Below are 56,270 nucleotides of genomic sequence, written 5' to 3' on the forward strand. Positions count from 1 at the left end.
TACGATATAATCAAAACGAAACCCTGTTTCGTTTTTTTTTATGCCTTTCTTGCGCTTCTGCTTGAGAATTTGGCTAAACTGAGAAGAGAAGAATACTATGCTTTGTTAATGAATTTTCATAAGGCAGCTCAAAGTTTGAGAGGCGGTCTCCGCTTGTTACCCTGAAACAGGGCTTGCCTTTATGCTTTCAAGTAAAAGGTGTAGTATGATATTTATAGAATAAATAGAACGGCAGTTCAGTGCAGGTGATAGATAAATGGAACAATATAAACGAATAAGCAAGAGCTCTGAAGAAACTTCTTTGCTTTCAGAAAAGCTTGGCTGCCTTTTGCAGTCCGGCATGGTGCTGACTCTTGAAGGGGATCTTGGAGCAGGAAAGACCACCTTTACAAAAGGGCTGGCAAAGGGACTTGGCATTACTCGAAATGTGAACAGTCCAACCTTTACGATCATTAAGGAATATCAGGGCGGCCGTCTGCCCCTTTACCATATGGATGTTTACAGGCTTGGGGATCAGGAGGAAGATCTCGGGTTTGATGAATATTTTGAAGGCAGCGGTGTGACTGTTGTGGAGTGGGCTCATTTAATTGGGGATCAGCTGCCTGCTGAAAGGCTTGATATAGAAATTACCCATCTTGATAATAACGAACGCAGCCTGGCTTTTTTTCCAAAAGGTGAAGCCTATCTTACTGTGTGCAAGGAGCTTTTTACAAATGAAAGCAATCGCGATTGATACTTCTAATAATACACTTGGCATAGCAGTTCTTAATGGTGAAACAGTTGCAGGGGAATACATCACGAATCTGAAAAAAAACCATTCCCTCCGCGCGATGCCTGCTATTGAGGCTCTTCTGAAGGAATGCGGCCTGGCTCCTCAGGATTTGGATAAAGTTATTGTAGCAAATGGCCCAGGCTCTTATACAGGTGTCAGAATAGGTGTTTCTATTGCAAAAACACTTGCCTGGTCTCTAAATATCCCTGTCGCTGCTGTTTCGAGCCTTGAAGTGCTTGCTGCAAACGGACACTTTTTCAGCGGCAGCATCTGCCCTTTATTTGATGCGCGCAGAGGCCGTGTATATACGGGTTTATACCGGTACCAAAATAGGGAAATAAAGTGTACAGCAGAAGATTGCAATGTATTGCTGACAGACTGGCTGAAGATGCTGAAGGAAAAAGGGGATCCTGTCCTGTTTCTCGGCAGCGATACGGGAATCCATCAGGAAACAATCGAAGAGTACCTTGGAGAAAAAGCTGTGTTCGGAAGCTTAACGCTCCAAAACCCGCGTCCATCAGAGCTTGGGCGTTTAGGTCTGAAAAAAGAAAATTGCCAAGTGCACGCTTTAGTACCGAATTATACAAGGCTCGCTGAAGCGGAAGCTAAGTGGCTTGAGGAGCAAAAGTAAGTTGGTGGGGATTGTGGAAAAAAACGTGACGATTCGAATGATGACAGCAGAAGACATAGAGGCAGTCCACCATGTAGAACTGCAGTCATTCAGTGTCCCATGGACAAAAGAATCCTTTTATAATGAAGTGGTGCATAATATGTTTGCCACATACCTTGTGGCGGAGATTGAGGGGGAAATTGTCGGCTATTGCGGACTTTGGGTGATTATTGATGAAGCCCAGATTACGAATATTGCCGTACTGCCTGAATACCGGGGAAACAGCATTGGTGAGCATCTTCTCAGAAAGGCAAGCAGGATTGCCAAAAAGAGGGGAGCCGTTAAGCTCTCGCTTGAAGTCCGGGTTTCCAATTATGCCGCACAAGGATTATATCGAAAGCTTGGATTTGAACCAGGGGGCGTCAGGAAAAACTATTACACAGACAACCTCGAAGATGCCTTAGTAATGTGGGTGAGTATTTAATGGATAGCAGCCAATATATTTTAGGAATTGAAACAAGCTGTGATGAAACGGCAGCTTCCGTCGTAAAAGACGGAAAGGATATTTTGTCTAATGTCGTCGCCTCACAGATTGAAAGCCATAAGCGGTTCGGCGGGGTCGTCCCTGAAATCGCTTCAAGGCATCATGTGGAGCAGCTGACTCTCGTGTTAGAGGAAGCAATGGAAAAGGCAGAGCTGCAATTTGAGGATTTAAGCGCTATCGCCGTAACAGAGGGTCCCGGTCTTGTAGGGGCGCTTCTGGTCGGTGTGAATGCAGCGAAGGCTCTCTCTTTTGCAAAAGGTCTGCCGCTTGTAGGTGTGCACCATATTGCCGGCCATATTTATGCAAACCGGCTTGTTGCAGAAATGAAGTTTCCGCTAATTGCCCTGGTCGTTTCTGGAGGCCATACAGAGCTTGTTTATATGAAAGAGCACGGTTCCTTTGAAGTGATTGGGGAAACGAGAGATGATGCAGCAGGTGAAGCCTATGACAAAGTAGCGCGCACACTTAAGCTTCCTTATCCGGGCGGCCCTCATATCGACAGGCTGGCGGCAGAAGGTACTCCTTCTATTAAGCTTCCCCGGGCTTGGCTGGAAGAAGGTTCATATGACTTCAGCTTCAGCGGGCTGAAATCTGCTGTGATCAACACCTTGCATAATGCCAATCAAAAAGGGGAAGAAATTGACCCGAAGAATTTGGCAGCAAGCTTTCAGGAAAGTGTTATTGAAGTACTGACGGAAAAAACAAGGCGGGCTGCTGAACAGTACGGAGCGAAACAGGTATTGCTCGCAGGAGGAGTCGCAGCCAATAAAGGCTTGAGGAAGGCACTTGAGCAAACCTTTAGCGGCCGCGACGACCTGGAGCTTATCATCCCGCCGCTTTCGCTTTGTACCGATAACGCAGCAATGATCGCGGCAGCAGGCAGCGTGTTATTTGAAAAAGGAAGCAGAGCCAAGCTGGATTTAAACGGCAGCCCAGGCTTGGAACTCACATCTTATTAACAGGTTAAGGCATCTTCCACAGGAAGATGCCTTTTATTTTGGCGTAATTTACTTCATTATCCACGTTATCCACTAAGTTATCCACAAGATTTTGCGAGGATTTTTTCGGCCTTGGAACACTTGATACATCAAGGTTCTGTCACAATAGGATTTGTGAAAATATTCGAACAGGTTTGTGGATAATGTGCATAACTTTCTTGATAACTGCTGTAAAGCCGCTGAAGCTGTGGATAAAAAAACACTGGCTTAATCAGCCAGTGCTTCTTCTTCGAGCAGCTCCCATTCTTCCATAAGTGTTTCAATTTTGTTTTTGTTGCCGTCAATCAAAGCGTTCATTTCCTGCACTTTTTCATAATCCTGGTAAACAGCAGGGTCTGCCAGCTTTTCGTTATGTTCTTCGTTCTGCTCTTCCAGTATGGCCAGCTCGTTTTCAATTTCCTGAATCCGGCGCTGACGCTGCCTTTCAATCTTTTTCTGCTCTTTATCCTGCTGGTAGGTAAGCTTTTTGGCATCCTCTTCTTTTACCGCAGATTTGCTTGATTCATTTTGTCTGATGCGTTCCAGCTCAAGCTGCTCCGCTTTCTTTTCCACAAAATAATCATAGTCCCCCAAATACTCGGTCAGGGACTGCGGCGCCAATTCAAAGACTTTTGTGGAGATTCTGTTGATAAAATATCTGTCATGGGAAACAAAGAGAATGGTTCCCGGGTAATCAATCAGCGCATTCTCCAGCACCTCTTTGCTGTCAAGGTCAAGGTGGTTAGTCGGCTCATCGAGAATGAGAAAATTCGCTTTTTCCAGCATCAGTTTGGCAAGCGCAAGCCGGGCTTTTTCTCCTCCGCTCAATGTAGACACAGTTTTCAGGACATCATCGCCTGTGAAAAGGAAATTGCCGAGCACGGTGCGGATCTCCTTTTCAGGTTTGAGCGGGTAATCATCCCAAAGCTCATTCAGCACCCGTTTATTTGACGTTAATTCTGCCTGCTGCTGGTCATAGTAGCCGATTTTTACATTAGAGCCCATTTGAATCTCTCCGGACAATGCTTTCAGTCTGCCAACAAGTGTTTTCAGCAGAGTCGATTTGCCGATTCCGTTCGGACCGACGAGGGCAATGCTGTCTTTTCTTGAAATATGGAACGAAATATGAGAGATGGTCGGTTTCTTTTCATCATAAGAAACGGAAAGGCTGCTGACTTTCAAGACGTCATTCCCCGTCTGTCTTTCAATATCAAAATGAAAGCTGGCTGATTTTTCATCCCCGCTCGGCCTGTCCAAGATATCCATGCGCTCGAGCTGCTTGCGCCTGCTTTGGGCCCTTTTGGTTGTGGAGGCCCGTGCCAGGTTTTTCTGTACGAAGTCTTTCAGCTTCGCTACTTCATCCTGCTGTTTTTCGTAAAGCTTCAAATCGCGCTCATACTGCTCTGCCTTTGCTTCAAGGTATTTGCTGTAGTTTCCGATGTATTTCGATGACTGATGGCGTGAAATTTCATATACCTGTGTAACGACCTTGTCAAGGAAATACCTGTCATGGGAAACGATGAGAACAGCGCCGGGATAGCTCTGCAGGTACTGTTCGAGCCATGTAAGTGTTTCAATATCCAAATGGTTGGTAGGCTCGTCCAAAATCAACAGCTCAGGCTTTGTCAGCAGCAATTTGCCGAGTGCAAGCCGTGTTTTCTGCCCGCCGCTCAAAGAGTCAATTTTTGTTGACGGATCAAAGGCTGCAAAGCCGAGACCATGGAGAACAGACCTGATATCCGCTTCATATTGATAGCCGCCTTTTTCCTTAAAAGCTGTTTGAATGGCATCATATTCATTCATCAGCCGCTGGAAACCGTCCGGATCGCCAGAAGGATCTGTTCCTGACATGTTTTCCTCAAGCCGGCGCATTTTTTTCTCCATATTGCGGACTTCATCAAAAACAGTCAGCATTTCATCCCAAATGCTGAGGCCTGACTCAAGTCCGGTATTTTGTTCAAGGTAGCCGACCGTAAGCCCCTTCGGCATGAAAATTTCTCCCGAATCGTATGAGAGCTGGCCGGAAATCACCTTCAGAAGGGTCGATTTGCCTGCTCCATTCCGGCCGACAAGCGCGATGCGGTCTCTTGACTGTATTTCAAGCTTAATGTTCGATAAAATAAGATCAGCGCCAAATGATTTTGTGAGCTGATGAACTTGTAGGATAATCATAGTTTCACCTCTAATAGACTAATTTAAGTGTAGCCTATGAAACCAGCAAGGGCAACAGTTTGCCTTGCACGGGGAAACCTTATCCAGAAAAAGACAATCAGCCGGAAATGGTGTATAGTTTGATAAAGGAGAGGGTTTTGGCTATATGGCTGATTTTACTCATTTTAATGAACAGGGCCGTGCAAAAATGGTTGATATAACGGAGAAAGCATCAACAGTCCGCACAGCAGAGGCCCGATCCAAAGTAACCATGAATAAAGAAACCTATAATAAAATTCAAAACCGCGAAATTGGCAAGGGGGATGTACTGGCAGTGGCTCAGGTAGCAGGGATAATGGCTGCCAAGCAAACATCCAGCATCATTCCTATGTGCCATCCGATTCCGATCCACGGGGTAGATATTTCCTTTGATTGGGAAGATACCGATGACAGCTCAATCTTGCTGATTAAGGTGGAAGCAAGAACGAAAGGCGGCACAGGTATTGAAATGGAAGCGCTGACTTCCGCATCAGTCTGCGCGCTTACGGTTTATGATATGTGCAAAGCAGCAGACAAAGGAATGATCATCGGCCCAACCTATCTGCAGAAGAAGACAGGGGGCAAAAGCGGCGAATACCGCCGCAACGAAGGCATCGAAGAGTGAGGGATAAAACATGAATATTGATCAGTCTAAAATACCTCAGGCTACGGCCAAGCGGCTCCCGCTTTATTACCGGTTTATCCAGAATCTCCATGCATCAGGCAAGCAAAGGGTATCCTCTGCTGAGCTGAGTGATGCAGTAAAGGTTGATTCTGCAACAATCCGGCGGGATTTTTCCTATTTCGGCGCGCTCGGAAAAAAAGGATACGGCTACAATGTTAATTACTTGCTGTCTTTTTTCAGTAAAACGCTTGACCAGGACGAGGTGACAAAAGTTATTTTAATTGGAGTCGGCAATCTTGGAACGGCCTTTCTCCATTATAATTTTTCCAAAAACAACAATACGCAGATCACATTTGCCTTTGATGTGGATGAGAAAAAAATAGGAACAGAGGTCGGCGGGGTGCCGATTCATCATTTGGATTCGCTTGAAGAGAACATGCCGGATGATACCCCTGTTGCCATCCTGACTGTCCCAGCTCCTGCAGCCCAGTCCATTACGGACAGGCTTGTCAAAAAAGGGATCAAAGGAATCTTAAATTTCACGCCGGCAAGGCTCAATGTCCCGGAATCCATCCGGATCCATCATATTGATCTTGCCGTTGAACTGCAATCGCTTGTATACTTTTTAAAACACTACCAGGGAGAATCTTCTTAAGAAGGGATGAGGCTATGAAAACAGCAGCAAAAGCAGCAGCTGTTCTTGCCGGAGTATTGATCGGGCTCAGTGTGAAGCCGAAAAAGGCTTACGCTCCTGGAAAGAAAAAGAAAAGCTGACCATTAAAGGGATGGGGACTAGAAATGAAACAAAAGGAGATGTCTGTATACGATCATTTGGCCGAGGTCAGAATGCGGCTTTTTGCCGTCGCTCTCTTTTTTGCCGCCGCTCTGATCGCCGGCTTTTTTCTGACCAAGCCGGTTATGGTTTATTTGCAGCACACGAATGAAGCGAAGCTATTTGCTTTAAACGCGTTTAAACTGACAGACCCTATGCTTGTCTATATGCAATTCACCTTCATCATTGCCATAATCATTACCTCACCCGTGATTTTATATCAGCTGTGGGCATTTGTCAGTCCAGGTCTTTATGAGAAAGAGCGGAAGGTAACGCTCAGCTACATACCGATTGCGCTTCTGCTGTTTCTGCTTGGTATTTCATTCGGCTACTTCGTGCTGTTTCCGATTGTGGTCGGCTTTATGACCAAGATCTCCAGAGAGCTTGGCATTGCACAGGTAATCGGGGTGCACGAATATTTCACCTTTCTTATTGAGCTCGTTCTGCCGTTCGGACTTTTATTTCAGCTGCCTGTTGCTGTCATGTTTTTAACAAGGCTTGGCATGGTTACTCCCATGCTGCTGTCCAAGATGAGAAGGTATGCCTATGTCATCTTGCTGGTTGTTGCAGCATTTATTACACCTCCAGAGGTTCTTTCCCAAATACTTGTAGCTGTTCCGCTTATTTTGCTGTATGAAGTCAGCATCATCATTTCGCGGATTTCCTACCGGAAAGCCCAGAAGTCCATATTTGAAGAACAAAACCAAAGCCTTTCCAAATAGGAAGGGCTTTTGCTGTGTCATGGTGAACTTAAAAGAATAGGAATTCAACTATAAAAAGAAGGGAGCTTGGTAATGAAATATCTATGCATTGGCTATTTAAATCCGGAGAAAATGGATGCCCGTCCTAAGGAAGAGATCGAAGCAGTAATGAAGGAATGTGCATTGCATATGGAGGAGCTTGATAAAAGCGGATCCCTCATACTGGATGCAGGTGTTCGTGCGGAAGTGAAAGGGGTGCAGCGGGAAAATGGCCGCATTGCAGTACTCGATGACCCCTCAGCGAATACGAATGAGAGAATTGGGAGTGTCTTTTTCATAGAGGCAGATAATATAGAGGAAGCCATTCGAATTGCCTCTCTTCATCCAACAATACAAGTGGCGGAAGGCGAACGATTGGGATGGAGGCTTGAAATTCGGCCCGTGCATTATTTTAAGAACTAGGTCAAAAAAGGCATCCGGAGCTCCGAATGCCTTTTTCTCATTTTCGATTTTTCATTTTCCGGACTTTATTTGCAAAAACAAACATTCGGATGCATGCAGTGTAATCAAATGTCGCAATAATAATCAGCGCGATGGTCGGAAACTTCCAGATCCCGCCTCCTGCTGATGCTACTGCAAGATAGGTAAACAATACACCCATTCCCAGATAGAAAAATCCCATTATGTTTGGGCTTATTTTCATTCTTAAAGGCCTCCAATAATCAATTGCATACTGTGGCTCATCTGTTCAATTTGGTCTTTAAAGCCAAAATTCATTAACACGACGAGCGAGTTCATTGCCATATGGGCAATAATCGAGACGATAATCCGCTTTGTTTTAACATATAAAAAAGCAAAGGTGAAACCCATGGCGCTGTAGAGCAGGAGATGTACAGGCTCCAAATGGACAAGCGCGAAGACGAGCGAGCTGATCAGCGCTGCGATAAAAAAGTTCGTCTTCTTGTAAATGGATCCGAAAATGACTTTCCGGAACACAATTTCTTCTAAAATCGGCCCGACAATCGCTACAACGATCACGAGAAGCGGGGTATATGAGATAAACTCCAAAATCGTTTTCGTATTCTCAGATCCGGGCTTTATGTGGAAAACATAGGTTTCAATAGAAGCTGCGATGGATTGGGAAAAAAGAGCAAGGAAAACGCCGGCGATCGCCCAAACAGCAGAAATACCGCCAGATGCGGGCTTTCCTCTCAATTCAGTGTCCCCTTTATCAGCTCTGATCAGCAGCAGAATGATTACGAGAGCAGCGAGAAAGCTGAATACCGCCCAGTAGCCGGAAGCGATCTGGCCCGCAGTATGCCGCGGGAGCCCTTTTCCAACCCCAAGTGCGAGAAGAAGAAAGGGTCCGCCAAGACCTGACAGCTGCATCAGCACATATGTCATTAAAATAAACCAGTATTGTTTCTTCACGTGTATGTATCTCCTTTTCAGCTGCCGCTATCCTAGCGGCAATCAGGCTTCAGGTGCAGAAAGCTAAACTTAATTGTAACATATCCTCCCCGAAATTCCCCGTAAGTACGCATTTTATGCCAGACTTTGACGAAGGTTATTTTTTGCACATTGTCCTATTATTAAGTAAAGTAAAGTTGTGCGGAAAAAATATGGTTTTTCACTTGAAATTGCGATGGAGATTTAATAATATAATAGGTGTGTTAGCACTCGACGAGATTGAGTGCTAATAAATACTCAATTACATAAAAACTTTGAGGAGGGTTTTAAATGTTAAAGCCATTAGGTGATCGTGTAGTAATCGAATTGGTTGAATCTGAAGAAAAAACTGCCAGTGGAATCGTATTGCCTGATTCTGCGAAAGAAAAGCCTCAAGAAGGCAAAGTTATTGCTGTCGGTGCAGGACGAGTTCTTGACAACGGCGAAAAAGTTGCCCTTGAAGTAGCTGAAGGCGATCGCATCATCTTCTCAAAATATGCTGGTACTGAAGTGAAATATGAAGGTACTGAATACTTAATTTTACGCGAAAGCGACATTTTAGCTGTTATCGGCTAATCCGAAAGCTTTTCGAAAAGAATAAAAAACTTATAAATCCGGGAGGTACTATTCATGGCTAAAGAAATCAAGTTTAGCGAAGAAGCACGCCGCTCCATGCTTCGCGGTGTAGATGCATTGGCAAACGCGGTAAAAGTAACACTTGGACCAAAAGGACGCAACGTTGTTCTTGAAAAGAAATTCGGATCTCCGCTCATCACAAATGACGGTGTAACGATCGCAAAAGAAATTGAACTTGAAGATGCATTCGAAAACATGGGTGCGAAGCTTGTAGCTGAAGTAGCAAGCAAAACAAACGATGTAGCTGGTGACGGTACAACTACTGCAACAGTTCTTGCGCAGGCCATGATCCGTGAAGGCTTGAAAAACGTAACAGCCGGCGCTAACCCAATGGGCGTACGCAAAGGCATCGAAAAAGCAGTTTCTTCTGCTATTCAAGAGCTTCAAGCAATCTCCAAACCAATTGAAGGCAAAGAGTCCATCGCACAGGTTGCGGCTATCTCTTCTGCTGACGATGAAGTCGGCCAATTGATTGCTGAAGCAATGGAGCGCGTTGGAAACGACGGCGTTATTACAATTGAAGAATCCAAAGGCTTCACTACTGAGCTTGAAGTAGTAGAAGGCATGCAATTCGACCGCGGATATGCATCTCCTTACATGGTCACTGATTCAGATAAAATGGAAGCAGTTCTTGAAAATCCATACATTCTGATCACTGACAAAAAAATCACAAACATTCAGGAAATCCTTCCTGTTCTTGAGCAAGTTGTTCAGCAAGGCAAGCCTCTATTGCTTGTAGCAGAAGATGTTGAAGGCGAAGCTCTTGCAACTCTTGTAGTGAACAAACTTCGCGGAACATTCAATGCTGTAGCTGTTAAAGCTCCAGGATTCGGTGACCGACGCAAGGCAATGCTTGAAGACCTTGCTATCCTATCCGGCGGTGAAGTGATCACGGAAGATCTAGGTCTTGACCTTAAATCTGCCAACATCACTCAGCTCGGACGCGCTTCTAAAGTTGTTGTGACAAAAGAAAACACAACAATCGTTGAAGGTGCAGGCGAGTCTGACAAAATTGCAGGCCGTGTTAACCAAATCCGTGCTCAATTAGAAGAAACAACTTCTGAGTTCGACAAAGAAAAACTTCAAGAGCGTCTTGCTAAACTTGCTGGCGGCGTAGCCGTTATCAAAGTTGGTGCTGCAACTGAAACAGAATTGAAAGAGCGCAAACTCCGCATTGAAGATGCTTTGAACTCTACTCGCGCTGCAGTAGAAGAAGGTATCGTATCCGGAGGCGGTACAGCTCTAGTGAACGTATACAACAAAGTAGCTGCTCTTGAAGCAGAAGGCGATGCTGCAACAGGTATCAACATCGTTCTTCGCGCACTTGAAGAGCCAGTACGCCAAATCGCTCACAACGCAGGCCTTGAAGGATCTGTCATCGTTGAGCGCCTGAAAAACGAAGAAATCGGCGTTGGATTCAATGCTGCAACAGGCCAATGGGTAAACATGGTCGAAGCAGGAATCGTTGACCCAACAAAAGTAACACGTTCCGCACTGCAAAACGCTGCATCTGTCGCGGCAATGTTCTTAACTACTGAAGCAGTAGTTGCTGACAAGCCGGAAGAAGGCGGCGGCGCAGGCATGCCTGATATGGGCGGCATGGGCGGTATGGGTGGAATGGGTGGCATGATGTAATCATCGCCCAAACCCCTTGATATATTAGGGTTTTATGTAAGAGGGGAACGTAATGCTAAGATTTCTCTCCAAAAATTAGAGGTTTCTCATGAGTTGCGCAAACTTGTGGGAAGCCTCTTTTTTCTTTTCTTTTGTTACGTGCAGATAGACGTTCTTAGTTGTGTCGTTGTCACAGTTACCAAGCCGATTCATAATCTCTTCTAAGCCTACCTTTGCTTCTGCTAACAATGAAGTATGCTTATGGCGAAGAGAGTGGAGAGTGAGATCCGGATTTAAGCCGGACAGATTCATTAGCCGCGCCATTCTATTTTCCACGGTCTTGATGAAAGTAGGGTAGCCTGGTTGTTTCTCTTTCTTGGCGAAAATAAATCCTTCGTCAAGGTAAGCTTCACCAAAGTACTTCTGAACTTTCTGTTGCGCAAGCATATACTTTTTAAGGGCAGCAATGACCTCTTCATCTACCACGATGGTTTGTTTTAGTGCAAAGCTTGGGAACTGCTGATGCTGCTGTTTAATACCTGAATTTCTTTAACTTGCCTCTAGCTATTACTAGCGTAAGTGTTTCGCCCACTTACTTCATGACAAGTACCATTGGCCTTGACCAATCGAAACTCCAACCGAACCGTTACTGCAAGAAGCCGTTCCCGCTCCTCTAAGGCTAGTAATCCGGTCTGTAAATAGCAGTAAAAGACCTTACCTAATGATTACTACGCTGATTTTCTGCATCGGCTTAGCTTATCACCTCTTTTTAACGTGATATAAGGATTTCCCACGCTCCATATTCTTTTCGTAGTTTTTATGTCGAAGCTACCAATCGACAGCGTTTTGACAGAGTTAGCGGCTCTGACCCTTATGGGGATTTACCTTTGTGATGTTAATACAACCTATTAGAGAAAATAAGTGCAACATTTAACTGGATGATTTATTTTTGAGAGAAAAGAAGAGTTAATGATTGCATCGGCATCTAGCAGTGAACTGAGCAGGAGCTAAAAATCAACCTTAATCTTAATCCAAGACGTAGGCCAAGATAAAGTTGCTTTTATTTTAAAGTCCAAAATCGGCTAGTTTTTTGATGTATCTTTTTTCAATATTTGTAGAATTATAGCCTTTAATTTTGATTGAATGCTATACTATGGAATAGTATGGGTGAATTTGGATAAATATCCTATGAATTTGAAGGATGATTAAGATGGATGATTTTTTGAATATTGTAGCAGCATTTGGAGGTATAACTTTTCTTATTGTAGTGGTTGTTTTTATTGTTATTTTAATATTTAAAAAGCAATTAAACCCGGTAATTGAAAACATAAAAAGTTTAAAATTCAGAGAATTAGAAATTAATTCGGAACGTACTACAGTAAACTCGTCAGAACCACAGGTGAACGATAACGAAGAAGTAGCAAGTGAACCTCAAATAGCCGAAGGATCAGAAGCAAAAATCGAAGAAAAAGAGGAAAAAGATAAATTTCGTGCGTTTCTAAAGGCATGGGTAGACAAAGATATTGATGAATTGAAGAGAGCATTTGAGATATTACAGGGAGAGGAAACAAAAAGTAACGATAAATTAAAAAATGAAGCGTTATATTATAGTTTTCTATACCGATTGGGCCACGATTCAAACCAAAATTTTAATCTCATAGAGAAAAAAGCTGAACAAACCGAGGTATATGGTGATGTTATGTATATCCTTGCAACTTCATATGAGAATACAAGGAATTATGAACTTGCTATTTCTTATTATGAAAAAGGGCTAAAACTGGGTATTAATAAGTCAGATACATCTGGCCGACTAATTAGAGGATTAGCCACATCTAAATTTACGCTAGGCTTTAAAAAAGAGGCATATGAAATATTATTAGCAACAATTAATTCATCAAGTGACAATGAGGAGAAGTTTTCTAATTTTATAAAAATAGAGGAACTTTACAAAAAGGAAAATAAACTTGATTATCAAATTTCCGCCTTAGAAAAAGCATTAGAAATAAAACCCAATAACGTAAGTGCCTTATTTGACTTGGCTTACGCATATGCACAAAATAACCAAAATGAATTAGCGCTTTTACATTACAAAACAATTATTAGTATTGAACCAACCCATCAAAATGCATTAAATAATTTAGGCGTAATATACAGTGATTTAGGAATGCATTTTAATAAAATAAAAAGTTATAAAAAAGCTTTTGAGTTGGGAAATACATTATCTGCATCAAATTTAGCGTATGAATATATAAAAGTGGGCTTAGAGGAAGATGCGAAAGGCATTTTATTTGAAGCTAACTCAAAAAAAGATGTTGATGAGAATGTAGGGAAAGCTCTTGTAAAACTTGGAGACCAGCTTAACTCTGAGAAACAAAATGAGGAAGAGACAATCGAGAAAGCTACAAAAGAAAGAGATTTTGAAAAGAATTTAGCTTCTGCAAGATTTGATAATTTACAGGAAACGGATTTTCGAGCCATGTCTGGGGAATGGATATTAAATAATAAATTTACATCTAATATTGAGGTAGAAAGAGATAGATTAATCATTTTATGGACGAAGTATTTGAAAAAATACAAGTTTGAAGGTGCAATTAGTGGTAAGTACTTTTCTTTGGATTATTTTGAAATGGATTATAAATATCCCAGTATAGCTACTGATGAATTAGGGTTTAAAAACAAAGGAACAGCGGTTGGATTTTTAGAAAGCAAATGTGAAATTTTTATTAGGAAGAACAGTGATTTTGAAATTTTCAATTTCACTAAACAAGGAAAATTATAGTTGGGTATTATTTAATCAAAGAAAACATAAGGTTTGTATACAAGCCAACAGAATGTAACTAACTAGCACACATGTGTTGCCACATACACTTTAGACATGTGGAATGTGTAACAAAAGCGACGCATACAAAAATCATCGCTTTTGTCATAAGAATCATTTTAGTCTTTGATCATACCGGCTAACAACATATGATGTAGTTTGCATCATGTGTAGAAAAAACGCGAAACCTTTTGAGGTTTCGCGTTTTTTTATGGAAGCATGGGGACGGTTCCCGTGCTTCCGAAGCAGCAGAACCGTTCCTTTTAAAAACTTACTGAAGTTTATCTATGAACAGCTCTATAAGGAAATTTCCATTTTATAAACCTTGTCTTATAAGTGCTCTATTGGCTAAGCTGTAATTAAAAATACAATATTATAAGCAACCTCTTGAATATACTTAACCAGCTAAAGTAAGCTTTAAAAGAAATTCACAAACTTCAAATGAAGATCTCCATTGAAACCGGTTCTATATAAAAAAGCTTCCTTCTAATTTAATATCTAAAAAGGCAAGAATGCTATTGATTAGTGTATGCTAAGATATTTTCAATACAAGTTGAGTGGAAAGGAATGATTGTATGCCTATTCCTAATGAAAAAGAGAAATATTCTTATGCCGATTATTTAACATGGGATGAAGGTGAAAGGGTCGAGTTAATCGATGGAGAAATTTTGAATATGACTCCTGCTCCTTCACGAAGGCATCAGCAGGTTCTCCGTGAACTTTCTACAGCTTTTTCTATTTTCTTGCGGGAAAAAGAATGTGAAGTGTTTTTTGCGCCATTTGATGTACGATTATTGGTAGAAAATAAACAGGACGATGAGATAATTAATGTTGTCCAGCCCGATTTATCAATTGTGTGTGATAGGGAAAAGCTTGATGACAAGGGGTGCAATGGAGCCCCGGATATGATCATTGAAATCCTTTCACCAGCTTCTGTTAAGCTGGACCGCTGGAAGAAGTTTCAGCTTTATAAAATAGCGGGAGTGAAAGAGTACTGGCTTGTTGATCCGATTAACGAATCTGTTGAAATATATCTTTTAATCAGCGATAAATACAAATTCCAAGGAGTTTTTACAAAAGGTGATTTCATAACCGTTAATCGGTTCGCAGAATTGAAAATAGATCTAAATTTAATTTTTGAATAGGGAATGTCATTTTTAACTAAAGGGGCGCTTCTAAGTAATGACGCAGGAAGTCAAAATGGATCAGGAAGAGATTTGGACGTCTGAAATTACTCAATACTGGGAGTCAGGCGTAAGATGGCCAGCATGATTCAATGAAGGACGGCAATGATGGGAAGGACACTAATAAATAAATTAAAAACCATTCTATTTTGAATGGTTTTTATCTGATTCATATTTTACTGAAGTAACAGAATGAATTAAAACGAGGTCTAATATTTTTTCAGTAATTGGCATAAAGGAATTAAGAATTAGCCCCCCTAAACAAACAGTTAATAAAGTTCCAGTGCCAATTGGTCCACTGAATATGATTGCCATTATTAAGAATAGGAGATAAATAACTGTTCTCGAAAACAGTATATTCGTTTTAGTTAATTCTTGTATGATTAACGTTAAACGGTCAATTGGAACTGGTGCAAAATTTGTCTGTAAATAAATTGCAGTGCCTAATCCGATAACAACTAAACCAATACCAAAACAAATAAGTTTACTTAACCATAGTTCAAGTGTTATCAGATTGTGTAATAAGAAAAGCCACATATCAATCCCAATACCTGTTATAAAGGCTGTTACCAACCCAAGAACTTCAGGTCTTTGTCTTTTTAAAAATGCATTACAGCATATCAGTATTAAAGCTACTATAATTTCCCAACTTCCCACAGTAAGACCTACGTTTACAGATAGTCCTACCAAAAGTGCATCAAATGGTGATGTTCCAAGGTTTGATTTTATAGTAAGAGAGATACCAAGGGTTAATATTAATAGTCCTAATATATAGAAAGTAAATTTCACTTTACTCAAACTCTTTATCATTATTTTGCAGACAATTCTTTAACCATAAGAATATGTGGAATTCCATCTTCCATAAATGGATCAGATGAAGTCCGATAACCAAGTTTTTCATAAAACCCTTCTGCTTGCGTTTGTCCGTGTAATTTTACTTGTGACAGCCCCATTTCTTTTGCTATTTCTTCTAACGCATTAATAATTACTTTTCCAAGACCAAATTTACGGTATGGCTCTAAGATACAAATCCTCTCCAATTTACCTAAGCCATTAAGGGTTCTTATCCTTCCCGTACCAACTGGTTGTTGATTGTAATAGACCAATATGTGCTTACATTGTCCACTTAGCGTATCAAATTCATCAAACTCATCTTCTAATGGTACGCCCTGTTCCTCAACAAACACCTCTTTCCGTATACTAAATGCTGTCTTTAAATCCTCATCTGCTGTAATTCTTATTGACTCCACCTATCTTCATCCCTTTCTGGATTTATTCTTTTTAACAAGTCATAATTAGTTCATACCTAAAACAATATATAATTTTTGTTGCAAATACAACAAAAAAATCGGGAGTTATGCAAAATGACGGATATTCTTCGTGAAATTGGAATGATAGCAAGAGCCTTAGATTCGATAAGCAATATTGAATTTAAAGAATATGACCTGACAAAAGGACAATATTTGTATCTTGTTCGAATATATGAGAATCCAGGAATTATTCAAGACAAGTTGGCGGAAATGATAAAAGTGGATCGAACAACAGCAGCCCGTGCAGTAAAAAAACTTGAAACCCAAGGTTTTATTGAGAAGAGAGATGATAAAATCAATAAAAAGATTAAAAAGTTGTTTCCAACCGAGAAAAGCGAGAAAGTATACCCGTTTTTAAAAAGAGAAGGAGATTATTCCAATAGTGTCGCACTATCTGGATTTTCACCAGAAGAAACAAAAGCACTTTTCAACCTTCTTCAAAGGGTTAGAAAAAATATTGAGGTCGAGTGGGAGTTCGTAAAAAAGGGAAACAAGAGGGAATACTAATTAGTGTACTTAAACTAACGGGTGCTTTTGTTGAATATGTTAAAGTACTAAAAGCCTGAAGATATGCAAGCTTTTACTCATTTCTTGCATATCTTCAGGCTTTTCATATTCAAAAAACATACTGCCATAAACAGCGGTTCTCGTGCTTCGGAAGCAGCAGAACCGTCCCCATGCTTCAAAAGAACAGGGGTTTTATGGTAAGATTGCACCAACGATAAGAAGCAGCAGAACCTTCCCCATGCTTCTAAATAGAAATGAGTGTAAATCAAATGGTCCAATCAATCAATACAAAAGTTGATTTAGTTACGAATGCAACCTTCCATAGTGGAATTTCACAGTATGGCAAGGTCATGATCGGAGATAAAGGGTTTGAATTCTTTAATGATCGTGATGCTCGCAAGTTTATTCAAATTCCATGGGAAGAGGTTGATTACATCATCGCTTCAATTATGTTCAAAGGAAAATGGATCCCGCGATATGCTATCCAAACTAAGCGAAATGGGACATTTTCATTTTCTTCTAAAGATCCGAAAAAAGTTTTGCGAACCATTCGAGAATACGTAGATTCGAAGCATATGGTCCAATCATTGAGTTTCTTTAAGGTTATTAAACGCGCCTTAAAAAGTCCATTTAGAAAGAAATAGACAAGTGGAACTTGGTTTTTTTTGCAGGAATGCAGAGAAAGTTGTTAACATTTTAGCGAAACCATAGTTCTGTGCCATCTAAACAAATCTCTTGATATAGGAATATTCTGTATGATATAGTCTTTATAGTGACTCATTAAAGTATGCAGATTCTTGTTACTCTTAATTGACAGCGTTTGCAAAATAAATTTAAATAATCATCGCTATTATTTTTTACGTGTTACTGATTCGATCAGGCATGAGTGAAAAGTATTGGTTAAAACGAAGAGCAAGGGGTGTACTATGCCCTCATCTTCCATTAATCAGACTTTTATTCATGCCTTTTTATTTTTGTTGAATTTGTAACCGTTTTCGATGAGTTTAAAAATACTTTATGAGTTTACCAGTTACCACATTTATTAAGCTATAACATTTAGAATAGGAGGTAAAAAATGGTTGGGATTATCATTGCTAGTCATGGTGAATTTGCGAGCGGTATCTTGCAATCTGGAACGATGATCTTTGGAGAACAAGAAAATGTAAACGCTGTTACATTGATGCCGAGTGAAGGACCTGATGATGTAAAGGCAAAAATGAAAGAAGCAATCGGCTCTTTCGAAAACCAGGACGAAGTATTATTCTTAGTCGATCTTTGGGGCGGGACGCCATTTAACCAAGCAAACAGCTTGGTTGAAGAACATAAAGGCAGCTGGGCAATCGTTGCCGGTTTGAATTTGCCAATGCTAATTGAAGCCTTTGCATCCCGCTTTTCAATGAACACAGCGCATGAAATTGCTGCCCATATTATAGGCACGGCAAAAGAAGGGGTTAAAGTAAGCCCTGTAGATTTAGAACCAGCAGATTCTGCTCCAGCTGCTTCTCAATCATCCGCTTCATTTTCTCCAGGTAAATTCCAGTACGTGTTAGCGCGGATCGACTCTCGTTTGCTTCATGGACAAGTAGCAACTGCCTGGACAAAATCGACACAGCCTACACGGATTATCGTTGTATCTGATGCAGTAGCGAAGGATGAACTTCGTAAAGGGCTGATCCAGCAGGCTGCTCCTTCAGGTGTAAGGGCGCACGTTGTTCCTATCGGTAAAATGATTGAACTTGCAAAAGATGATCAGCATTTTGGCGGCGAGCGCGCACTGCTTCTTTTTGAAAACCCGCAGGATGTGCTTAGAGCAGTTGAAGGCGGCGTTCCATTGGATACAATCAACGTTGGTTCCATGGCGCACTCACCTGGTAAAGTTCAGCCGAATAAGGTGCTGGCTTTCAATCAGGATGACATTGATGCTTTTGCCAAGCTGAAAGAAGCTGGTTTGACATTTGATGTACGGAAAGTTCCGAACGATTCAAAAGGCAACATGGACTCCATTATCAAGAATGCTCAAGCGGAGTTAAACAAACGGAAATAAACCTATAAAGGGAAAAAGGAGGAACATCATCATGGATTTGAATATTATTCAAATAATTTTAGTCTTGGTCATAGCATTTATTGCTGGTGTGGAAGGCATTTTGGATGAATTCCAATTCCACCAGCCGCTGGTTGCCTGCACGTTAATCGGCCTTGTTACTGGAGACTTAGTACCCTCTCTTATCTTGGGCGGTACCCTTCAGCTGATCGCTTTGGGCTGGGCGAATATAGGCGCTGCCGTAGCACCGGATGCTGCGCTGGCATCAGTTGCTTCAGCCATTATTTTAGTTTTAAGCGGACAAGGTCAAGCAGGTGTAGGCTCGGCCATTGCGATTGCTATTCCGCTTGCCGTTGCAGGGTTATTATTGACCATTATCGTCCGTACAATTGCAACGGGATTGGTTCATTTAATGGATGCTGCAGCTAGAGAAGGAAATATCCGCAAAGTGGAATTCTGGCATATTGTTGCTATTTGCCTTCAAGGGCTGCGCATTGCGATTCCGGCTGGATTAATTCTGGCTGTTGGTGCTGGTCCTGTTAGGGACTTGCTAACTTCTATGCCTGACTGGCTGACAGAGGGATTGGCAATCGGCGGGGGAATGGTTGTAGCCGTTGGTTATGCAATGGTTATTAACATGATGGCTACAAAAGAAGTATGGCCATTCTTTGCCATTGGTTTTGTATTAGCGACGATCTCGCAGATCACGCTTATCGGTCTTGGTGTGATCGGTGTGGCTATTGCCCTAATCTATTTATCGCTTTCCAAAAACGGCGGTTCAGGCAACGGCGGAAACGGAAATACCGGTGATCCGATAGGGGATATAATCGATTCTTACTAAGAAGGAGGAGGACAATAGATGGCACAGGTAATGAAATTAACAAAAAGAGATCGCATTTCTACTTGGTGGCGTTCAACTTTCATTCAAGGCTCCTGGAACTATGAGCGGATGCAAAACGGCGGCTGGGCTTTTTCAATGATTCCTGCGATCAAAAGATTATATAAAACAAAAGAAGATCGTTCCGCTGCACTTAAACGGCACTTAGAGTTTTTTAATACTCACCCATATGTCGCTTCACCTGTTATTGGTGTTACTTTAGCTCTTGAGGAAGAACGGGCAAATGGTGCGCCGGTTGATGATACAGCCATTCAAGGGGTTAAAGTCGGTATGATGGGGCCTTTGGCAGGTATCGGGGATCCAACTTTCTGGTTCACAGTCAGACCAATCCTTGGAGCGTTAGGGGCTTCTCTTGCGATGACCGGCAACATCCTTGGGCCGATACTTTTCTTCGTTTTATGGAATCTGGTTCGAATGGGATTCACATGGTTTACACAGGAATTTGGCTACAAAACGGGTTCTAAGATTTCTCAGGACATGTCTGGCGGCTTGCTTCGGGATATTACCAAAGGTGCGTCAATACTGGGCATGTTCATCCTTGGTGCATTAGTTAACCGCTGGGTATCTGTAACCTTCACACCGGTTGTCTCTTCCGTTAAACTTAGCGATGGTGCTTTTATTGATTGGGATAAGCTGCCTGCCGGACCAGAAGGGATTAAAGCTGCACTTGAACAGCAAAAGGCTGGACTTGCATTAGACCCTACTAAAGTAACAACTTTGCAAGACAATTTGGATAGCTTAATTCCCGGTTTAGCCGGCTTGGCTATCACACTCCTCTGCATGTGGCTGCTCAGGAAGAAAGTTTCTCCAATTGTTATGATTCTTGGGTTGTTCGTGGTTGGGATTGGGTTCCACCTAATCCACTTAATGTAATGAAGCGCAGGGACGGTTCTCGTGCTTCCTCGAAGCGTAAGAATAATTCTCATGCTTTCTTTAATAGCAGCAGCCATGATGATATCATCATGGCTGCTGCTTCTTTTTTGGAAGCACAGGGACGGTTCTCGTGCTTCCTTGAAGCAGAAGAACCGTCCCCATGCTTCGTAAATAGCGGACCTTTTGTTTCTTCCCCGCTTGATTATATATTTTCATTTAGTTAAAATGTAATTGATCAATAAATAACTTTGAGTAGGTGTTCGGCATCGTTAGGTCTAATAAAGAAAATCGTAAAGAGGAAATTCTTGAAGCTGGAATAGAAGTGTTTGCAAAAAGGGGCTATTATAATACAACTACTGCACACATTGCAGAAAGAGCAGGCATATCGCAACCTTATGTCTTTCGATTTTTTAAAACAAAGGAAACTTTGTTTATTGCGGCTTTAGAGCGAGCATTTGAAAGGATTCTTCAAACGTTTAAAATTGTGGATGCTCGTCCTGAAAACCTCGTTGCAGAGATGATTGCAGCATATGAAGAGCTTTCTGAAACTTATCCTAATGAAATTGCATTGCAGGTGATAGGAATTTCCGTAACAGAAAATACTGTACGAAATGCAGCGCAAAAAGGATTGACGAGTATCCAAAGCTACATCACAGATCGGTTCAAAGCAGCAGGGATAAAGGACGCAGAAAATGAAGTTACTACATTCCTAGCGAGAGGAATGTTATGTAACATAGCTTACTTTTTAGATATTCCTGAGCTGATAGATGGCAAGAAAAAGTAAATAATCGAAAGGTTATTTATTTTTAAGATAATAATTAGTGATTAATCAATAACAAATAAAGGAGGTGACATTTAAGATTAAGCATTAATGGATTATTGTTTTTTAATTAGATTATTTTGTTGTTTGTATCATTAGCTGGCTAGGTAAATTAAATGACCAATTATGTTAAGAGGGTAGATGAGTAGTTGCGGCAGTTTTATTTATAATGAAAGATTAAATTAACAATTGATATTTTTTTACGAAGATTTGTTATTGACCAATCACTAATAAAAAGAGGTGTAATAAATGGATACAGCTATCGTATTAGGAGCAACTGGTGGAACTGGACAGGTTATTGTTTCGGAATTATTAAACAGAGGAATAGAAGTTATTGCTTTCGGCCGTTCTCAAAGTAAATTGGAGGCACTGATGGTGGAAAATGAATATAATTCAAGATTAACATACAAACTGGGGGACATTTTTGATGAGCAAACGATTGTGGAAGCAGCAAAAGAGGCAGACCTTATTTTTCAATGCGCAAATGTAAAGTATCAAGAGATGAAGGATAAGCTTCTATTACTTGGGGAAAGTGTGATGAGAGCGGCAGAAACCCTGGGGAAGAAGATTGTTATAGTAGATGGAATTTATGTATATGGATATCAGGTTGCGAAAGGAGACGAAAATCATCCAAAGCAGCCTCATACAAAAAAAGGAAAAATCAGAGTGGAATTCGAGCAATTGATATTCAGTTCTAAATGGAAAAGAGCTAAAGCGTTAATCGTCCGGTTACCGGATTATTATGGTCCTACATCACAAAATTCTTATCTGCAGACTACTTTAGAAGGAATAGCAGCCAATAAAACTTCTTTTTTTATTGGCAATTTGAGAACACCTCGGGAATACGTTTATTTGCCAGATGCCGCTAAAATGATTGTAAACATAGCTGAGAAAGACGATTCTTATGGCGAGAACTGGAATATACCGGGTGCAGGATTGATTTCGGGGGAAGAAATTATCAAGATAGCTCGTCAAGTAACAGGAAGCCGAAAGCCAATATTTCCATTGACTAAAAGTGTAATTCGCTTTATTGGCTTGTTCGATGTATTTATGCGAGAAATTGTTGAAATTATGTACCTTACTAAAGGTGGGTTTATTTTGAACGGCGAAAAATATGAAAAACGAATCGGTCCCATTCCAAAAACCTCTTTCAAAAAAGGATTTAAAGAAACCTTAACACGATTAAGCAGTAGAGCTTAGAAAAGCGCAGGAAAAGCGCAGGGACGGTTCTCGTGCTTCCAAAACAGCAGAACCGTCCACATGCTTCCTCATTCCGATTGCTTCACACTAAGTACAGTGATCGTAACCAGCATAACCGTCATTCCGGCAATCTGAATAGCCGCCAGCTGATCTCCGAGTAGCAGGACACCAAATAAAGAGGCTGTAACAGGTTCGACCATTGCAATTATCGAAGCTGTTGACGCGGCAGTCAATCGGATGCCGATTATGTACAGGGTAAAGGAAACGCCCGCTCCCACGAGCCCTAATAGCAGCAGCCACCCGATATCATTTGATGTTATCAGGGCTGCTGCTTCTTTTTTGTCCATAAATAGAAAAAGGATGAGACAGAGAGAGAAAAACGCAATGGTTAACGTTGTCTGGGGCTTGCCGATTGAAGAGGCATTTTTAAAGCCAAATATAAACATAGCGTAGGAAAGCCCCGCAGCAAGCCCTGTTGCTGCTCCAAGAAAACTAACTGAAATTGATGCGGGATTATAGGCCCCTGTAAGCAAGATGATCCCTATAAGCACTCCGGCAATACATCCCCATTTAAACCAAGTCGAACGTTCAATCCGCAGCAAAAAGGAGATGAACAGAACGAATACGGGTGCTGTGTACATTAAAGTAGCAGCGACAGCAACGCTTGAAGCCTGGATACTGAGAAAATAAAAAGCAAAATTCCCAGCTACACCGATCCCGGCTAACACCGACCATATGTATAAGCGGGCAGAGGTTCCCCCATTTTGTTTGAACCGAAAGATCATCCATATGAAAAAGCAAAGTAACCCAACGGCTCCCCTGTAAAAAGAGATCACAATAGGGTCCCAGCCTTTATTCATCAAGACATCTGCAATTCCTCCGCTAATGCCCCAGCATATAGCAGCCAGGATGACTAAACCAGCTCCTGTGAATTTCATCGTAAGCCTCCTAGCATGAAGCATAGGGACGGTTCTCATGCTTCCGAAGCAGAAGAACCGTCCCCATGCTTCATACCCCTTCTTCATAAAACTAACTCATCGAAGCCGAAGTCTTGCTGGAGAATTCGTTATCATCGAAAAATCAGGGTAAAATGATAGTAATCTATTGAATGATCAAAGGAGAATGAATGATGGAAAAACATAGAATCTATACAACAAGTTTCGCAAGTGTATACCCTCACTATATTAAGAAAGCGGAAAAAAAGGGGCGTACGAAATCAGAAGTCGATGAAATCATATGCTGGCTAACAGGGTATACCCAGGAAGAAGTAGAAGCGGTATTGGAAAAAAGGACAGACTTTGAGACATTTTTTACCGAAGCCCCCCAGCTGAATTCTTCACGAACCTTCATCAAAGGTGTGATCTGCGGTGTGCGAGTGGAAGACATGGAAGAATCAATTATGAAGGAAATTCGCTATTTGGATAAGCTGGTTGATGAGTTAGCAAGAGGAAAAGCAATGGAGAAGATACTGCGGAAATAATTTATGTCTGGGAAGCATAGGGGGTTCTCGTGCTTTGGAAGCAGAAGAACCGTCCCCCTGCTTCCAAGGCTTTTCTAGAAAAATCCATTCGCAATCCTCAGCCAGGAATTCAGTGCACGGGGAATAATAGCTGGTTTTTTCTCGTTAATTTTAATAATCTGGCCGGCATAAATCATATTTGAAGATAAACTGTTTAATTTCTTTAGATGCTGCAAGGGAACGTTATACTTGCTTGAAATTCCCAGTAAGCTTTCACCAGGCATCACATGATGGATTTTAAAGGTTTCATAGTCGATCCATCTCCCGCCTTCCGGAGATAGGGGTGTTTCCTTCAAAATGCCCCGGTTTGATAATTGCCGAAGCATTTCCTCCGCTCGCTGCTGGTAGGAATTTATTGTGACGGAGTTTTGCCCTCTTTCTCTAATCATTTCCCTTTCTATTGAGTTCATTAAATAGTATTCAACCTTTTGTACAGTTTCCAATGGAGAGGCTGAAACAATCAAGTCCTGATCAGGTATAAATTTTTCCCGTACAGCAGGTGTATCATTGGTCAGCAGAAACCCTCCTGAACCAAGAGTTTCATAAGTGCGCTGTGTTAGCTGATCTTCGCAGTTTTGTAAACCGATCACAATTTTAGCTGAACTATAGACTTTGTACGCATCCCGGTAATCCAAATATCCATGAATCCAATCATCAGGAATTTCCTTCCCCAGATATTGACCCATTTGCTTCCAGTCTTTCCCCCAAAAATCGACACGGATCCCTTTTTGTAATAAAGGCTTAATCAGCGTTTGTAAAGAAGAAGATCGGAACCCATCAGGATGATTTTTGATGAATTTTGGATAGGCATTAGCTACGACTGCAATGTCACTGCGATAGTTTGATAGAGGCGGTATCTGGTGATGGACACTGTCATGATAGCCAAAGTCTAAGTGTGCGGCTTTTATGCCCTGTTGCTCATACATGCTGATTAAAGAAGGCGTAACAGTAAAAACAAAATCAGGCTTCATTCTGCTGATTAGCGGCAGTGTGAAATTTTCAGTATGAAGAGGATCCTCCGTTGCCCAATACACAAGCGGGATCATAGCCTTATTTACAGCACTCTGAATCCATACCTGCTTCGCCTCCCAGTGCTCCTCTGTCCAGCCCATTGAGACAATAAGATCAGGCTTCGTCTCTTCTATCATCGGCGAAATATTTTCAACACTGACAGGTCCTGAAATGATGGCTGTATGACCAGCATCTTTGAATCCATTTGGCAGTCCATAAATCCACATCGGGTGACTTTCCAGAAAGAGAATGTTGATCACTTGCACCTCCATTCTTAGATGTTACCTACTATAATTATGTGAAGGGAATATGGACTGGCACGGCGTATGAGTACTTTTCCCCTCCTTGTGAAAACCGCTAAAAGTGTAATAAATCCTCCATCAGGGAAAGAAAAAAGTAAATGCGGGTGTGCCAGCTGATGAGAATAAGAAGGAGGAAACCACAATGTCTAATGAAACTGCAGAAAATCAAAAAACTCTTAAAAAAATTAAAGAATTGATCAAAGATGAGAAGGTAGCGATGCTGACAACCATTTCCCCTGAGGGCAGGCTGATGTCACGTCCAATGCAAACGCAGGAAGTCAGAATGGAACAAGAAGAGATTTGGTTCATCACGAAGAAAGATACGGAAAAATACAGAGATATTCAAAATAACCCTGCCGTTAACCTGGCCTATGCGGGCGATTCCTACGTTTCCATCAGCGGTACGGCTGAATGTGTCCAGGATGAAGAGAAGAAGAAGGAATACATGAATTTTGTTGTTGAAAAAGTTTTGAACACTTCCGCTGAAGAGCAGGAGGTAGTTCTGATCAAGGTGACTCCTGAAATAGCTGAATACTGGGAGTCCGGCTTCAATTTCAAAACGGTTAAGGAATTTGTGAAAAAGATGGCCAGTAAAAATTCGATGGAAGACGGCAATAAACTAAAGAATACAGTTACTTTTAGTGAAAATACAAAATAGAAACGTAAAAACAAAGCATTGCTCAGAAAATGTAAGGGGTTCGGTTTTGAGGTACAAAATTTGAATTAACAGAGCTCTTTGCCCGGTAATTCGCGTTTGAATTAGCCGACACTTTAGTAGTAAAATAGCACACAAAAAAGCTCGGAGCAATTAAGCTCCGAGCCTATTTTAAAGTAGCATTTTGCTGAAGATTAGCCCCAGTTTGTCCAAGAAAATTTTGGACTAAATTTCCACAAAAACATTAGGTTTCTCACATTATTCGAGAGACCTACCCTATTTTATCAACCACCTTATGTTTTACGACTGCCTCCAAGTGAGTTATTTCACCGCGACAGTAGTAGATTAAGGCTGGATCACGGTCATTCTAAAAGGACCTGCATTTGCAGCCGCGTGTTCAACCGCTTCATTTGCCTGGTCTAACGAAAATGTCGATACTTCAAACTGATTAAGTGATAGGAGTCCAGCACGGACAAGCGATATCAATTTACTGGGTGCCTCCATGGGATACATCCATTGACCACGGATTGTAATGCAATTTCTCATAATCCAGGGATAGGGTATTTCTAAATCAGGTCCACCCAACATTCCAACGCCCCCCATCAAGACAACCCTGCCATAGGGACGAACGGACATAACAGCAGCCCGCACTGGTTTCGTACTTGCTGACGGGGGAAGGATGTCTAAAACACAGTCAATCGAACCCGATCCAGCCTTTTGCATGTTCGTACAATCCTTATCCTCTCTACCTGAAAGTCGTACTGTTCGTACACGTGGACCGAAGCGGCGGGATAAATCTTCGAGCGCCAATTCGTTTCGACCTGGTGCAACGACACATCCTGCGCCCATAGCCAGCGCAAGCGCTACACACGCACTACCAAAATTCCCGGTCGCACCGCTGACTAAGACCGTTTCCCCCGGTTGTAGGTTGGCTGCAAGTAGGCCGCCATATGGTACGAGTAATATACTTACCGCGCACCATCTAGCTACATCAGCCTCATTTACTGAGCCAAGAGGGATAGCGTTCTCTGTCGGAATCCTCATCTGTTCAGCAAACGATCCATGGCGAAAATGCTTTTGGAGTTTCAACCCACCTTCTCCGCGAGCACTCAATCCTTGAAGAGTGATATCAGGAATCAAGGCTCCATCGCGTGATCGAACAGTCGGGTCACATAAAACCCAATCTCCAACAGAGAGCCGCGTTGAGTCGGGGCCAACGGCTCGAACACGACCAACAGCCCCTGCACCAGGAACCTGAGGCAAGTCGAACAAATATTGACGTTCCCCGCTTATTACTTCTTTCATATAAGACAAGATCGGTGCTGCCATAACATCAACAATAACTTCTCCTGAACCTAGAACAGGATCTGGCAAGTTTTCGATTTGCAATGACTCACCAAACATTTTCAACACTGCACTTTTCATGTTCAACTCTCCTTATCTCGCGTAATCCGCTACATTAATTTGATGTTTCTACAGAGTGATCATAAACTATAAAGTATACTTTAAAGTCAAGCCATGTTAAGGAGAATTATTATGAAAATTCATCAGTTAGCAGAAAGAACAGGCCTAACAGCCCCTACAATCCGCTTTTATGAGAAGGAGGGCTTATTGGATGGGCACTTTGTCCAGCGACTGCAAAATAACTATCGTGATTATTCAGATCAGGCTGTCGAATACCTGCTTTTTATAAAGAAGTTGCAAAGTGTGGGATTTTCGCTAGCCGAACTGAAAGAAATCCTCCATGAAGATGATACAAATGCTCTGACTATTCTCAGAGTAGTTGAACTTCTGACACAAAAGATCGAAGGGATCAAACGTAAAAGGGACGAATTTGAGCAGATTCTAGAAACTTTGAACAGGATGCTGGAAAACAAAATTGCACTGATGAATGACCCGCAAAAGGCAAATTCTTTGTTCAATCTTCGGTAACATCTGCATTAAGTCGTCCAATGATTCTAGTAAGAAATACTCAATCTGATAGTTATGGATGCATTTTTTGAACGGAACCTTGAATAAAACCAAAGATTGTGAATCTATTCACTTAAACTATCCTGTTTCTTTTGTTGAGTAAGCTCTTCTTTAATTTTACATTAATATCCAAAAATCTGTTTACCATTTTTAACACACTAATTTTTAAAGCAATTAGCATACGAATTAGCACTATGACAATAACTTCTGTCACCTTGCTAAAATGAGTGTGAATTCGGGTGCTTAAGCACCTTTAAAGGAATATAAAACCTTGAATTATAAACACAAATCAGCAGTCCAATTCAGGTGAATTGGACTGCTGATTTGTGTGCGAATTAAGTTTTTGTACTCGAAAACAGAACTCGTTACAGAAAATGAGCAATGCTTTTTTATAAAAAACTGCCAAAAAACGGTACTTTTCGACAAGAGAGGGTATCGAATAACATCAAGCTAATTAGGAGGAATAAGGATGAAAAAGAAATGGCTAACAGCGATCCCTTTAGCGATGGTATTATCAGCCCCCATTTCATATCAGGCAAGTGCCGCATCAGATGTTAGAAATGTTCAAGCGGAAGAACTCCCTGCAGATCTTACACCTATTTTGGACGTAGCACCTGAACATCAGCAGACTTTGCATAAAGGCAGCGCCAGCCTAGAGGTTAGATTTGTCCAAACCACGTTAAGCCAGGCTGGCTTTAAAACTTTAGTGGATGGACTTTTCGGGCCGCAAACAGATAAACAAGTACGCCAGTTTCAGGCAAACCATAGGCTGGCTGTAGACGGAATTGTTGGAGTAGAGACATGGACATCTCTATTCCATGAACACCAAAAAGTATTATTTCCGGTAAAAAAGGCCATTTCTTATGCAGAAAAAGCATTAAATAATGAGGATCTGGTTTTTAGCAGCGATGGAGTCATTCATCTGGATTCAAAGGGAAATGTTTATTATAACTTGAAAGCACAAAGCCAGGATTTTATAGATCATGGGGGCAGCGGTACGGTAGGATTCTATGATGTGTATCAGAACGGGGATGTGGTGGAATCAAATCCAAAATAGAATCTATATTTAGCTGAACTTTTAGAGACGGCTTCCGACAAAAGGAAGCCTTCTCTTTTTGTTATGGGAAGCATGGGGACGGTTCTCTTGCTTCGGAAGCAGCAGAACCGTCCCCATGCTTCCTAGTTAATAAGCCTCAATTATATAAAACTCCCATTTTTGGATCTTTTTACATGCTACAATTGTTGCGTTAGTGTTACAAAACACAATTTGAAGGGATGTAATCAATTGAAAAAACTATTGTCTGCGGTTCTCCTTTTTTCAGCCATCGGATCGGTTTCTGCAGCAGCAGATGCCCAAGCAGCAAGTGCGAATGAAACACTTTTTGGACGAATGAATGAAAAAGAAGTTTTGCTTCACAGAGGGGCCACGGCAGATTACAGAGTAACCCACAAGTTTAAGTTTAACGATGAAGTGCTCGTTCTCGGAAGCATCAGGAATAATCAAGGGGAAGAATGGCTTCGTGTCCGTTCTAATGATGATACAGGCTGGATTCAGGAAGATCAGCTTCGCCCATATGGAGCTGAAGGTCTTCACCTTTCTGCCGTGAAAGATGCAGCAGTAAGAAGGGGCGCCGAAGACAGCTATACTCAAACTGATACAGTGCAGAAAAGCAAGGGAGCAGATGTATACGCCTCCATTATTAACAGCAAAGGAGAACGCTGGGTAAAAGCCAACAACTGGGCTCTTTTAAGTGAAATTTGGGAGCCGGTCCTTTTTGATGGATGGGTTAATCTGGAGGACCTGACCATCTTAACCTCACCTGAAGAAAGACTGAGTGTTTCTACAGTCACTGCTGCCAAATCTACCCCTGTCTTTTCTGACAGCCAGCTTAAGAACGCCTCTGGCGATGTTTTAACGTATAAGTATCCAGTTTCCATTGCCGGAGTCTTCACAGATGCCATTTCAAATCCGGACAATCCCCAAGTGCGCTATAAAATTAAATACCAGGTGAAAAGCAGGCAGCATGAGGGCTGGGTAGACCGCAGATACATAGATACTTACAAGTATCAGGGGCTATATGGCAAAATGAGAGAAGTTCAGGTGCTTAATGCTGAAGTTCGAAGAGGCGCCGGTGAAAATTACAAAGTGACCGCTAAATTGAAGAAGGGCACCATTGTTACAATCCACGATACTTATTTCGACCCGTTCCAAAAAGATGGCTTTGGCACATGGAGAATGATCAAGTTCCCTAACGGACAAAGCGGCTGGGTGAACGACACGGTCTTTACAGGAGTTTAAATGCGGGAAAGGCTGTTTCCTAAAGGGAACAGCCTTTTATTGCGGCAAATGACATGAACACTATCACCTATTTGTTAGAATTTGTGACAGTCGTATTGTGTAAATATTCCGTCTAATTTATAATAAAAGAGTAAATTTTCAGAAAAAGAGGTGGTAGCTTGGCGGATTTTGTGGCAAAACTCGACGGTATCTTATGGAGCACCCCAGTTATTTACATATTACTAGGAGTAGGACTTTTATTTTCTATTTTAACTCGGTTTTTGCAGGTACGGCATATTAAAGATATGGTTTTACTGATGTTTCAGGGGAAAAGCTCTGAGGCTGGTGTCTCTTCTTTTCAGGCACTAGCTATAGCACTTTCGGGGCGTGTCGGAACGGGTAATATTGCAGGTGTTGCGACAGCAATAGCTTTTGGCGGACCCGGCGCCGTTTGTTGGATGTGGGTCATCGCTTTCATCGGGGCTTCAAGTGCCTTCGTTGAGTCAACACTCGCCCAAATTTACAAAGAAAAGCATAATGGGCAATATCGAGGAGGACCGGCTTTTTATATTGAAAAAGGCATAGGCTGGAAATGGTTTGCTGTCCTTTTTGCTTTTGCGGCGCTTATCGCCATGGCTGTGCTGATGCCTGGCGTGCAGGCAAACTCCATTGCACTTGGAATGAAAAATGCGTTTGGAATTAATCCCGCTATTACCGGTGCGGTAGTAGTCATTCTATTAGGCCTTATTATTTTTGGAGGAACAAAAAGGATTGCCAAGACTGCTCAGCTGATTGTTCCATTTATGGCTTTAGGCTACATTATCTTATCTCTCGTTATCATTTTTATGAACATAACAGAATTGCCGAATGTGATCGGGTTAATTTTCAGGAGTGCTTTTGGCGCTGATTCAGCCTTTGGCGGGCTGGTTGGTATGGCTGTTTCCTGGGGAGTAAAAAGAGGGATCTACTCAAATGAGGCAGGGCAGGGGACTGGACCTCATCCCGCTGCAGCGGCTGAAGTCTCGCATCCCGCAAAACAAGGTCTGGTACAGGCTTTTTCTGTATATATTGATACGCTCTTCGTCTGCTCGGCTACTGCGTTTATGATGCTGTTCACAGGTATGTATAACACACAGGCTAAAGATGGATCTTTCATTGTGAACAACCTGAAAGGCATTCAAGCGGGCCCGGGCTTTACCCAGGCAGCCATTGATAAAGTAATTCCTGGATTTGGAGCAGGATTTGTCGCAATTGCACTGTTCTTCTTCGCTTTCACAACCATCATGGCTTACTACTATATTGCTGAAACGAACATCACATATTTATTCCGCAAAAATACGAAATGGACAACTTTGGTACTGAAAATTGTTCTTATGGCTGCCACATTCTATGGTTCAGTTAAGACTGCCGAAGTGGCATGGGCCCTTGGGGATGCCGGGCTTGGAATAATGGTCTGGCTGAACGTTATCGCCATTTTAATTCTCGCTAAGCCGGCACTGGTCGCCTTGAGGGATTATGAAAAGCAGAAAAAGCAGGGACTAGACCCGGTATTTGATCCAAAAGCATTGGGAATAAAAAATGCGACATACTGGGAGAAGGAATTTAAAGCAGATAATGAAAAAATTTCCTGACAGTTTGGAAGGGGCTTTTCGATCGTTTAGACACGATTGAGAAGCCTTTTTTTGTGCACTGCAGGTATCTTTCTCCCCGGTTAATCTTCATGAGGATCTTATTTGAGGATATGAAAATGCCAAAATGTGTTTAGTGTGAAGCTGGATAAGGAATTGAAAACATGTAGAGATCATAAGTGATGATGAAATTGGAGGCAGCAGATATGGTCCAGATAAAAGATAAACTGGGTTTTGGTACAGCACCTCTCGGCAATATGTTCAGAGAGGTTCCGGAAGGGGAAGCAATGGAAACGATTCACACTGCCTGGGAGCAGGGCATCCGGTATTTCGACACAGCTCCTTTTTACGGAGCCGGTTTAGCAGAGCTGCGGCTTGGTGAGGCTTTATCCAAATACAATCGCGATGATTTTTTCTTAAGCACAAAAGTGGGCAGGGTTGTTGAAGATAAAACAGAAGAAAAAGAAGGTATGTTTGAATATGGACGAAAAAATAAATTAACCAATGATTACAGTGAAGAGGCGACAATGCGATCCATCGAGCAAAGCTTAAAGCGTCTGAAAACAGATCGTCTGGATTTTGTATCCGTACATGATGTATCGCCCGATTTTCATGGCGATGAATGGGTGTCACAGTTTGCCATTGCGAGAACAGGAGCCTTTCGGGCACTGACCCGTCTTCGGGAAGAAGGAGTCATCAAATCATGGGGATTGGGAGTTAACAGCACTGAACCGATCGAGCTTGCGATTGAGCTTGAAGAGACAACCCCTGATCTTTGTTTGCTGGCTACTCAGTATACGATTTTGAACCATGATCGTGCCTTGCTGAAGCTAATGCCAAGAGCACTGGAGAGAAATGTCCAAATTGTTGCCGGTGCCCCGTTCAGCTCAGGAGCAGCCGTTGGCGGGAACAATTACAATTATGGAGAAGTTCCAGATGAAATTACTGCCAAAAGAGACCGTTTAAAACATATCGCTGAAAAGCATGGAGTGAGCATGCAGGGTGCTGCTATCCAATTTTCCATGTCACATCCTGCAGTAGCAGCCGTCATTCCGGGCTCTACAAAACCTGCTCACGCTAAAGAAAATATACTAGCTGCAAAGAAAGAAATTCCGGATGCATTTTGGATGGAATTAAGAGAGCAGGAGCTTGTATCGCCTCATGCTCCTCTGCCGATTGATTGAGAGAAAGCCGCCGTTTTTACGGCGGCTTTTCTAATGTCCTTAGAAAAATAGCAACTATATCGTATCGTTTATTAGAGATGAAAAAATAGGAGAAAGGTATGGTGTTCGGGCTTCCTAATAGCTCTGAGATAGGCTACACTAGTCTATATAGGAAGTTTTTTAAGAAGAATAATAGTTTTTTGATATAGATAAGGAGGGGCGATATGCGACGTGATATACAGCCGAATGAACGGGCTTACTCTTCCAAGGAAGCAGCAGAAACAGTAGGTATTGCGACTCCTACTGTCAGAAAGTATGGCCAAATCCTTGAGCGTAATGGATACGAATTTTTAAAGGATGGCGACAGGCGAATTTTTGTCCAGTCTGATCTCGAGGCTCTTAAAGCACTCCGCGATACAGAAAAGCCGCTGGACGATACAGCGAAAACTTTAGTGGTGCAGCAGGCGGAAAGATTGGAAGGCTCTGATAAAAAAGAGATAGCGGTTAGCGATACATATCAGGATCTGCCGAGTGATCCCAGCCAAATAAAAGAGATCTTGATGGTTCTTGTTAAGGAACTTGCAGCAACGAGAGAGATGAATGTACAGCTGACAAGCGATATGGCATCAATGAAAACAAAGGTTTCTCAGCTTCAGCAGGATCACCATGTGATTAGCTCAAGCATCGGAAACTCAGCTCAAAGAACCAACTCAAAGATAGAAAAATTAATGGAAATGCAGACCGCCCAATATGAACAGCTCCTGCAGGATGAAAAAGAGAAGAGCGAGCAGCTGCGGCGGGAAATACAAATGATGAGGGAAGAACAGCAGAGGGAATGGCGTTCCCTGAACACTCGTATCGAAGTTGAAGTTTCAAAGCCGAAAGAAAAGTGGGGCGGCTTTCTCTCCTTATTTCGCAAATAACACCGTATCGCCTGGCGATATGATTCCTTAACAGGCTGCTATATCAGCAATCGCAAAATAAATCATTTCCCGAGAAATATATACAACCTTTTCTTTTTAACCCGCGCATCGACAAAGTGAGTGAAAGGAAGGAGGATGCGACAGCATCCGCATTTAGGGAATAAAATCTTTTATTTCCTGCGATAAGACTGCTGTATCATCCGGGTACCAAAAATACGTCTTGCCATCGTATAAGAGTGAGTATTTATACGCCACAGGTTCACCAGTATAAAAAGTCATCTCGTAATAAAGAGGGTCTCCTTTTTTTGTGTCAGGCTGGAAATTCGGTGCTGTTTTTCCCTTCTCCAGCAGCTGAAGGAAACGTATCACCTTGCTTTTGTTTGTAATGGTGTTCAGCAGCTTAGTCCCATCTGCTGTGTATGCCTGATATATTTCGATTTTTTTCACTTTAGCGGCCGGCATATCCTTATAGCGCCAGTGATAGCGGGCATTTTCAGTTGTAAAGTACACTTCGTAGCCATTGATTGACCGGGAATTCTTTACAGCAAGTAAATCCTCCTGTCCCTTGAGCTTGTAAATAGCGGTTCCTTTTTCATGAAAAGCCGCATCACCGTTCCGTGTTTTGTAAGTGGAATCTGTTACATTTCCATCCACTTTAAATTTGACCATGCCGACTTTTTCGCCAATAAAGCTTGGGTCGGCTAAAACACCAGAATCAATTCCCGCATAGTCCTTGCCATCCCACTTAATAAAATCAACCCAGTCAATGATGCTGCTGTGGCTGTTTAGATTACCGCAGCCTGTTAAAAGGACCACCAGCAAAAAGAAGGTACTCCGTTTTTTAAACATTTCACCACTCCTGATAATGAGAGCTTTTATAATTAAAGACGAATTTTTATGGAAAAAGTTTCCTCTTATATGAAATAATATTTTTCATAAACAGGGAACGATTTCATGTTGCTCCAGTATATGAAACCTATTAAAATAAAGTAGAACAATTGTTCGAATAAACTAAAATGAGGTGCCGAGCATGATGAAAATGTATCCGTATTTAGTGATGAATGGAAATGGTCAAGAAGCAATCAAATTCTATGAGCAGGCATTGGATGCGAAAGTACAGGCCGTTCAGACGTATGGCGACATGCCCTCTAACCCTGAGCACCCTACTCCAGAAGAAGCGAAAAACTGCATTATGAATGCTCAAATGAAAGTAGGGGACACTGACCTGATGCTCTCCGATACGTTCCCTGGAATGCCTTATCAAACAGGCGATCAAGTAACCATTGCTCTTATCATCGACGACCCTCAAAAAGCAAGAGACACATTTGATAAACTGAAAGATGGCGGCGAGGTTATTATGGAAATGCAGGAGACATTCTGGAGTCCTGCCTATGGCCAGGTGAAAGACCAATACGGCGTTACATGGCAGATTTCTGCTGAATAGGCTGAAAGCTAAAGAAATAAAAGGCAAAGCCACAGGCTTTGCCTTTCTTACATAAAAAACACAGAGGACAATAGCGTCTTCTATGCTTTACCCTTGCAATTAAGGATTAATTCCAATGCCTTTTGGAGAGGCACCAACTGAAATGGTTGCCACGGCGGAATTGGTATTGCCGCTGATAACAGATACAGTAAAGTCATCTTGATTTGAAACATAGATTGTATTTGTTTGTGAATTCACCCTGACCCCAAAAGGTGAATTTCCAACAGGTATTGTTGCGATAGTTGTGTTCGTCTCTCCATTTATAACAGATACATTGTTTTGGCCGGTGTTAACAGCATAAATAGTGTTTGTATTAGGATTTACATCAACTTGGGAAGGTGTGATTCCAATTGGAACCGTTGCAATCACTGTATTAGACACTCCGTCTACTACTGAAATGAGTTGGGTGCTCCTTGAAGAGATGTAAATTCGGTTTGTTTCAGTATTGATCCCAATTTTAAATGGAAAGGTAACAGGTATTGTGGCTATGACACTGAATGTTTGGGCATCAATTACCGAAACATTGCTGCTTCCAGCGTTTGCCGCATAAATTTTGCTTGTAAATGGATTGCTTCTTACGTCTGTAGGAAAAGCTCCTACTGGTACTGTTTCCAGTAAAGTATTGGTGCCTCCATCAATAATTGAGACAGTGTTACTTGATTCACTCGAAGTATAAATCTGATTTAAAACAGGATTGACATCAATTGTATCAGAATTATTTCCAATTGAAACCGTTGCAATAACGGTGTTTGTAGCTCCGTCAATGACGCTGACATTATTGCTTGCGCTTGCCGTATTTACTGCGTAAATTCGATTTGTAAATCGGTTGACAGCCACTCCAAACGGAAAAGTACCTACGGTGATGGTTGCAATAATAGTGTTGGTTACTCCGTTTATGACAGATAGATTATTGCTTCCTCCATTGGCAACATAAATTCGGTTCACAGCCAACGGAAGTGCTGTACCAGTAGCCCCTGTGCCTCCTGTAGCGCCAGTGTCTCCGGTAGTCCCAGTAGCTCCAGTAGCTCCAGTAGCCCCCGTAGCCCCGGTAGCCCCAGTAACTCCAGCAGTTCCCGTGCTTCCAGTAGCGCCAGTGGCCCCTGTACTTCCAGTCAAACCAGTAGCTCCAGCAGCCCCAGTGTCTCCAGTAGTTCCCGTGCTTCCAGCAGTGCCAGTGGCCCCTGTACTTCCAGTCAAACCAGTAGCTCCAGTAGCCCCTGTGCCACCGGTATTCCCAGTAGTCCCCGTGTATCCAGTAGCTCCAGTAACCCCCGTAGCTCCGGTATTCCCAGTAACTCCAGTCGGTCCCGTAACCCCAGTCCCTCCCCCTTCAGAAACCAAAAAAGCAACATCGTCCACAAGAATGTCCGCTGTACCAGCTTGTGGCAGATTATTAATGAGAACAAAGGCTTGAGCAGCATTTGGAGGAGCTATACTAGTAGTTTGATAAATTTCAAGCCATGTATCACTGCCTGCGGCCGGAATCCGATTAGGTGGTAGAGAGACGAATAGACCAGAGGAGAGAAGATTGCCGAGATTATCCAAAAACTGCACCTGAGCTTGGACGGGGCCGGCTGGAAGAGCCCCCGCCTTTGATAGAGAGAAGATCAGTTCAAAGCTCTGCCCACCAGAGATTGGCACCACTTGTGTGATATAAGATAGAACATTTCCTCCAGTCAGGCGCGCAGAGAAATTTCCAGAATGGGAAAATTGGCTTGTGATGGAACTGTTGACAGGGATCCAGGGAGCCAGAGTCCCTGTTTCAAAGCCGCCATTCACAATCAAGTTTTGAATTGTCATTATTCACCACTGCTTTTCTCGATAATTTGACTTTTTCAGTCATGCTATATCTTATTTAATTTTTTGGGAAATGTTTGAGATAGATATGCAATCTGCACAAAATTCAATAAGAGGTTTAAGCCCAGCTTTTATATGGCAACTGTAGTAATAGCAAGCTGCACGAGGAGGCAGGCTAAATGTTTGAAGACATACTGCAAACCGTAAATCACCGCAATACACCTGTCCCGAAAGGTCCATGGGTGATGGCGCAAAGCTGGGAGCATCTGCTGTTTATGCATCTGCGCGTCCAGCCAGAAGCATTAAGAGACCTGATTCCGGCCTCACTGCAGATTGACACATTCAAAGGCACAGCATGGATCACGATCATTCCCTTTTTGATTAGGGACATGCGGTTCGGCAGTCATCCTGTTCCCTATCTTGGCGATTACCTAGAGCTTAAAGTGCGCAGCTATGTAAAGCGGCAAGGAGTTCCAGGCTTATATTTTTTCAGTTTTGATGCCAATAAAATTTTGGATGCAGCAGGCGCAAGGATGACTTCGCTGCCTTATTATTATGCAAAAATGAACATGTCTTTTGAGGATCAGGCTTTTCAGTATTACAGCAAACGCAGAGGAAGGTCTGGGGCATTATTTGAAGGGCAGTGGCGTCCAAAGGGCAAGATGTATCAGCCTGAAAAAGGCAGCCTTGAGTCATGGCTGCTAGAAAGGTATTACGCTTGGTCACCATTGGGAAGGCTGCTGATCCAGGTTGGCATCCCTCATAAGCCATGGCAGGTCCGTGAGGCTGAAGCTGCTGTTCAGACGCATAATTTACTTCCTCTTCCTTACCGCTCACTCTGCAAAGAAGTGCCGCTGTTTCACTATGCCGAACAAAACAGGGCACTGTTCTGGCCGGTAAAACCAGTCGGGAAAGCCTATTAAAAAAAGAGTTTCCTTCCAAACGGAGGAAACTCTTTTCTACTTTTTCAGCCAATCCCAGGCTTCATCTGTCTGGTTTTTTTCAAACACCTTCACTTCAATTCCAGGAAGTACCGCTGCTGCTTTTGCAGAGGTTTCAATCCAGTTTTTATCACTGACTACGGCAAATTTTCTGAACTGGTTCCATCTTTTGGCGTCTGTTTTCATTCCCTTTAGCAAGCCTTCAAGGGTAACGCCTTTCATTTCGTGAATCACCGCAAACACACTGAATTTGTCATTCTGCCCGTAATGTTCTTCTGCGAATTGGTCAACGACCTTTGCGTCAGCCCCTGTTGCTTCGCCTTTCACTTCTAGTGCAATAACAGAAGAATCTCTGCTTGGAATGATTTGAAACATACGTCTTTTCCTCCTAACCATTTGCTGTTCCATTCACGTTTTACAAGAAGAATAAACCTTTTGCATGAGGAAGCCTTTTTGAAATTACGGTATAATTGTAAAAAAAAGGAGGGAGCCAAATGGACTTTGGAAGTATCATAGCTGCAGCTGTTATGCTTGCTGTCGCGGCTCTCATCGCACTGATTCTATTTAAAGCATTGCGAAAAAAGAAATATCCTGCCAATTCCTACACTCCTTTCGACCATATAACAGGCCAATCCCCCGAAGAATTCCGGCTGGAAAAGAGAGAAGAGGAAGAAGGAGACAACAGGAGAAAATAACGTAACGGAGGAAATGGATTTTACCTAAGATCACAGGGATCTGGAGAATCACCAACATAATAGGCCCTGACATGGTGCTGATCATTTTATATGCGGCTTCCTTTTTTATAATTACAGCCCCTAAAACACTCTCCTTCTCAACTGTCCCAATTTCTAGTAGAATACGTTTTAGCAGAAAGAGTGATCGGGAGGTCTTCCATGATAACGATTAAGATGATTGCCGAAAGAGCCAATGTTTCCAGAACAACGGTATCAAGAGTATTAAACAATTCCGGATATGTCAGCGATGAAGCCCGTTCAAGGGTTCTGGCGGTTATTGAGGAGACAGGATATATACCAAGCGAGAATGCCAAGGCGCTCCGTACGAAAAAAACGAAAGTAGTAGGCGTGATCCTGCCGAAGATCAGCACTGAGACATCAAGCAGGCTTGTCAGGGGAATTGATGAGAGGCTTGCGAAGGATGGCTATCAAATTCTATTGGCAGCGACGAACTTGAACGAAGAAAAAGAAATAGAATATTTGAAGCTGCTGAAGAGCCGAAATGTCGACGGCATCATCCTGTCTGCGACAAATACAAGCGAAAAACTGATTCAAACCATTCAGTCACTTGATCTTCCATTTGCAGCAGTCGGCCAGACGCTGCCTGGCATCTGCTCAGCTGTATATGATGATGAACAGGTAACAAAAGACCTTTTGTCACTGATGATTGAAAAAGGCCATAAGCAGATTGGCTTTATCGGAGTGGATGAAAAGGACGAGGCAGTCGGTTATTTAAGAAAAAAAGGATATCTTACCATGATGAAAAATCTGGGTTTGCCAATAGAAGAGAACTGGGTACAGACTGCGGATTTTGATGCAGTCTCAGGACGTGATGCAGCGGAAAGGATGCTCACACTGTCTGAAAAGAAGCCTACAGCTGTTATTGCTGTAACCGACAGGCTTGCTGTCGGTGCTATGAATTACTTAAAATCGGCTGGTCTCAGCGTCCCCGGGGATGTAGCCATAGCTGGAATGGGTTCTTCTGAAATGTCCGAATACATTACTCCTTCCCTGACAACAGTGGACTTTTGCTACGAAAAAGCAGGAGAAGAAGCCGCAGGCCTTATTCTGCAGGAAATTAAGAATGAGACAAAAAAGGAAAAAATTATCCACTTGCATTATCGACTTTTCATAAGAGAGAGTATATAATGGGTTGTGTAACCGATTCCACACTGTTTGAAATCGGTTACAATTACACTCGTGAAAATTTTCAGCCTTTAGAAAAAATATTTTTTTAGATGTGGAATCGATTCCACAAATTTGAAACAGGGGTGAAGGAGATGGCGGAAAACAGGGAAATCGCACAGAAAATCATCGATGCGGTCGGCGGCAGGGATAACATTGCATCAGTGGCGCACTGTGCAACAAGGCTCAGAGTGATGGTGCATGATAAAGAGAAAATTGACCAGAAACGAGTGGAAGAAGCGGATAAAGTAAAAGGAGCTTTTTTTAACTCCGGTCAGTACCAGATCATTTTTGGAACAGGAACTGTTAACAGAATTTATGAGGAAGTCATTGGTCTTGGGATCGAAGGCTCAACGAAATCAGAGCAGAAAAAAGAAGCTGCTAAAAGCGGGTCATGGATGCAGCGTGCAATCAGATCTTTTGGTGACGTCTTTGTACCGATTATTCCAGCTTTAGTGGCGACTGGTTTGTTTATGGGAGTGCGCGGCCTTGTTATGCAGGAGCAAATATTAAAGCTGTTTGGACTCACGCCAGATCATGTTCCTCAAAACTTTCTATTGTTTACAGAAATCTTAACAGATACTGCTTTTGTCTTTCTTCCAGCGCTTGTCGCCTGGTCAACGTTCAGGGTTTTTGGCGGAAGTCCGATTATCGGTCTTGTGCTCGGGCTGATGCTTGTAAGTCCGAGCTTGCCGAATGCATGGGGAGTAGCTGGCGGCGAGGTTAAGCCACTGATGTTCATGGGCTTTATTCCGGTAGTCGGCTATCAGGGATCAGTCCTTCCGGCTTTTATCGCCGGGATTCTTGGAGCAAAAGTGGAGCGGTTTATCCGAAAGCGCGTTCCTGAAGCACTTGATTTAATCATCACACCGTTTCTGACGCTGCTGATCATGATTACTCTTGCTTTATTTTTGATCGGCCCGATTTTCCATGGTCTCGAAAATTATATTTTGAGCGGTACGATTGCGGTTCTCAACATTCCGTTTGGAATAAGCGGGCTGATTATCGGCGGATTGAACCAGCTCATTGTTATTACAGGAGTTCATCACATTTTTAACATGCTGGAGATTCAGCTTCTCGGCAAATATGGCTTTAACCCTTATAACGCCATAGTGACATGTTCAGTAGCAGCTCAGGGCGGAGCAGCACTGGCAGTCGGCCTGAAAACCAAATCAAAGAAATTAAAGGCTCTTGCCTTGCCGTCTTCGTTCTCTGCACTGCTTGGGATCACAGAGCCAGCCATTTTTGGGGTAAATCTCCGCTATGGAAAACCTTTTATAGCAGGCATGGCAGGCGGCGCTGTGGGGGGATTTCTGGCATCGCTTTTCGGTCTAAAAGCAACTGGAATGTCGATTACGGTTATTCCGGGAGCCCTTTTGTATCTTAACGGTCAGATTTTGCTGTATTTGCTTGTCAATCTGGTCGCTATTGCCGTTGCCTTTGTTTTGACATGGATGTTCGGGTATTCAGATAAACTGAAGGAAGATGTTGAAGCAAAAGATTAAATAAGGATAAAGGAGAATGGTTTTGAAACACAATCATCTAGCAGAACGCGCAAACAGAGCAGCAGAAGAAAACCAGGCAGCGGTGAATGAAGATCCTTACCGTCTATCCTTTCATATCCAGCCTCCATCAGGTCTATTGAATGACCCGAACGGCCTTGTTTATTTCAAAGGCCAGTATCATGTGTTTTACCAATGGAATCCTTATGAAACAAATCATGGCGCAAAATACTGGGCTCATATGGCATCACCAGATTTAGTAAATTGGGAAGAGCTTCCGATCGCCCTCACGCCGAGTGAGCCTTATGAGAAGAATGGATGCTACTCAGGCAGTGCGATTGTCAATGACGGCAGGCTTTATCTGTTTTATACAGGAAACGTTAAAAACGAAGCAGGAGAGCGGGAAACCTATCAATGCATGGCTGTTTCTGAAGATGGCATTCATTTTGAAAAAAAAGGGCCAGTCATCAATCTGCCGGAGGAATATACAGCTCATTTTCGCGACCCTAAAGTATGGAAAAAAGAAGATAAATGGTACATGGTCTTAGGCGCTCAAACGCTTGAAAAGAAAGGCGCTGCCGTATTGTTCTCATCAAGAGATCTGGAAAATTGGAAACATATCGGAAAAATTGCCGGGTCAGGAATGAACGGACTTGGTGATTTCGGATATATGTGGGAGTGTCCTGATTTATTTCCGTTAGATGGAAAGGAGATCCTTCTTATCTCGCCTCAAGGACTGAAACCGGAGGGCTTCCAGTATCAGAACCTCTTTCAATCAGGCTATTTCATCGGTCAGCTGGATGAGAAAAAAGAATCCTTTGCACATGGGGCATTCGCAGAATTAGACAGAGGTTTTGACTTTTATGCGCCGCAGACGATGCATGACCATAAAGGAAGACGGATTTTGTTTGCCTGGATGGGGATGACAGATGAGCAGGAGCCTTATCAGCCAACCGTCTCCTATCATTGGATCCATGCATTAACGCTTCCAAGAGAGCTGCATGTAAAAGGCGGAAAACTGATCCAAACACCAGTTGAAGAGCTGAGAGCCCTTCGAAGAAATGAAATGAAGAAAGAAGTAAGGATTGAAGCTGAGAAAGCAACCCTTTCTGATGCAGCATGCGTGCGGGCGGAAATCCTTTTAGAGGATATTAGACTTGACGGAAATTCACTGACGATCTCTTTAAGAGAACATGCTTTTCTGAAATTTAATGTAACTGAGGGAACGCTTCAAGTGGAACGCCCGGATTTTAAAGATGGCCAGCCTGAAACCCGCAGCTGTTTACTTGAAAAGCTGGAAAAGCTTCATCTGTTTTTGGACACTTCTTCAGCGGAGATTTTCGTAAACGGCGGAGAGGAAGTCTTCACATTGCGGTATTTTCCCTCTCCTGAAAATGAAGCTATTTCTTTTGAGGCAGATGGCGGAGCTTCATTTCATCTAAGGAAATGGGAGCTTGGAACATAAACAGAAACAGGGAGGCGCAAAGCGCCTCCCTGTTTTATTGATTATTCTCCCGGAGCTTTCAGCCAGCCCTTAACACCAGAAGAGGTGCTGACCTGGAACCAAAAGTCCGAAACAGTGAAATACATATCGTGAATAGTGATGATAGTATCCTTTTTAAAGGAAGCAACCGTGCGGGAATTGTCTGTGGCACTGGATTTCAGTACAGAACCTGCCGGCACTGCAACTGACTCGCCAATCGCATCAGCGTATGCATCCTGTGTAAAAACATAGCCGATCCAGCCGGTTTTGGAGAAGTTTTTACCGTATGCAATTCTCACACTCGGGAAATCACTCTCTTCTGAATCATATCCGCCAATAATTTTTACAGCATTGCCGTATTTCACATAGTCTTTCGCATCATCCAATTTAGCAGTTGCTGACACGCCAAGAGGTGCCCCGCCATAAATAATCTTCGTGCTGATGGATGTTTTGGCTGCAGATGGCTTGAGATCATCAAGCTTAACCCAGCCGGTTTCAATGCCCTCTATCAAAAAGTTTGTCACACGTACCCACTTTTCACCCTTTTTGTTCACAAAAGAGCCGATGACAAACGCTGTTTCAAAAGAAGAAAGTGTGCCGGCAGGACTGTATGAAGCAGCATCTGCCCCTTTAAGGATAACGGTGCTTTTACCAGAAGAAGTAACTTCTAGTGCGTTAATGCCGTAAACTTTCAGTTTGCTTGATGGGACCCAGCCGGTCACCGTTTTGGAACGGACGCGGTACCAGCTCTCACCGCCGCTGTTCTGAAAGGATGAAAGGATAAGAAGTTCGTCGCTTGCTTTAGCTGTACCTGCAACTGCGTATTTAACCGTTGCGCCTTTATAAATGTTTTCTGCTGAGAGAGTTCTTGCAAAAAATGGCTCCGAAGCAGCAGATGCTTTGGCATCAGATAGAGCAATAACAAAAACAAATGTGAAAATAGATAATAAAATGGCACTGATCTTTTTCAATAGATAACCCCTCTGTAATATTAATGTAATATTTTTAATACTGTTGTAAACAGAGATATCATATCATCAAGGGAGAGAATGACAAAGCTATTTTTTTATGATTTTTATGAAATGGGAAATTAGATGCTGAAGTAATTGTTTTATGGGCACTTTAACCTGCTGTTTGATAGTGTTATAGTTGTCTGTAATTTGAAAGTATTTCCTTTATATGAAAGTTTTCGAGAAAATTGTCGACTAATAATGACCTAAAAAAGACCCGATTATATACCGGGTCTTTCTAGCCTTATACTTTCTCTGGAACATAAGTATTTTCATATGGAACTGAACTGATGAGTCTTCATATACCTTTCCTTCAACAGTGCCTTCTATTAATACAATCTACTCCTAATAGAGAGTCAGTTAGGAGTTTTCCTAAAGGCAAGGCGCTAAACCAATTGGATAAGTCTCAATGTGTTTCAAGGCTAGGCGCTGACATTCTCACCCTTGTTTTTTTTGAAAAGCCCCATTAACCCTGCTGCAGCAAGCAATATAGCTGCAGGAGCATAATGAAGGCTGATGCAGATCACTCCGCCCACAGCTGAAATCAGCATACAAATTGCCCCAGGCTTGGCGTTCCCTCTGACAACAACAGAGCCGACAACTCCTAATATGGATAAAATAACAGCAACCCAGCCAAGCACAAAAAATCCGCCAGAATCATCCGAATGGAAACCTGCGTTTAAACTGCCTCTATAGAGAGAAAGGAATGAGCCAAGAAAGCCCAAAATACTGCCAATAAGTCCTAAAGCAAATTCTTTTTTTCTCCTCAATTCCATCTTTTGCCCTCCTAATCTGCTCTTCTATATGTTATTTCCCACTAGAACAGGCAGTCTTAAACGAATATTGAAAAAGAAAAAGAAAGAATGAATAGACCGATTGACAGTAACGCATTAAAGCAGTTATTCTAAAACTAGATTTATGACGTTAAAATCAGGTAACGATATTTTAACGTCATATTTGTTAAATGGTTATGTAAGCGCTTAATAAAGAAACGGAGGGTGAAGGGTGATACTCCATCGGGTTGAAACGGCAGAGCGGGAAGAAATCGAAAAGCAGCAGCTTCAGGGGTTAAAAAACACAGTCAGGCGCGTGATGGAGAACGTGCCGTTTTACAAAGAGCAGCTTGAGGCAAGGGGAGTAAATGAAGAAAGCATCGCACACTTTGTCGACGTTCAGAAACTCCCGTTTACCGTAAAAAAAGACTTGCGCAGCCACTATCCATTCGGCCTGTTTGCAGCAGAGAAAAGCAAGCTCGCGAGAATTCATGCATCAAGCGGGACGAGCGGAAAGCCTACGGTGATCGGCTATACGGAAAATGACCTGAAGCAATGGGCAGACATTACGGCAAGAGCGATCGCGGCGGCAGGCGGAGAGAAAGGCCATACCCTGCATAATGCGTATGGTTATGGGCTCTTTACCGGAGGACTCGGTTTGCACGGCGGCGGTGAAAGGCTCGGAATGACAGTTGTACCGGTGTCTGCAGGCAACACAGACAGACAGATTATGCTGATGGAGGATTTGCAGCCTGATGTGCTTTGCTGCACGCCGTCTTATGCGCTGAACCTTGCTGAGAGAATGCTTGAGCTTGGAAAAGATCCGCGGAAAACAAGCATCGGGTACGGCATTTTCGGAGCGGAGCCCTGGTCAGAGGAATTGAGGAACATCCTTGAAGATCTTTTCAATATTAAAGCCTGTGATATTTACGGCTTAAGTGAAGTAATTGGTCCAGGAGTTGCTGCCGAATGCCATGAAGCGCAGGATGGCCTTCATATTGCTGAGGACCATTTTCTTGTAGAAGTTATTGATCCGAACACCCTTGAGCCGCTTCCTGACGGAGAATACGGGGAACTCGTTTTTACGAGCCTGAAAAAAGAGGCCATTCCTGTTCTCAGATACAGAACAGGCGACATTGCTTCCATTACAAGGGAAAAGTGCCGGTGCGGAAGAACGACAGTGAGAATGTCGCGCATAAAAGGCAGGATTGATGACATGCTCATTATTCGCGGTGTGAATGTTTTCCCTTCGGAAATTGAGCATTGCCTGATGAAGGTAAAACAAGTGTCACCGCACTATCAGCTGCTGCTCTCAAAGCGGGGACACCTTGATGAGATTACACTGAAGGTCGAGCTGGCAGAGCCGTTTCATGAAGAAGTGAACCGCAATCTGCAGGATGAGAGAATCCGGCTTTTAGCGAAGGAAGTACTGCATCACATTAAATCAGCGTGCCTTATTTCAGTAAAAGTCGAACTCCTTGCCCCGAAATCCATCCCGCGATCAGAAGGAAAGGCTGTCAGGCTCATTGATGCCAGAACAGAGACGGCATCCAAGTAGCGGGCCAGAAAAAACTTGAATAGTATATGATGATAAAATATAATAACGTTATATAAACGTCATAATAATGGAGGGCTGACTTGTGGCTGCAATGTCTGTTCAGCATCAGCGGAATGATCAGGAAAAATACGAATTGTTTATGGAACGGATCCAGGCAGGCGAGAAAATTGAGGCCGATGACTGGATGCCGGATGACTACAGGATGACGCTCATCAAACTTATTTCCATGCATGGCATCAGCGAAATAATGGGAGCGCTTCCAGAGAAAGAGTGGGTTCCGAAGGCGCCAACCTTAAGAAGAAAGCTCGGCATTATGGCAAAGGTGCAGGACGAAATGGGGCACGGCCAGCTGCTGCTGAGGGTAGCGGAAGATTTAATGGCACCGCTCGGCAAGACGCGCGAGAACATTATGGAAGATTTGTTCAGCGGAGATTTGAAGTTTCATAATGTGTTTCATATGGAAGCTCCGACATGGGGAGATGCAGGGCTGATCGGATGGCTTGTGGACGGTGCGGCGATTATTTCACAGACGAACATGCTTGGTGCTTCTTACGGTCCATATGCAAGAGCCCTGCAGCGGATTTGCGCGGAAGAAGTTTTTCATGCCCAGCACGGCGAATCTATTATTCTCGCACTCGCAGAAGGAAACGAGGAACAGAGAGCGATGATTCAAGATGCGATTGACCGCTGGTGGCCGGCCCTCTTAATGTTTTTCGGACCGGCAGGAGCAGAAACAACCGGTTCATCAAAGCAGGATACGACGATTAAATATAAAATCCGGACAAAAACAAACGAACAGCTGCGCCAGGATTTTTTCAGCAAATATATCCCGCGTCTGCTTTCCCTCGGGTTAAAGCTGCCGGATGAAACGATGCATTACGACAAAGAGAAAGAACAGTGGGTGTACCAGCAGCCAGACTGGAATGATTTTAAAAACATCGTTAAAAACAAAGGGCCGAAATCCGAAGCCCGCTTAAGACTCAGAAAGCTGTCCTATGAAAACAATCGTTGGGTACTGGACGCGCTCAGCATGAAAAGCCAGCAGGCTGCACAGTAAGGGGTTGTGGTAATGGAAGAAAACCAAGTGAAAAAGACGGAATTTTTTGAAGTATTTGAAGTCTTCAGCAAAAGGACGAACACAGCTCCCATGCAGTATCAGTTCAGCCTTCTTGCTCCGAACCATGAGCTGGCGCTTGTCATGGCACAGGAAAACTTCATGAGAAGAGAGCCTGCGGCAGATATTTGGGTGGTGAAGCGGACAGATATCCGAAAGATGACAGAGGAAGAGCGGGAATCTCTTGCAAGGCTCGACAACAAGGATTACCGCACAACAAAAGGCTACGGCTATTTGAAGAAAAAATGGCGCGCTTACGAACAGCAGATGCTTGATGAAAAAGAGATTTTGTCCTGGGGTGAGGAAAAGCATGATGACAAAGATCACAGCAGAAACGGCTAAAGAAAACAAACCTTATTATACAGCGCTGCTAGAGCTTCTTCTTCAGCTGGCAGACGACGATTTTATCCTTGCGTACAGAGGCTCAGAATGGCTAGGCCTTGCTCCTCATATTGAAGAGGATGTCGCCTTTTCCTCCATCAGCCAGGATACAATGGGGCACGCGGCGATCTATTATCAGCTGCTGGAAGAGCTTGGCGCCGGTAACAGCGACGCGCTTGCTCATGAAAGAAAAGCAGAGCACCGGAAAAATGCCGTCATTCTGGAGGAAGCAAACGGCACTGGCACCTATTTGGAGGAGCCGCGATACGACTGGGCATTCGCTGTTGTCAGAAACTATTTTTATGCGCTCCATAAAAAAATCAAGCTGGAGTCGCTGAAGCAGTCCTCCTATGAACCGCTGTCAAACGCGGCGGTCAAAATCAATATGGAGCTCTATTATCACCTGATGCACTGGGAAACGTGGTTCACACAGCTGACTCTGAGCGAAGGAGAAGCAAGAACGAGGATGAGCGCTGGTATTCAAAAGGTCTGGAAGGATTTCGAAGGAGTGCTCACGCTTGGCAGTCTCGGAGATGAAATGGCAAAACATGGCCTGATTGAAGGGGAAGAGCTTTTGAAGCAGCGGTTTTATGCCAGAATTCAGCCTGTTCTTGAAGCGGTCCGGCATCCGATGCCAATTCCCTGCGGCATGCAATCAGGCAACGGCCGCATCGGCGAGCATACAAAGGATCTGGATGAAGCGCTGCTGACGCTGACAGAGGTGTACCGAAGCAGTCCTTCTGCCGTTTGGTAATTTGTAAAGGGGATCTGAAGATGGCTGAAACAGCAGCAAGAGAAATGGAAAGTAAAATCAGGGAAGTGCTTCAGACAGTCAAGGATCCGGAAATTGACTCTGTCAGTGTGCTGGAGCTTGGCATGGTAGAAGAAATAGTATTTAAAGAAGGCGCAGCGATGATGAAGCTGCTGCCGACCTTCATGGGCTGTCCTGCTTTGGAAATCATCAAGAAGAATATTGAAAGCGCTGTACTTCTGCTTCCTGAAGTGGAGCGGGCGGAAGCGGTGTTCATCTATGACCCGCCATGGACCTCTGACAGGGTAACGCCGGAAGGAAGAGAAAAGCTGAAGGAGTTCGGCATTGCCCCTCCGCCGGAATTTACAGAGGATGGCAAGTGGACGGTGGACTGTCCGTACTGCGGTTCCAAGTACACCACAATGGAGAATATATTTGGTCCTGCAGCCTGCAGGAGCATTTTATATTGCAAGTCCTGCAAGAATCCGTTTGAAGCAATGAAACCAATATCAAATTTAATGTAATGGGAGAGATGAGCATGTTCAAGATGATCGCGCTGTTCAAGAAACCGGAAGACACAGAAAAGTTTGATGAGTACTACTTCAATACCCATATCCCTCTGACACAGAAAATCCCAGGACTGCAGGATGTGAAGATCACAAAAATCACCGGTTCTCCAATGGGTGAGAGCGACTATTATCTTATGTGTGAAATGTTCTATGAAAACAAGCAGGCATTTAAAGAAGCTTCTAAAACAGACGAATCAAAAGCATCTGGAAAGGATGTTATGAAATTTGCAGGAAACCTCGTCACCTTCTTCTTCGGTGAAGAGCATAATGGATAATCTCTTATTTCTTGAAAAGGAAAGAAAAGGTCCTGTCGGGCTAATCAGGCTGAACAGGCCGAATGTGCTGAATGCACTGAACAGGCAGCTGATTTCTGAGATTGTGCAGACCTTTGAGGAGTACGACAGGGATGAAGAAATCCGCGTGATCGTCTTGACCGGAAACGGCAGAGCTTTTGCGGCAGGCGCAGATATTGAGGAAATGGCTGATGAGGATGCAGTGGGGATGGAGCTTCTCAATCAGTTTGCAGATTGGGACAGAATCACCGCAGTAAAGAAGCCGATTATTGCAGCTGTTAACGGCTTTGCTCTTGGCGGAGGCTTCGAGCTTGCACTTGCCTGTGATCTGCTTTTTGCCTCTGAAACAGCAAAATTCGGATTTCCTGAAGTGAATCTTGGGGTGATGCCAGGTGCAGGCGGAACACAGCGGCTGACAAAGGCTGCCGGCAAGACGAAGGCACTCGAGATGATCTGGAGCGGCGAGATGATTTCCGCTGAAGAAGCACTGAGGCTGAATCTGATCAACCGGGTGATCGCGCCTGAGCTCCTGCTCGAAGAAACGCTGGCATTTGCAGGCAAGATCGCTGAAAAAGCGCCGCTCGCTGTGCGGCTCATTAAAGAAAGTGTCTACAAGGCTCTGGATATCAGCATCTATGAAGGGATGCAGTTTGAACGGAAAAATTTTTACCTGCTGTTTGCATCCGAAGACCAGAAAGAAGGCATGCAGGCCTTTATGGAAAAGCGCAAGCCAGTCTTTAAAGGGAAGTAGGGGGTCAACATGTACGAAAGCATCACATTTGAAGAAAAAAACGGCGCTGCCTGGCTGACTTTGAACAGGCCGGAAAAATACAACGCCTTTACAGAGCAGATGAACAAAGAAATAACACATGCTCTGAAGAAAACAGCTGATGATGAAGGCATTCGCTGTCTTGTGATCACAGGTGCCGGAAAAGCCTTTTGTTCAGGGGAGGATTTGAGCAGGATCGGCGAAGTGACCAATCACGGCGAAATTCTCCGCACGCGCTATAACCCGATGATTCAGGCGCTTGCCCGTCTGGAAAAGCCGGTGGTGGCAGCGGTAAACGGAGTGGCAGCAGGAGCAGGGATGAGCCTCGCGCTCGCTTGTGATTTCAGGCTTGCCTCAGAGAAAGCGAGTTTTATCGAGTCTTTTATTAACGTCGGCCTTGTGCCGGATTCAGGGCAATTTCATTTTCTTCCGAAAATCGTTGGAATGGCGAAAGCACTGGAACTGGCGATTCTCGGCGAGAAGATTTCAGCTCAGGAAGCGAAGAAGCTCGGCCTTGTAACAAAGGTGATTGCCCTTGATGATTGGGAGAGCGAAACAGGCGCATTTGCTGAAAGACTGGCAGCGATGCCGACAAAAGCGATTGGCCTCATCAAGCGCACGCTGCGGGAAAGCATGTCACTGACCCTTGATGAAATTCTTGAAAAGGAAGCTTTTGCCCAGCGGGTTGCTGGTCTGACGCATGACCACCAGGAAGGTGTAACAGCATTTTTGGAAAAAAGAGAAGCTGTTTTTGAAGGAAAATAATTGATTAAAAAGGAGCTTGATCACATGAGCATGGTAAAAGAACAGAAGCTTGAGCAGCTGCCGGTTATTCGCGAAAGCTATGATTTAGTTATTGGCGGAGAGCGGGTAAAAAGCACATCAGGTGAAACCTTTACTACATACAACCCGGCTAACGGCAAAGCAGTGGCTGAAGTGGCAAAAGCTTCAATGGAAGATGCAGACAGAGCGGTAAAAGCAGCACGCGAAGCCTTTGACTTCGGCAAGTGGAAGAAAACGCCTGTCGGCAAGCGGGCAAGAATATTGAACAAAATCGCAAGTATCATGCGTTCCCGCTTCAATGACCTTGTTCAGCTTGAAGTGCTCGACTCCGGAAAATCCATCTCTGCTGCACAGGGGCAGGTTATGCAGGCGATTGAGGATTTCGAATTTTATGCCGGCGCGATTGTCGGCCATCGCGGCAATGTGAACAACGTGCCTGGGCAATTTTTCAACTACACGCAAAAAGAGCCTGTTGGTGTCTGCGCCCAGATTATTCCTTGGAATTACCCCCTCATGATGGCAGCATGGAAGGTGGCTCCTGCGATTGCAGCAGGCTGCACGGTTATTTTAAAACCAGCAAGCCTGACACCGCTGACGGCGATTGTGCTGACGGAAATCTGTCATGAAGCAGGCGTGCCGGCAGGTGTGGTGAACGTTGTACCTGGATCCGGCTCCACAATCGGCAACTACCTTGTTGAGCACCCTCATGTCGACAAAGTGGCCTTTACCGGTTCAACACCAATTGGAAAAGACATTATGGCGAAAGCAAGCGAAACACTGAAGCGGGTAACGCTTGAGCTTGGCGGGAAATCGCCGAATGTGGTCTTTGCGGACGCGAACATGGAAGCAGCTGTCGCAGGCTCTGTTTACGGCATTTTCTATAACACAGGCCAGTCCTGTGAAGCCCGTTCCCGTTTATATGTAGAAGAAAGCATTTATGATGAGTTTTTGGAAAAGTTCGTTGAGAAAACGAAAAAACTGAAGCTCGGCGATCCATTTAATGAAGAAACCCATGTTGGCGCTGTGATCAGCCGCGACCAGCTGGAAACGATCGACGGCTATGTGCAGTCTGCCAAAGAAGAAGGGGCAACCATTCTTCTCGGAGGAAAAGCTGCTGTTATTGAAGGCCATGAAGGCGGCTTCTGGTACGAGCCGACCATTATTACAGATGTTACCCAAAGCATGAAGGTCGTCCAGGAAGAGATTTTCGGACCGGTTGTGGTCATTTCCAAATTTTCAAATGAAAAAGAAGCGATTCAGCTCGCAAACGATACGATTTTCGGCCTTGGATCTGCCATCTGGACAACAGATCAGGCAAGAGCCACAAGGGTTGCCAATGAAATCCGCGCAGGCATTGTAATGGTGAACAGTCCAATGTCCGCCTTCCCTGGCACACCATTCGGAGGCTACAAGCAATCGGGCTTCGGAAGGGAGCTCTGCATCGAAACGCTGGACCTCTACACTGAAACAAAAAGCGTGCTGACTTATTTCGGAACACGCCCGCTGAATTTCTTTAATATTTAATATTGATTGGAGTGGCAGGCGAAAGAGCCTGACATTTAAATGAATCTATAAAAAAGGAGAGCAGTTCTTCGAAAGGGGAATTGCTCTTCCTTTCATGGAAAGGATGGCCAGCATGATTCAGAATATTGCCGTTATCGGCTCGGGTGTAATGGGAAGAGGCATTGCCTATGTTTCAGCAGTTGGAGGATTTACGGTGCAGCTCGTTGATGTAAAGGACGAAGCACTCATCAGCGCCAAAGCAGAGATTGATCTGATTTTCAGCAAAGCTGCAGCAAGAAATCTCTTTTCAGATCAAGAAATAGAATCGGCAAAAGATAGGCTCACTTACTCTTCAAGCATTGAAGAAGCAGCGGTGAGGGCAGATCTTGTCATAGAAGCTGTTCCGGAAAACATCACGATTAAAAAGCAGGTATTCGAAACGCTTGACAGGCATGCAGGAGAGCACTGCCTCTTCGCTTCCAACACGTCCACAATGAGTCCGACAGAGCTTGGTTCTTTCACAAAACGGCCTGACAAAGTCATGGCGATGCATTTCTTTAATCCTGTACATAAAATGCCGCTCATTGAAATAGTGAGAGGGCTTGAAACAAGTGATGAAACAGCGGGCTACATCGAAGCCTGCGCCAAACAGATGAGAAAAGAAACCGTGCTGATCAATGAATTTCCGGGCTTTGTCACAAGCAGAATCAGCGCGCTTGTCGGCAATGAAGCTTTTTACATGCTGCAGGAGGGCGTCGGTACACCGGAAGAAATTGATAAAGCGATCCGCCTTGGGCTCAATTATCCGATGGGTCCGTTTGAGCTCGGTGATCTGGTCGGCCTTGATACGCGGCTGCACAATTTAAATTATCTTCATCAGACCCTTGGCGAGAAATACCGTCCGGCACCGCTGCTTGTGCAATATGTGAAAGCAGGAAGGCTCGGCCGGAAAACAGGCAAGGGAGTATACGATTATACGCAGAAAGAAACAGCCGTGAAATAGAGAGGGGGGTGCGCGGTGCGGGAAGCAGTAATTATTGATGCCGTCAGAACGCCGATTGGACGATACAAAGGGGCTTTAAAGGCGATTCGGCCCGATGACCTTGCGGCGATTGCCATAAAAGGGCTGCTGGACAGAAACCCTGGTCTTCCGCTGGAAGAAATAGAAGAAGTGGTTCTCGGAAATGCCAACCAGGCAGGAGAAGATAACCGGAATGTTGCGCGAATGGCTGGCTTGCTGGCAGGGCTTCCTGTTGAAACCGCCGGCACAACGATTAACAGGCTGTGCGGATCAGGGCTTGATGCCGTCAATTATGCGGCAAGGGCGATTCTTGCCGGTGAAGGAAACATCTTCATCGCCGGCGGAACAGAAAGCATGACTAGAGCGCCGTATGTGATGGGAAAACCGGAAACTGATTATCCCAGAGGAAGCATGGAGCTGGTGGATACAACGATCGGCTGGCGGTTTGTGAACAGGAAGCTTGAAGAGATGTACGGAACAGACTCTATGCCGCAAACAGCTGAGAATGTGGCAGAGCGCTTTTCTGTATCGAGAGAAGAGCAGGATCAGTTTGCTTTTGAAAGCCAGCAGAAGGCGGCAAAGGCCATAGCAGCAGGGAAGTTCCATGATGAAATGATTCCGGTCATCTATCAGGACAGGAAGGGAAACAGTGTGACAGTCGATCAGGATGAACATCCGCGTTCGGATACAACGCTTGAAAAATTGGGCAGATTAAAGCCGCTTTTTAAAGGCGGCACTGTGACTGCAGGCAATGCTTCAGGAGTGAATGACGGGGCAGCTGCTCTTTTACTCATGAGCAGAGAGAAAGCGGAGGAGCTCGGCCTTAAGCCGCTTGCCAAATACACGGTATCTGCCGCAGCAGGGCTTGACCCATCCATCATGGGAATCGGGCCTGTCTTTGCGGTGAGAAAAGCGTTAAAAAGAGCGGGTCTTTCTATAGAAGAAATCGGGCTGACAGAGCTGAACGAAGCCTTTGCCTCACAGTCGCTGGAGTGCATCAGGCAGCTTGGGCTGAATGCGGAAAAAGTCAACGTAAACGGCGGCGCCATTGCGTTCGGCCACCCGCTTGGCGCAAGCGGCGCAAGGATTCTCACTACACTGGTTCACGAGATGAAAAGAGAAAAGGTAAAATACGGACTCGCTGCCATGTGCATCGGCGTCGGCCAAGGGATCGCAGCGATCGTCGAAAATGAGGATGACAGCCTGAAAGGAATCTGATCAGGATCACCGGAAAGGGATAAGGCTATGTTAAAAGAGAACATTGATTTTTAAGCATCTGTTGATCTACGTTCCAGGCGGGAGACTCCTGCGGGAGCAGCGGGACAGGTGAGACCCCGGAGGCGCTATGGGAACCTGAGGAGGCTCAGCGCCCGCCCCGCGGAAAGCGGACGCCTGAAACGGAAATCAAGAGCCAAATATAACAGAGCCAAGGATAAAATAAGTTGACAGATCCAAACCATTCGGTGTGAAATGAAAGGATAAATGATTCAGAACTTTTAGGCGGAAAGATGTGAATGAGATGAACAGCAATATCAACACGAGGTCGATGATTTTCACCCTTTATGGTGATTACATCAGGCACTACGGCAATGAAATCTGGATTGGGAGCCTGATCCGGCTCTTAAAGGAATTCGGCCACAATGAGCAGTCTGTCAGGGCGGCTATATCCCGCATGCACAAGCAGGGCTGGGTTACCTCGACTAAGATCGGAAACAAAAGCCATTATTTCCTGACAGAACGCGGGATTATCCGGATGGAGGAAGCAGCAAAGCGCATTTTCAAGCTGAGTCCTGAACAATGGGACGGCAAGTGGAGAATGCTGATCTACTCCATCCCGGAGGAAAAGCGCAGCATAAGGGATGAACTGAGGAAAGAGCTTGTATGGAGCGGCTTCGGCACCATTTCCAACAGCTGCTGGATCTCGCCGAATGATTTGACGAAGGAGGTTTATGCGCTGATTGATAAATATGAGATTTCTCCGTTTGTTCACTACTTCATAACGGAATACCACGGCCCTCATGAAAATGAGCGCATCGTGCAGGAATGCTGGGACCTTGAGGAAATTAACAAACGGTATGAGCAGTTTATTGCAGACTACAGCCAGAAGTATGTGATCGATAAAAATAAAATTCAAAAAGGCGAAATGACGGATGCTCAGTGCTTTGTTGAAAGAACGGAGCTTGTGCATGAATATCGGAAATTCCTGTTTACCGATCCCGGCCTCCCTGAGGAGCTGCTGCCGAAAAGGTGGCTTGGCCAGCATGCTGCAGCGCTTTTCAGCGATTATTACCGGGAGCTTGCGGAACCAGCCAGCCGCTTTTTTGAGGAAGTGTTCCAGGAGGGCAATGAGCTGGCGAACAAAAACAAGGAATATGACATTTACCAGCATCCGCTTTTGCTTGACGAAAAGTAGGGAAGTGAGCAGATGAATGAGCTGTGCAGGATTTTAGGGATTCAGGTGCCCATTCTGCAGGGGGGAATGGGGAACATCAGCAATGCCGCTCTGACGGCTGCCGTTTCAGAAGAGGGCGCCCTTGGCACTATTGGAGCCGGAACGATGACGCCTGAA

The 56,270-nt window shown here is 43.6% G+C and carries 60 protein-coding genes (1 of these 60 running past the window's edge); 46 read left to right on the plus strand and 14 right to left on the minus strand.

Annotated elements, in window-relative coordinates; all coding sequences use genetic code 11:
- Positions 1 to 256: 256 nt before the first annotated feature.
- The 4 genes from tsaE to tsaD are packed head-to-tail and all read left to right on the plus strand — an operon-like array spanning position 257 to position 2,885.
- Positions 257 to 733, plus strand: coding sequence for a tRNA (adenosine(37)-N6)-threonylcarbamoyltransferase complex ATPase subunit type 1 TsaE (gene tsaE / locus LRR81_RS19375; RefSeq protein ID WP_231791063.1), 477 nt, complete (start codon positions 257 to 259; stop codon positions 731 to 733).
- Positions 714 to 1,403, plus strand: coding sequence for a tRNA (adenosine(37)-N6)-threonylcarbamoyltransferase complex dimerization subunit type 1 TsaB (tsaB, locus tag LRR81_RS19380; RefSeq protein ID WP_231791064.1), 690 nt, complete (start codon positions 714 to 716; stop codon positions 1,401 to 1,403). Before tsaE ends, tsaB begins: the two co-directional genes overlap by 20 nt.
- Positions 1,404 to 1,416: 13 nt before the next feature.
- The gene (gene rimI, locus LRR81_RS19385; RefSeq protein ID WP_408631632.1) at positions 1,417 to 1,866 is read left to right on the plus strand and encodes a ribosomal protein S18-alanine N-acetyltransferase; all 450 of its coding nucleotides are present in this window, start codon (positions 1,417 to 1,419) and stop codon (positions 1,864 to 1,866) included.
- Positions 1,866 to 2,885, plus strand: a complete 1,020-nt coding sequence (gene tsaD / locus LRR81_RS19390; RefSeq protein WP_231791065.1) for a tRNA (adenosine(37)-N6)-threonylcarbamoyltransferase complex transferase subunit TsaD — start codon at positions 1,866 to 1,868, stop codon at positions 2,883 to 2,885. The genes rimI and tsaD overlap by 1 nt, the downstream gene beginning before the upstream one ends.
- A 246-nt stretch (positions 2,886 to 3,131) precedes the next feature.
- Here tsaD and LRR81_RS19395 read toward each other — a convergent pair whose 3' ends face one another.
- Positions 3,132 to 5,075, minus strand: a complete 1,944-nt coding sequence (locus LRR81_RS19395) for an ABC transporter ATP-binding protein (RefSeq protein ID WP_231791066.1) — start codon at positions 5,073 to 5,075, stop codon at positions 3,132 to 3,134.
- A 145-nt stretch (positions 5,076 to 5,220) separates the two neighbouring features.
- Here LRR81_RS19395 and moaC point away from each other — a divergent pair, with 145 nt between their 5' ends.
- The 4 genes from moaC (at position 5,221) to LRR81_RS19415 (ending at position 7,713) form a co-directional block, all read left to right on the plus strand.
- Positions 5,221 to 5,718 (plus strand): cyclic pyranopterin monophosphate synthase MoaC, encoded by a 498-nt coding sequence (gene moaC, locus LRR81_RS19400; protein WP_231791067.1) that lies wholly within the window; start codon positions 5,221 to 5,223, stop codon positions 5,716 to 5,718.
- A gap of 10 nt (positions 5,719 to 5,728) precedes the next feature.
- Positions 5,729 to 6,373: a redox-sensing transcriptional repressor Rex gene (locus LRR81_RS19405; RefSeq protein WP_231791068.1), complete on the plus strand. Its 645-nt coding sequence runs from the start codon at positions 5,729 to 5,731 to the stop codon at positions 6,371 to 6,373.
- Between the two features lie 143 nt (positions 6,374 to 6,516).
- On the plus strand, positions 6,517 to 7,272 hold the full coding sequence (gene tatC, locus LRR81_RS19410; protein WP_231791069.1) for a twin-arginine translocase subunit TatC: 756 nt from the start codon (positions 6,517 to 6,519) through the stop codon (positions 7,270 to 7,272).
- A gap of 72 nt (positions 7,273 to 7,344) precedes the next feature.
- A complete protein-coding gene (locus LRR81_RS19415; protein WP_231791070.1) occupies positions 7,345 to 7,713 on the plus strand; it encodes a YciI family protein in 369 nt (122 codons plus the stop codon).
- Positions 7,714 to 7,750: 37 nt separating this feature from the next.
- Here the strand turns inward: LRR81_RS19415 and LRR81_RS19420 are convergent, their stop codons facing one another.
- Both LRR81_RS19420 and LRR81_RS19425 read right to left on the minus strand, forming a co-directional pair.
- Complete coding sequence (locus LRR81_RS19420; RefSeq protein WP_231791071.1) at positions 7,751 to 7,954, minus strand: YdiK family protein; 204 nt, start codon at positions 7,952 to 7,954, stop codon at positions 7,751 to 7,753.
- A gap of 2 nt (positions 7,955 to 7,956) precedes the next feature.
- Positions 7,957 to 8,682 carry a CPBP family intramembrane glutamic endopeptidase gene (locus LRR81_RS19425; RefSeq protein WP_231791072.1) on the minus strand — a complete coding sequence of 242 codons (726 nt, stop codon included), beginning with the start codon at positions 8,680 to 8,682 and terminating at the stop codon, positions 7,957 to 7,959.
- 309 nt (positions 8,683 to 8,991) lie between these two features.
- Between LRR81_RS19425 and groES the strand changes: the two genes are divergently transcribed.
- On the plus strand, positions 8,992 to 9,276 hold the full coding sequence (groES, locus tag LRR81_RS19430) for a co-chaperone GroES (RefSeq protein ID WP_231791073.1): 285 nt from the start codon (positions 8,992 to 8,994) through the stop codon (positions 9,274 to 9,276).
- A 54-nt stretch (positions 9,277 to 9,330) separates the two neighbouring features.
- A complete protein-coding gene (gene groL / locus LRR81_RS19435; protein WP_231791074.1) occupies positions 9,331 to 10,971 on the plus strand; it encodes a chaperonin GroEL in 1,641 nt (546 codons plus the stop codon).
- 75 nt (positions 10,972 to 11,046) lie between these two features.
- Here the strand turns inward: groL and LRR81_RS19440 are convergent, their stop codons facing one another.
- Entirely contained in the window at positions 11,047 to 11,436 is a 390-nt protein-coding gene (locus tag LRR81_RS19440) for a tyrosine-type recombinase/integrase (RefSeq protein WP_231791075.1), read from the minus strand.
- Between the two features lie 724 nt (positions 11,437 to 12,160).
- On the opposite strand from LRR81_RS19440, the gene LRR81_RS19445 reads away from it, so the two are divergent.
- Positions 12,161 to 13,729, plus strand: coding sequence for a tetratricopeptide repeat protein (locus LRR81_RS19445; protein ID WP_231791076.1), 1,569 nt, complete (start codon positions 12,161 to 12,163; stop codon positions 13,727 to 13,729).
- Positions 13,730 to 14,343: 614 nt separating this feature from the next.
- Positions 14,344 to 14,913, plus strand: a complete 570-nt coding sequence (locus LRR81_RS19450) for a Uma2 family endonuclease (RefSeq protein WP_231791077.1) — start codon at positions 14,344 to 14,346, stop codon at positions 14,911 to 14,913.
- Between the two features lie 183 nt (positions 14,914 to 15,096).
- Here LRR81_RS19450 and LRR81_RS19455 read toward each other — a convergent pair whose 3' ends face one another.
- Both LRR81_RS19455 and LRR81_RS19460 read right to left on the minus strand, forming a co-directional pair.
- Positions 15,097 to 15,741: a YczE/YyaS/YitT family protein gene (locus LRR81_RS19455; RefSeq protein WP_231791078.1), complete on the minus strand. Its 645-nt coding sequence runs from the start codon at positions 15,739 to 15,741 to the stop codon at positions 15,097 to 15,099.
- Between the two features lie 20 nt (positions 15,742 to 15,761).
- Positions 15,762 to 16,202: a GNAT family N-acetyltransferase gene (locus LRR81_RS19460; protein WP_231791079.1), complete on the minus strand. Its 441-nt coding sequence runs from the start codon at positions 16,200 to 16,202 to the stop codon at positions 15,762 to 15,764.
- Positions 16,203 to 16,316: 114 nt separating this feature from the next.
- Between LRR81_RS19460 and LRR81_RS19465 the strand changes: the two genes are divergently transcribed.
- The 7 genes from LRR81_RS19465 (at position 16,317) to LRR81_RS19495 (ending at position 22,601) form a co-directional block, all read left to right on the plus strand.
- Positions 16,317 to 16,769, plus strand: coding sequence for a MarR family winged helix-turn-helix transcriptional regulator (locus LRR81_RS19465; RefSeq protein WP_231791080.1), 453 nt, complete (start codon positions 16,317 to 16,319; stop codon positions 16,767 to 16,769).
- Between the two features lie 269 nt (positions 16,770 to 17,038).
- The gene (locus LRR81_RS19470) at positions 17,039 to 17,413 is read left to right on the plus strand and encodes a DUF956 family protein (RefSeq protein ID WP_231791081.1); all 375 of its coding nucleotides are present in this window, start codon (positions 17,039 to 17,041) and stop codon (positions 17,411 to 17,413) included.
- A 431-nt stretch (positions 17,414 to 17,844) separates the two neighbouring features.
- Positions 17,845 to 18,813 (plus strand): mannose/fructose/sorbose PTS transporter subunit IIA, encoded by a 969-nt coding sequence (locus tag LRR81_RS19475; RefSeq protein WP_231791082.1) that lies wholly within the window; start codon positions 17,845 to 17,847, stop codon positions 18,811 to 18,813.
- 31 nt (positions 18,814 to 18,844) lie between these two features.
- The gene (locus LRR81_RS19480) at positions 18,845 to 19,651 is read left to right on the plus strand and encodes a PTS mannose/fructose/sorbose transporter subunit IIC (protein WP_231791083.1); all 807 of its coding nucleotides are present in this window, start codon (positions 18,845 to 18,847) and stop codon (positions 19,649 to 19,651) included.
- Positions 19,652 to 19,669: 18 nt separating this feature from the next.
- Complete coding sequence (locus tag LRR81_RS19485; RefSeq protein WP_231791084.1) at positions 19,670 to 20,581, plus strand: PTS system mannose/fructose/sorbose family transporter subunit IID; 912 nt, start codon at positions 19,670 to 19,672, stop codon at positions 20,579 to 20,581.
- Between the two features lie 265 nt (positions 20,582 to 20,846).
- Entirely contained in the window at positions 20,847 to 21,365 is a 519-nt protein-coding gene (locus tag LRR81_RS19490) for a TetR/AcrR family transcriptional regulator (RefSeq protein WP_231791133.1), read from the plus strand.
- A 285-nt stretch (positions 21,366 to 21,650) separates the two neighbouring features.
- A complete protein-coding gene (locus tag LRR81_RS19495) occupies positions 21,651 to 22,601 on the plus strand; it encodes an SDR family oxidoreductase (protein ID WP_231791085.1) in 951 nt (316 codons plus the stop codon).
- 68 nt (positions 22,602 to 22,669) lie between these two features.
- Here the strand turns inward: LRR81_RS19495 and LRR81_RS19500 are convergent, their stop codons facing one another.
- Positions 22,670 to 23,539: a DMT family transporter gene (locus LRR81_RS19500; RefSeq protein WP_231791086.1), complete on the minus strand. Its 870-nt coding sequence runs from the start codon at positions 23,537 to 23,539 to the stop codon at positions 22,670 to 22,672.
- A 191-nt stretch (positions 23,540 to 23,730) separates the two neighbouring features.
- Between LRR81_RS19500 and LRR81_RS19505 the strand changes: the two genes are divergently transcribed.
- Entirely contained in the window at positions 23,731 to 24,081 is a 351-nt protein-coding gene (locus LRR81_RS19505; RefSeq protein ID WP_231791087.1) for a DUF2200 domain-containing protein, read from the plus strand.
- 74 nt (positions 24,082 to 24,155) lie between these two features.
- Here the strand turns inward: LRR81_RS19505 and LRR81_RS19510 are convergent, their stop codons facing one another.
- Positions 24,156 to 25,388, minus strand: a complete 1,233-nt coding sequence (locus LRR81_RS19510) for a glycosyltransferase family protein (protein ID WP_231791134.1) — start codon at positions 25,386 to 25,388, stop codon at positions 24,156 to 24,158.
- 187 nt (positions 25,389 to 25,575) lie between these two features.
- Between LRR81_RS19510 and LRR81_RS19515 the strand changes: the two genes are divergently transcribed.
- Entirely contained in the window at positions 25,576 to 26,091 is a 516-nt protein-coding gene (locus LRR81_RS19515; RefSeq protein WP_231791088.1) for a pyridoxamine 5'-phosphate oxidase family protein, read from the plus strand.
- Between the two features lie 342 nt (positions 26,092 to 26,433).
- On the opposite strand, the gene LRR81_RS19520 is transcribed toward LRR81_RS19515, so the two are convergent.
- Positions 26,434 to 27,513: an alcohol dehydrogenase catalytic domain-containing protein gene (locus LRR81_RS19520; protein WP_231791089.1), complete on the minus strand. Its 1,080-nt coding sequence runs from the start codon at positions 27,511 to 27,513 to the stop codon at positions 26,434 to 26,436.
- Positions 27,514 to 27,624: 111 nt separating this feature from the next.
- Between LRR81_RS19520 and LRR81_RS19525 the strand changes: the two genes are divergently transcribed.
- The 6 genes from LRR81_RS19525 to LRR81_RS19550 all read left to right on the plus strand — a co-directional run bounded on the left by LRR81_RS19525 (position 27,625) and on the right by LRR81_RS19550 (position 34,051).
- The gene (locus tag LRR81_RS19525) at positions 27,625 to 28,020 is read left to right on the plus strand and encodes a MerR family transcriptional regulator (RefSeq protein WP_231791090.1); all 396 of its coding nucleotides are present in this window, start codon (positions 27,625 to 27,627) and stop codon (positions 28,018 to 28,020) included.
- Between the two features lie 508 nt (positions 28,021 to 28,528).
- Positions 28,529 to 29,116 (plus strand): peptidoglycan-binding domain-containing protein, encoded by a 588-nt coding sequence (locus tag LRR81_RS19530; protein ID WP_231791091.1) that lies wholly within the window; start codon positions 28,529 to 28,531, stop codon positions 29,114 to 29,116.
- Between the two features lie 228 nt (positions 29,117 to 29,344).
- Positions 29,345 to 30,358 carry an SH3 domain-containing protein gene (locus LRR81_RS19535; RefSeq protein ID WP_231791092.1) on the plus strand — a complete coding sequence of 338 codons (1,014 nt, stop codon included), beginning with the start codon at positions 29,345 to 29,347 and terminating at the stop codon, positions 30,356 to 30,358.
- Positions 30,359 to 30,516: 158 nt separating this feature from the next.
- Positions 30,517 to 31,968, plus strand: coding sequence for an alanine/glycine:cation symporter family protein (locus LRR81_RS19540; protein ID WP_231791093.1), 1,452 nt, complete (start codon positions 30,517 to 30,519; stop codon positions 31,966 to 31,968).
- A gap of 203 nt (positions 31,969 to 32,171) precedes the next feature.
- Positions 32,172 to 33,149: an aldo/keto reductase gene (locus LRR81_RS19545; RefSeq protein ID WP_231791094.1), complete on the plus strand. Its 978-nt coding sequence runs from the start codon at positions 32,172 to 32,174 to the stop codon at positions 33,147 to 33,149.
- Positions 33,150 to 33,352: 203 nt separating this feature from the next.
- Positions 33,353 to 34,051: a hypothetical protein gene (locus tag LRR81_RS19550; RefSeq protein ID WP_231791095.1), complete on the plus strand. Its 699-nt coding sequence runs from the start codon at positions 33,353 to 33,355 to the stop codon at positions 34,049 to 34,051.
- 153 nt (positions 34,052 to 34,204) lie between these two features.
- Here LRR81_RS19550 and LRR81_RS19555 read toward each other — a convergent pair whose 3' ends face one another.
- Positions 34,205 to 34,900 (minus strand): hypothetical protein, encoded by a 696-nt coding sequence (locus tag LRR81_RS19555; protein ID WP_231791096.1) that lies wholly within the window; start codon positions 34,898 to 34,900, stop codon positions 34,205 to 34,207.
- Between the two features lie 181 nt (positions 34,901 to 35,081).
- Between LRR81_RS19555 and LRR81_RS19560 the strand changes: the two genes are divergently transcribed.
- A complete protein-coding gene (locus LRR81_RS19560; RefSeq protein ID WP_231791097.1) occupies positions 35,082 to 35,495 on the plus strand; it encodes a VOC family protein in 414 nt (137 codons plus the stop codon).
- A gap of 99 nt (positions 35,496 to 35,594) precedes the next feature.
- Here LRR81_RS19560 and LRR81_RS19565 read toward each other — a convergent pair whose 3' ends face one another.
- On the minus strand, positions 35,595 to 37,334 hold the full coding sequence (locus LRR81_RS19565) for an NTTRR-F1 domain (protein WP_231791098.1): 1,740 nt from the start codon (positions 37,332 to 37,334) through the stop codon (positions 35,595 to 35,597).
- Between the two features lie 176 nt (positions 37,335 to 37,510).
- On the opposite strand from LRR81_RS19565, the gene LRR81_RS19570 reads away from it, so the two are divergent.
- Positions 37,511 to 38,254 (plus strand): YqjF family protein, encoded by a 744-nt coding sequence (locus LRR81_RS19570; RefSeq protein ID WP_231791099.1) that lies wholly within the window; start codon positions 37,511 to 37,513, stop codon positions 38,252 to 38,254.
- Positions 38,255 to 38,290: 36 nt separating this feature from the next.
- Here LRR81_RS19570 and LRR81_RS19575 read toward each other — a convergent pair whose 3' ends face one another.
- The gene (locus tag LRR81_RS19575) at positions 38,291 to 38,647 is read right to left on the minus strand and encodes a SpoIIAA family protein (RefSeq protein WP_231791100.1); all 357 of its coding nucleotides are present in this window, start codon (positions 38,645 to 38,647) and stop codon (positions 38,291 to 38,293) included.
- Between the two features lie 119 nt (positions 38,648 to 38,766).
- Between LRR81_RS19575 and LRR81_RS19580 the strand changes: the two genes are divergently transcribed.
- From LRR81_RS19580 to LRR81_RS19595, 4 genes are all read left to right on the plus strand, one after another.
- Positions 38,767 to 38,967, plus strand: coding sequence for a DUF3951 domain-containing protein (locus LRR81_RS19580; RefSeq protein ID WP_231791101.1), 201 nt, complete (start codon positions 38,767 to 38,769; stop codon positions 38,965 to 38,967).
- A 198-nt stretch (positions 38,968 to 39,165) separates the two neighbouring features.
- The gene (locus tag LRR81_RS19585; RefSeq protein ID WP_231791102.1) at positions 39,166 to 40,155 is read left to right on the plus strand and encodes a LacI family DNA-binding transcriptional regulator; all 990 of its coding nucleotides are present in this window, start codon (positions 39,166 to 39,168) and stop codon (positions 40,153 to 40,155) included.
- Positions 40,156 to 40,286: 131 nt separating this feature from the next.
- Positions 40,287 to 41,696: a sucrose-specific PTS transporter subunit IIBC gene (locus LRR81_RS19590; RefSeq protein ID WP_231791103.1), complete on the plus strand. Its 1,410-nt coding sequence runs from the start codon at positions 40,287 to 40,289 to the stop codon at positions 41,694 to 41,696.
- A 16-nt stretch (positions 41,697 to 41,712) separates the two neighbouring features.
- Complete coding sequence (locus LRR81_RS19595; protein ID WP_408631630.1) at positions 41,713 to 43,158, plus strand: glycoside hydrolase family 32 protein; 1,446 nt, start codon at positions 41,713 to 41,715, stop codon at positions 43,156 to 43,158.
- A 41-nt stretch (positions 43,159 to 43,199) separates the two neighbouring features.
- Here the strand turns inward: LRR81_RS19595 and LRR81_RS19600 are convergent, their stop codons facing one another.
- Together LRR81_RS19600 and LRR81_RS19605 are read right to left on the minus strand one after the other, a co-directional pair.
- Positions 43,200 to 44,147, minus strand: a complete 948-nt coding sequence (locus tag LRR81_RS19600; protein WP_231791105.1) for an SH3 domain-containing protein — start codon at positions 44,145 to 44,147, stop codon at positions 43,200 to 43,202.
- A 461-nt stretch (positions 44,148 to 44,608) separates the two neighbouring features.
- The gene (locus tag LRR81_RS19605) at positions 44,609 to 44,962 is read right to left on the minus strand and encodes a DUF4064 domain-containing protein (protein ID WP_331716362.1); all 354 of its coding nucleotides are present in this window, start codon (positions 44,960 to 44,962) and stop codon (positions 44,609 to 44,611) included.
- A 229-nt stretch (positions 44,963 to 45,191) separates the two neighbouring features.
- Between LRR81_RS19605 and LRR81_RS19610 the strand changes: the two genes are divergently transcribed.
- The 13 genes from LRR81_RS19610 to LRR81_RS19670 all read left to right on the plus strand — a co-directional run.
- Complete coding sequence (locus LRR81_RS19610; RefSeq protein ID WP_231791106.1) at positions 45,192 to 46,517, plus strand: phenylacetate--CoA ligase family protein; 1,326 nt, start codon at positions 45,192 to 45,194, stop codon at positions 46,515 to 46,517.
- 91 nt (positions 46,518 to 46,608) lie between these two features.
- Entirely contained in the window at positions 46,609 to 47,574 is a 966-nt protein-coding gene (gene paaA / locus LRR81_RS19615) for a 1,2-phenylacetyl-CoA epoxidase subunit PaaA (protein ID WP_231791136.1), read from the plus strand.
- 12 nt (positions 47,575 to 47,586) lie between these two features.
- Entirely contained in the window at positions 47,587 to 47,973 is a 387-nt protein-coding gene (paaB, locus tag LRR81_RS19620) for a 1,2-phenylacetyl-CoA epoxidase subunit PaaB (protein ID WP_231791107.1), read from the plus strand.
- Positions 47,945 to 48,766 carry a 1,2-phenylacetyl-CoA epoxidase subunit PaaC gene (gene paaC, locus LRR81_RS19625; RefSeq protein ID WP_408631633.1) on the plus strand — a complete coding sequence of 274 codons (822 nt, stop codon included), beginning with the start codon at positions 47,945 to 47,947 and terminating at the stop codon, positions 48,764 to 48,766. The genes paaB and paaC overlap by 29 nt, the downstream gene beginning before the upstream one ends.
- Positions 48,767 to 48,786: 20 nt before the next feature.
- Positions 48,787 to 49,287, plus strand: a complete 501-nt coding sequence (paaD, locus tag LRR81_RS19630; RefSeq protein ID WP_231791109.1) for a 1,2-phenylacetyl-CoA epoxidase subunit PaaD — start codon at positions 48,787 to 48,789, stop codon at positions 49,285 to 49,287.
- A 14-nt stretch (positions 49,288 to 49,301) separates the two neighbouring features.
- Positions 49,302 to 49,607: an EthD family reductase gene (locus LRR81_RS19635; protein ID WP_231791110.1), complete on the plus strand. Its 306-nt coding sequence runs from the start codon at positions 49,302 to 49,304 to the stop codon at positions 49,605 to 49,607.
- Entirely contained in the window at positions 49,600 to 50,376 is a 777-nt protein-coding gene (locus LRR81_RS19640; protein WP_231791111.1) for an enoyl-CoA hydratase-related protein, read from the plus strand. The genes LRR81_RS19635 and LRR81_RS19640 overlap by 8 nt, the downstream gene beginning before the upstream one ends.
- Before the next feature lie 9 nt (positions 50,377 to 50,385).
- Positions 50,386 to 51,159 (plus strand): enoyl-CoA hydratase-related protein, encoded by a 774-nt coding sequence (locus tag LRR81_RS19645; protein WP_231791112.1) that lies wholly within the window; start codon positions 50,386 to 50,388, stop codon positions 51,157 to 51,159.
- 24 nt (positions 51,160 to 51,183) lie between these two features.
- Entirely contained in the window at positions 51,184 to 52,701 is a 1,518-nt protein-coding gene (locus LRR81_RS19650; RefSeq protein WP_231791113.1) for an aldehyde dehydrogenase family protein, read from the plus strand.
- A 112-nt stretch (positions 52,702 to 52,813) separates the two neighbouring features.
- Positions 52,814 to 53,683, plus strand: a complete 870-nt coding sequence (locus LRR81_RS19655; protein WP_231791114.1) for a 3-hydroxyacyl-CoA dehydrogenase — start codon at positions 52,814 to 52,816, stop codon at positions 53,681 to 53,683.
- A 15-nt stretch (positions 53,684 to 53,698) separates the two neighbouring features.
- Positions 53,699 to 54,919: an acetyl-CoA C-acyltransferase gene (locus tag LRR81_RS19660; protein ID WP_231791115.1), complete on the plus strand. Its 1,221-nt coding sequence runs from the start codon at positions 53,699 to 53,701 to the stop codon at positions 54,917 to 54,919.
- Positions 54,920 to 55,232: 313 nt separating this feature from the next.
- On the plus strand, positions 55,233 to 56,114 hold the full coding sequence (gene paaX / locus LRR81_RS19665; protein WP_231791137.1) for a phenylacetic acid degradation operon negative regulatory protein PaaX: 882 nt from the start codon (positions 55,233 to 55,235) through the stop codon (positions 56,112 to 56,114).
- 12 nt (positions 56,115 to 56,126) lie between these two features.
- Positions 56,127 to 56,270 carry the 5' portion of an NAD(P)H-dependent flavin oxidoreductase gene (locus LRR81_RS19670; RefSeq protein WP_231791116.1) on the plus strand. 825 nt of this gene lie beyond the right edge of the window, so only the first 144 of its 969 coding nucleotides appear in the window; it begins with the start codon at positions 56,127 to 56,129; its stop codon lies beyond the right edge, outside the window.

It is taken from the genome of Metabacillus kandeliae (assembly GCF_021166585.1).
Lineage (GTDB): Bacteria > Bacillota > Bacilli > Bacillales > Bacillaceae > Metabacillus_B > Metabacillus_B kandeliae.

Excerpts from the sequence above, each read along its gene's own strand:
- groES (WP_231791073.1), top strand. The coding sequence starts at position 8,992 with ATGTTAAAGCCATTAGGTGATCGTGTAGTAATCGAATTGGTTGAATCT.
- LRR81_RS19445 (WP_231791076.1), top strand. The coding sequence starts at position 12,161 with ATGGATGATTTTTTGAATATTGTAGCAGCATTTGGAGGTATAACTTTT.
- LRR81_RS19415 (WP_231791070.1), top strand. The coding sequence starts at position 7,345 with ATGAAATATCTATGCATTGGCTATTTAAATCCGGAGAAAATGGATGCC.
- LRR81_RS19500 (WP_231791086.1), bottom strand. The coding sequence starts at position 23,539 with ATGAAATTCACAGGAGCTGGTTTAGTCATCCTGGCTGCTATATGCTGG.
- LRR81_RS19640 (WP_231791111.1), top strand. The coding sequence starts at position 49,600 with ATGGATAATCTCTTATTTCTTGAAAAGGAAAGAAAAGGTCCTGTCGGG.
- LRR81_RS19520 (WP_231791089.1), bottom strand. The coding sequence starts at position 27,513 with ATGAAAAGTGCAGTGTTGAAAATGTTTGGTGAGTCATTGCAAATCGAA.
- LRR81_RS19515 (WP_231791088.1), top strand. The coding sequence starts at position 25,576 with ATGTCTAATGAAACTGCAGAAAATCAAAAAACTCTTAAAAAAATTAAA.
- LRR81_RS19595 (WP_408631630.1), top strand. The coding sequence starts at position 41,713 with ATGGTTTTGAAACACAATCATCTAGCAGAACGCGCAAACAGAGCAGCA.
- tsaB (WP_231791064.1), top strand. The coding sequence starts at position 714 with ATGAAAGCAATCGCGATTGATACTTCTAATAATACACTTGGCATAGCA.
- LRR81_RS19550 (WP_231791095.1), top strand. The coding sequence starts at position 33,353 with ATGCGACGTGATATACAGCCGAATGAACGGGCTTACTCTTCCAAGGAA.
- LRR81_RS19605 (WP_331716362.1), bottom strand. The coding sequence starts at position 44,962 with ATGGAATTGAGGAGAAAAAAAGAATTTGCTTTAGGACTTATTGGCAGT.
- LRR81_RS19575 (WP_231791100.1), bottom strand. The coding sequence starts at position 38,647 with ATGTTTCAAATCATTCCAAGCAGAGATTCTTCTGTTATTGCACTAGAA.
- LRR81_RS19495 (WP_231791085.1), top strand. The coding sequence starts at position 21,651 with ATGGATACAGCTATCGTATTAGGAGCAACTGGTGGAACTGGACAGGTT.
- groL (WP_231791074.1), top strand. The coding sequence starts at position 9,331 with ATGGCTAAAGAAATCAAGTTTAGCGAAGAAGCACGCCGCTCCATGCTT.
- paaC (WP_408631633.1), top strand. The coding sequence starts at position 47,945 with ATGACAAAGATCACAGCAGAAACGGCTAAAGAAAACAAACCTTATTAT.
- LRR81_RS19655 (WP_231791114.1), top strand. The coding sequence starts at position 52,814 with ATGATTCAGAATATTGCCGTTATCGGCTCGGGTGTAATGGGAAGAGGC.
- paaA (WP_231791136.1), top strand. The coding sequence starts at position 46,609 with ATGTCTGTTCAGCATCAGCGGAATGATCAGGAAAAATACGAATTGTTT.
- LRR81_RS19530 (WP_231791091.1), top strand. The coding sequence starts at position 28,529 with ATGAAAAAGAAATGGCTAACAGCGATCCCTTTAGCGATGGTATTATCA.
- moaC (WP_231791067.1), top strand. The coding sequence starts at position 5,221 with ATGGCTGATTTTACTCATTTTAATGAACAGGGCCGTGCAAAAATGGTT.
- paaB (WP_231791107.1), top strand. The coding sequence starts at position 47,587 with ATGGAAGAAAACCAAGTGAAAAAGACGGAATTTTTTGAAGTATTTGAA.
- tatC (WP_231791069.1), top strand. The coding sequence starts at position 6,517 with ATGAAACAAAAGGAGATGTCTGTATACGATCATTTGGCCGAGGTCAGA.
- LRR81_RS19395 (WP_231791066.1), bottom strand. The coding sequence starts at position 5,075 with ATGATTATCCTACAAGTTCATCAGCTCACAAAATCATTTGGCGCTGAT.
- LRR81_RS19565 (WP_231791098.1), bottom strand. The coding sequence starts at position 37,334 with ATGACAATTCAAAACTTGATTGTGAATGGCGGCTTTGAAACAGGGACT.
- LRR81_RS19585 (WP_231791102.1), top strand. The coding sequence starts at position 39,166 with ATGATAACGATTAAGATGATTGCCGAAAGAGCCAATGTTTCCAGAACA.
- LRR81_RS19525 (WP_231791090.1), top strand. The coding sequence starts at position 27,625 with ATGAAAATTCATCAGTTAGCAGAAAGAACAGGCCTAACAGCCCCTACA.
- LRR81_RS19485 (WP_231791084.1), top strand. The coding sequence starts at position 19,670 with ATGGCACAGGTAATGAAATTAACAAAAAGAGATCGCATTTCTACTTGG.
- LRR81_RS19645 (WP_231791112.1), top strand. The coding sequence starts at position 50,386 with ATGTACGAAAGCATCACATTTGAAGAAAAAAACGGCGCTGCCTGGCTG.
- LRR81_RS19590 (WP_231791103.1), top strand. The coding sequence starts at position 40,287 with ATGGCGGAAAACAGGGAAATCGCACAGAAAATCATCGATGCGGTCGGC.
- LRR81_RS19635 (WP_231791110.1), top strand. The coding sequence starts at position 49,302 with ATGTTCAAGATGATCGCGCTGTTCAAGAAACCGGAAGACACAGAAAAG.
- tsaD (WP_231791065.1), top strand. The coding sequence starts at position 1,866 with ATGGATAGCAGCCAATATATTTTAGGAATTGAAACAAGCTGTGATGAA.
- LRR81_RS19580 (WP_231791101.1), top strand. The coding sequence starts at position 38,767 with ATGGACTTTGGAAGTATCATAGCTGCAGCTGTTATGCTTGCTGTCGCG.
- LRR81_RS19450 (WP_231791077.1), top strand. The coding sequence starts at position 14,344 with ATGCCTATTCCTAATGAAAAAGAGAAATATTCTTATGCCGATTATTTA.
- LRR81_RS19480 (WP_231791083.1), top strand. The coding sequence starts at position 18,845 with ATGGATTTGAATATTATTCAAATAATTTTAGTCTTGGTCATAGCATTT.
- LRR81_RS19650 (WP_231791113.1), top strand. The coding sequence starts at position 51,184 with ATGAGCATGGTAAAAGAACAGAAGCTTGAGCAGCTGCCGGTTATTCGC.
- LRR81_RS19405 (WP_231791068.1), top strand. The coding sequence starts at position 5,729 with ATGAATATTGATCAGTCTAAAATACCTCAGGCTACGGCCAAGCGGCTC.
- LRR81_RS19570 (WP_231791099.1), top strand. The coding sequence starts at position 37,511 with ATGTTTGAAGACATACTGCAAACCGTAAATCACCGCAATACACCTGTC.
- tsaE (WP_231791063.1), top strand. The coding sequence starts at position 257 with ATGGAACAATATAAACGAATAAGCAAGAGCTCTGAAGAAACTTCTTTG.
- LRR81_RS19475 (WP_231791082.1), top strand. The coding sequence starts at position 17,845 with ATGGTTGGGATTATCATTGCTAGTCATGGTGAATTTGCGAGCGGTATC.
- paaD (WP_231791109.1), top strand. The coding sequence starts at position 48,787 with ATGGCTGAAACAGCAGCAAGAGAAATGGAAAGTAAAATCAGGGAAGTG.
- LRR81_RS19555 (WP_231791096.1), bottom strand. The coding sequence starts at position 34,900 with ATGTTTAAAAAACGGAGTACCTTCTTTTTGCTGGTGGTCCTTTTAACA.
- LRR81_RS19465 (WP_231791080.1), top strand. The coding sequence starts at position 16,317 with ATGACGGATATTCTTCGTGAAATTGGAATGATAGCAAGAGCCTTAGAT.
- LRR81_RS19420 (WP_231791071.1), bottom strand. The coding sequence starts at position 7,954 with ATGAAAATAAGCCCAAACATAATGGGATTTTTCTATCTGGGAATGGGT.
- LRR81_RS19545 (WP_231791094.1), top strand. The coding sequence starts at position 32,172 with ATGGTCCAGATAAAAGATAAACTGGGTTTTGGTACAGCACCTCTCGGC.
- LRR81_RS19505 (WP_231791087.1), top strand. The coding sequence starts at position 23,731 with ATGGAAAAACATAGAATCTATACAACAAGTTTCGCAAGTGTATACCCT.
- LRR81_RS19470 (WP_231791081.1), top strand. The coding sequence starts at position 17,039 with ATGGTCCAATCAATCAATACAAAAGTTGATTTAGTTACGAATGCAACC.
- LRR81_RS19560 (WP_231791097.1), top strand. The coding sequence starts at position 35,082 with ATGATGAAAATGTATCCGTATTTAGTGATGAATGGAAATGGTCAAGAA.